Origin of the sequence: Bradyrhizobium sp. TM239, from assembly GCF_036247985.1 — a bacterium.
In the GTDB taxonomy this organism is placed as follows: Bacteria; Pseudomonadota; Alphaproteobacteria; order Rhizobiales; family Xanthobacteraceae; genus Bradyrhizobium; species Bradyrhizobium ottawaense.
In genome coordinates this window covers 1-45,773 of sequence record NZ_BTIR01000035.1, presented here as the reverse complement: position 1 = coordinate 45,773, position 45,773 = coordinate 1, and the positions used below count along the sequence as shown (strand labels likewise).

The following is a 45,773-nucleotide window of genomic DNA, read 5'->3' as shown; positions in this document are numbered from 1 at the left end:
TTGCCGGCGGCATCGGTCGCGGTCGCGGTGAAGGTGTGGGACCCGTGCTTGAGATTCGGGGTCGTCACGCTCCAGTCGCCATCACTCGCGACGGTCGCGGTGCCAAGCAGGGTCGTGCCCTCATAGAGCTTGATCGAGCTCCCCGCCTCCGCCGTACCGGATACCGTTGCGCGGTTATGTGTCGTCGGATCGCTCAACAGGATCGGAGCATCGGGGGCAGCGCTATCCACCGTGACATCCAGCGCAGTCGATGCCTTGCTGGTGGCGCCGGAGACCGTGTCGGTTGCGGTGAAGCTGTGCTTGCCGTCCGGCAGTGCGACGGTCGTGTAGTGCCACGCCCCGTTCGCATCCGCCGTGACGGTGCCGAGCTGGGTCGTGCCGTCGAGCACCTTGACCGTGCTGTTGGCAACCGCAGTCCCCGCCAGGGTCACCGATTTATCGCTCGTGATGTGATCACCGGCGGTGCCGGTATCGCTGGAGAACGAGGCGATCTTCGGCGCGGCCGGCGCAGTGCTCGTGCCCGACGTGCCCGAGCCGGTGGTACCTGTACCCGAGGTACCCGAACCGGACGTGCCCGAGCCGGTGGAGCCCGTCGTCGTTCCAGAGCCAATGACCGGGTCCACAGCCGTCGACGCAGCGCTGACGTTGCCGGCAACGTCGGTCGCCTTCGCCGTCAGGGCGTGCGAACCGGCCGACAATGCAGACGTCGTGACGCTCCACGCGCCGCTCGCGTTGGTCGTCGCGGTGCCGACCTGGGTCGTTCCGTCGAACACCTTGATCGCGCTGTTCGCTTCGGCAGTCCCCGACATCACGACCTGATTGGCAGTGTTGACGGTGTCACTCGCGATCGTCGGTGCAGCTGGCGCCTTGGTGTCGACGGTGACAGCCACCGCGGCCGACGCCACGCTGGTCTGGCCCGACGAGCTGGTCGCGGTTGCGGTCAACGTGTGCTTCGCATCGGTCAGGACCTTGGTGATGTAGTCCCAGCTTCCGGTCGAAGTCGCGGTCGCCGCGCCGATCTGCGTCGAACCATCATAGACCTTCACGGTGCTGCCAGCCGCGGCGGTACCGTGCAGGGTGACCTGACTGGCGTCAGTGATGCCATCGCCAGTCTTGCCCGTATCGGGTGACCAGGATGCGATGGTCGGCGCTGCCGGGACTTCGGGCGTTGCGGGGGGCGTCGTCGGTGAGGTCGTCGTCGTACCGCTATTTGCCGACGTATTGAGCGTCGACGCCAGCTGCGCGCCGTCCGTGTAATTCCCGGAGAACACCGAATTGTTTCCGCGGATCAACGCGTCACCATACTGCGCGCCGCCAATGTGATTGTTGGTGAACGACACGCCGGTAATCGATGCGGTGCCCAGGTTGGAATCCGCGTATACGGTGTAGGCGCCACCAGTCAGCAGGTTATTGGCAACGGTGACATTCGAGACCGGCCCGAAGTCGTTGTCGATCATGACCGCAGAGGTCCAGCCCCACTGATTGATGATCGAATTGCCGGTGATCTGAATGTTGGAGAGGCCTCCGTCGATCTGGATGCCGTCATAGTGAGGCGATCCGCCTGCCTGGAGATCGTGGATGTAGTTGCCCTGGATGACGGAGTTGCTCCCCGGAACGATGCCATTCTCCACGTTGAAGATGTTGTTCCCGATGAACGTGCCGCTTCCCATGATGCCCTGATTGCCAGTGCCATCCGGTGCACGGCCGGTGCCATCGATGGTGCAATTCTGAACCACTGCGCCCGTGACTCCGGAATCAATGGTCACCGCAGCCCAACCGCCGGACGTGACCTTGCAGTTCTCAAGGGTCACATTGTCCGCCTTGATGTAGACACTGCCGGTGATGTTGAGTCCGGAAACCACCGCTCCCGCCTGCGTGATGACCACATCTCCAGAAGGAGTCAGCGTTACCCCTGCCGGCACCCCAGTGTTCGTCGCGTCAGGCCATGCGTTCGTTGTCGTTGCCAAAATAGTTTCTCCGTCTTCTCTGCATTATCCCCGATAACTGACACCAGTGCTTATTGCGAGTTTGCGCTCTCGATTTAATCAGTGATCGAGATGCGCCAGGTGCCGTGCTTGCGCGGCGTTAGTGGTCGTCTGCAGACGGCCTTTTTTTGACAAGACCACGGCTCCGCTAAGGTCATTTCGCCACAAGCGCCGTCAGATTCCTGTTTCCGGAAATACCGCGCGGAAATCTACGTTACGGAAATTAAAAGCGATTTCGTTCTAGCCGCGATCAAACGACGGCAAAACATGCGCGTGCCACACTTCACAGAAAAATTCTTTCGAGCTGGCCCGTCGCAACGGTCGAGCGGCTCCGAGATCGACTGCGCTCAACGTTGGCGCACATTAAATAAACCATCGGATGTATAAATAACCAGCGACTGCGCATTATTAAATACGATGCGCGAACGTCCTCTGCAGCAGACTGCGGCAAGACAGTCAGCTCGAATTTGCCGTGCTGCTCCGTTGGCTGAGATGCGCGCCTACCGACGGAGCCAGAGGCGATGCAATGACGTGATGAATGGGCTTAGGTGACAAAGCGGGGCGGCCCGATTTCGCCGGGCAACGTCAAAGCACGGCCTGGCCTAAGTCTTCCGGCACAAAAATACTTTCTCGCCGCGGATGAGGCCATATTGCGCAACCTGAGGCTCGACCGCCGTATACTCGTCGACGACAAAGCCCGCTCGTTCGAGCCGGCGTCGGAAATCACGACCGAAGAAGCGGACGTGATCATGCTGGTTGAAATACAGTATCCGATCTTCTTCTGTTTTCTGCCTCGATCGATCCTCGAACGTTTCTTGCCACCCCTCAATAAGAGGAATCATCGCGATCAGCGTCCCGCCCTTACGCAGGATCCGAAACAGTTCGGGCATGGCCAAGCGATCGTTCACGTGCTCGAGGATGTGGCAGCAAATGATCAAATCGAACCTGTCACTTTCGAGATCTATCTTTTCGATATTGATGTCGAGATCAGCGCCTTTTTCTCCGAACTCGCAGGTGACGTAACTTCGCGGCTTTCTCGCCTTGATATACTCCGTGAGCCCCTTCTCGGGCGCGAAGTGAAGGATATCCTTCCCCGTAAACAGGCTCTGCTCGGCGTCGCAAAGCGCCAACAGACGGTGCCGCTCGTGCGACAGACAATTCGGACAGAGCGAATCGAAGTTGATTCCCAATGCCAGCGGATTTGCGTAGGCGAAAAACCGGCCTCGATACCCACATACCGAACAGGTCCTCTCAAAGCGCCCGAACAGGAAACGGATCGTCCGAAGCCCGCTGCGTAATGACCAGACATAAGGTCGCAAACGTCCCTTGATGCCGCCAATCGACGATGATGCCACGTCAAAATTGCTCATCTTGCGCTCCCAACATCTGCCATTCCCTGAGCGAAGCACGCACGCCGATGCAAACGCCCCAAAACGTCCACATGTAGTTCCAGAAATGCACCGTCAAACCCGTGAACAGGAACACCATGCAGGCGATCGTGAATCCCGTCTGAATCTCGGTTGGACGGCGCCCGGGCACAGGCAATACCGCCGAGAGGTTCAGAACGATCAGCAGGATGGTGACCGGTACGCCGTAATGGAGGCTCGTGACCAGCCACACGCTGTCGACGGTGCGATCGAGTAGATAATAGCCAAACGTTACGAATCCGGCTCCCGTCAGGGGCGACTGCCACACCTGCGCCGAGACAGCGTCCCAGATCATGAGGCGATAGAACCCCGTTTGAGGCTCCAGTGTCGCGTGGGACAGCAGCCAGCTGAGAGGGTTATTTGTCACAGCGGTAACGGCCAGCAGGAACATGCCCGCTGCCGTCCAAAGGAGAGGCCATCGCCACGGGCAGTGGCGCAACAACCGCTCGTAAGCGTAGCTCGACATGACGACGACCATCCCCATGACAGCGGCCGAGGATAACGACAGCAATCCGCCGAAGACGCATAGACACGCCCACGACAGACGCTTGATGGAATTTGTCGCCGAGAACAGCACGATGGCCGCAGTCAACGAACAGAACACGCCATAGAGAATAGGATGATCGAACGTCGATATTGCGCGTCGCAGACCTGCTCGCACTCCATCTGCGCCCGACGTGCCGTCGTCCACGAACGCCTCAGGCTGCGGCATGAGTGCCGCCATGACCTCGCGGACGATCCAATGCCCCGTCAACACGTCCGCTAGCGCAACGCATATCGCAATCGCCGTGAATGCCTTGATGAGACAAATGAACTGCTGGACCGCCGACGGCTGCAGAACGAAGGCCCGCGCGACAAAGTATGCTCCGACAAAGTCGAGAGCCTCTGCGACAGCAGAAAACGCCGATTGAGGTCCGGCTGCGTAACCAGCCGCCGCCACCATGGCGAGCGCAAGCGTCCCCGCGAGCCCGTCCGACAGCAGGAGCCGCCGGCTCGGCTGCAATAACCGCGCGACCGCCGGCAACAGCAGGATCATGAGGCTTATTCTGGTCGGCGTCAGCTTTGCCCCGGCGATCAGCACCTGGAGGCCCGACGGCAGTACGATGCCCATCAGAAGGAGCGGGACGGCCAGACTGGCCCGTTGGGGAATGGTCGATTGGAATCCGGCCGCCGTCGCGCGAATACGCGGCTGTCCCGCGAGGAGAGCATCGCCAGGATAGCTCATGAGGCTGTCTCCCTGGACAGGCCGGACCAGGCCATCAGACCCGACAAGCGCTTCAGTTGGTGCAGAGCACGCCAGCGCTTCATCTGATGGCCTCCTGTGCCGCGACGCTGCCGAAGTTCAGATTGCGCACCAGGCGCCAGCCGTCTGTCGCATTTCTGAGATAGGTGGGGCGGTTTCGCCGAAACAGGGTCGGCCCATACTGCCCCGAGCCGATGTGATTGTCGGTGATCGAGACATCCGAGATCGGATTGTCGTTGAACTTCGCATCCGAGTAGACCGTATAGCTGCCGCCGGCGAGAAGATTGCCTTCGATGACGATGTTGGAGACCGGGCCAAACTCGTTGTCGATCATGATAGCGCCGGCCGCGCCGTGAGAATTGATGATCGTGTTTTGCCGGATGACCGTGTCCGAGATGCCGCCATCGATCTGGATACCATCGTAATGCGGCGCCCCGCCGGCATTGAGATCGTGAATAAAGTTGTGCTCGATCAGATTGCCCTTCCCGGTCAGCACGATGCCGTTCTCGACGTTGGAGATGTTGTTGCGCTGGAACGTGCCCTGTCCCATGATGCCCTGGTTGCCATTGCCATCGGGACCAGCACCCTGGCCGTCGATCGTGCAATCCCTGACGACAACTCCTGTCCGATGCGGATCGATCTTGATAACGGCCCAAGCGCTAGCCGAGATGCGGGACATCTCGATGGTCACGTTGTCGGCGTTGACGACGACGCCGCCCTGAATGTCCAGTCCTGAAATCGTCGTGCCGGCAACGGCAATCGTGAGGGGGCCGGACGGCTTCAGCGCGAGATCCCGAGGCGGCCCCGTGTTGCTTGCGTCGGGCCATTGGGCGGCGAAGGCCAGCTTGGACGCGCTGTCCGGTTCAGCTGCCACCGCCGCCGGAATCTGGAGCGCTGCGACGGCAGCCGCTACGCGGGCAGCCTCGAGCACAATCTCGCCCCAGCGCTTATGGCCAAACGCGAGCCGTCCGGCTCTTCGCCATGTCCATCCCTGTCCTTCTACGCAATCTGACCTCATCGCTCTTCTCGCCAGAATCGCTCTTCTCGCCAGAAACGTCTCATGCCGGCTCGACTCTCGGTGCCTCGTAACCGCCAACCCACTCTCGCCGACGCCTCCAGACGGCTTCCCAATAAGCAGCATTCCTTTGCCATTCCGCATTCCGCGCCAGGGCGGCCGCCATGCCGTATCCGTACCGGCGTGTGAGCGGCACGATCAGGTGCAAAGCCTGCCCGATCGTCCGTGCCGGCCAGCCGAAATGCCGATTGATCAAGGTGATTCTTCCCTTGAACACCTTCACCCTCTTGTCGACAGGCACGACGTCGGATGCCCCGCCATAGTGGACGATAGTCGCCTCAGGCGTGACCGCGGGCCGCGCACCGAGGGATCGCGCGCGATGACAGAGGTCCGCTTCTTCTCCGTACATGAAGAATGTGGGGTCGAACCCGCCGAGCCTCTCCCACACCAGCCGGTCGATCAGCAAAAAACAACCTGTAACGATGTCGACGTGCCGCGCGGTATCCCGGTCCCATCCGCCATAGGCCTCGGAATTGAAAATCGGACTGCGACGACCGAAATAGGTGAACCCCAACGCGAAGCACAACAAATTCCACAAGCTGATTCTTCGAAAGCACGAGGTGCGATTGAGGCTGCCGTCCGGAAACACCGTGCGTCCGCCCCAGACGTGAAATGACGGATTCGCGTCGGCGAACTCGAAAAGACGATCAATCGCGCAGTCGAGAATAACGGTGTCCGGATTGAGCAGAAGCAATCGTCGTCCGCGCGCCTGTTTTGCAGCCAGATTGTTGGCGCGTGCAAAGCCGATGTTGTCGTTTAGGGCAATCAGCCTGACGTCAGGGAATTGACGGGCGATTGCGGCAGCTGACTGGTCGGACGAGCTATTGTCGACGACGATCACCTCATATCTCGTACCCATTGTCTCCGCGGCGATCGACGCCAGACAGTCGAGCGTCATGTCGCGGGTATTGTAGCTCACGACAATGATGGAGAGGTCCAGCTGCCGATCCGAGTCCGGACCTTCGTCATCACGGTACGCGCTGCTCATAGCGACTCTGCTCCTTACGAAGACACTGCGGCCCGCTCGTCGCGCTATCACCCTCGAACCTGAGCTCAGGTGCTGGTGTCGTCTCACTCCGCTGCGCCGGCCTCGATGGTTCCTGTCAGATTGTTGCTCGGCTGATCGCGGCGCACGGCGGCCTGACTCTCAACGCCGCGTCGGCTGCCTAGACGTGCAATCTGCGACGACAGCCAACGCGAAACCCACGCCTTTTGCCTCAGCGCCGGCGCTTCGACAAATCGCCAGGACGCATACGCCAGAACGAGAGTCACTGATGCCGACAGCAGGGCCAACCGCCAGCCAGCCGCGAGATCGAATAGCGTCAGGAACGCCAATATGACCGGTGAATGGATCAGGTATACGCCGTAGGACAGATCGTACTTGAGTGGCACTCGACTCGCGACCTCGGACAGTCCGAGATAGACCACGACGTAGGGTATACACAGCGGCACCGCCACCGCGCCCAGCCCGCTCGCAAGACCGATCAGCGTGCCCCCCACGGCGGCTGCGGCCCCGATTCCGGAGAACGGGATGCTTTCACGGTAGAGGTAGAGGGTCGTGCCGGCGATGAAGTAGACGAAGAGGCCGATGAAATCCGAGAGCCGCTGCGGACAGGCCGCATGCAGCGATGGCGAGAGCGCCAGCCCAACATAGGTAAGATAGACCAGGGCGAAACTGATCATCGTCAGCACACGTCGGCGGAGAAAGCCCGCCACGCTCATCGCCGCCAGCACCGCATAGGACCAGACTTCGATATTGAGCGTCCATAGCGGTCCGTTGACCTGCACTTCGTGTCCATGCCGCACCACGCCGGGCAGGTAGTGGGACATCAGGGTCACGGCGTTCTTCAGATACAGGTAAAGCTCGGCACTGCCGAGATAGTCGGCTAGCGAATATGTCGTCAGGGCGGGCCCCAGCACGAACATCGATGCGATGACCACGACGAACAGTGCGGGCAGGATACGCAACGCTCTGTTCACGCCGAACCGGACGAGATCGCCAGATCGGGCCAGGCCAGGCGCCAGCAGGAAGCCGCTGACGCAAAAGAAAATGACGACTGCAAACAGGCCGAACTGGATGAATCCGCCGCTGAACCGGTAGAGGATGTCATTGACTCCCCACCAAGCATGGTGCCCAACCACCACGAGAGCGGCCACAAGTCGTATCTGATCAAAACCGGGGCCTCTGGCCGAAAGGACGGCAAGCCGATCGCCGATCGTGGTTGCCCCGAGCGAAATCATCGATTTCTCACGCGAAATTCTCTTTCTGCCATTTCACGATTATATATCATTTAATATCAAACCACAATTAAATGCGAACCGTTTTTAACCGGACCGGACCTCGCCGGCCGGGCGATTTGACTGAGGCGAGGCCGTCAATTTGGCTACCCTGTCAGTGCTTTGCCTTCCCCCGGACGCGGTCATGATGATCGAGGCCGCAAGCCCGAGCGAAACAAACCTAGGCGCGAGCCTGCCCAGCCGGGAGGTCATGCCGAACAATCCATCGCCAGGATCCGCTGGAACTCCGAACATCGCCTCGATTCGCAGGCCTGAATCGACGCACCAACTCGCCAGCTTGCGTCCCGAAGCGAAATGAGCGCCCACAGCCTCGTAGCCGCTGGAGCGCCCGGACTGGAGACTCGCGCCGAGATAAGACCGAATGCCCCTTGGGGACATCGTGTTGGGCATCTGGATCACTGCTAGCGATTGCTCGTGCATGAACGATCGCAGCCTGAGAAGCAGCTTTCGCGGATCCGGAGCGAGGTGCAACAGGTTGAGACATAAAACGCAGTCGTAAGTGTCTCTATTGGAGCCGATACTGTCCAGATCGTCGTAGATCATCTCGATTCCGTCCCCGGCGGGGCCGGCAGCAATCACTGGATCGAGCGGAATCGCGGTGACGTGCAGGCCTCGCGCCTGCAGCCGCTTTTCCGTTTTGCCAGAACCACAGCCGATCGAAAGCACGCTACGCGCCGATGCCGGCACGAGCGCGATCGTCGCCTCGGATTCAGGTTCATAATAGTCCTTGGAAAAGCTCGCGCGGCGAAGGCGCGTCTCCGTTGGAAGCAACGAGTAGGGCGTGCGCCGTCCGTCCGCGATTTGCAGCAGAATCGCCTTCTGCCTGCCAATTTCCTCTTGCCCGATCCCCATCCGGCCGACGTACCGGTTGGTGAGGTGATGCACGGTGAAATCCTCCAGGTGTGAGATTGGCACCAGTTTTCTCAAACCACATTGCGTGTATGGATCCGTCGCGGCCGTACAGGCCAGATCATACTTTCCCTGATGCGGAGCTACATCGAAGCCGCCCGAACGCAGGGCGTTGCCTAGCTGCTTCCGGGTAAGGACAAAGCAGGCGGCGTGCTCGTTGGTAAAATGCGCCAGAATATAGTCGCCGCGCCGCCTAACCGATGAGGAATCCCAGTGAAAGTGCGCGTGAATATCAGGATAGTTTCGCGCGCCGTCCTCGCCGAATTCAACCCGCAGAAACCCGGCAACTTCGTCCGGAGATAGAAACGACGTTGCATCCAGCCAGGCCCGGATGTTCTTCTCGGTGATCAGGATGTCGTCTTCCGAGTAGATGAACAGATCGTATTGGTCGCGACGTTCAGCAAACAGCTTCTTGTGCGCGAACGGCAGGGACCACGGGTTCCTGTCCGGCAGACCAACAATGCACTCCACCCCGGTTCTCGCGCGCTTGTCGATGTTTGACAGCACGACGATATCAACGACGAGGGACATCGACCCGTACTCCCGGATGACCCGCTCGAGATAGCGGTCATTCGAGGTTCCATGGCTTGCAATCGCGACCAGTACGCGAGGCGGGCGACCGCCGTCTTGGCGGGCCACATGCCGGGCAGCATGCTCGTTCATCGCATCGGGGTCCCCGGTGGAGGTCAAAAGCGGGTCTCGCGTTTAAATCCACACAGAGTATATAACTGAATTTAGACAGGTCGACATTTATTATTATTTAAATTTGAATTATATCGCGATATGGTTCTCACCAATGTCAGGTTGGTCAGCGTTTGGCGCGACACCCGGAGAATCCCATCGCATGAACGTGCTGGTCTATCCGCATTCCATGGAACTGGGAGGGTCGCAGCTCAACGCAGTCCAGCTCGCCGAGGCGGTTCGAGACCTCGGTCATGACGTCACCGTGGCGGCAGAGACTGGCCCTCTTCTGGATAGAGTAAGGGAGACGGGTCTCAGACATATCGAGATTCCCCGGCATCGGGCCCGCCCCTCGCCTCGTGTTAGCCAGATGCTCCGCAGCATCGTCAACGAACGCGCCGTAGACGTGGTGCACGGTCATGAATGGCCCCCCATTGTCGAAGCTTTTCTGAGCGTTGGACTATCGACGAGGGCTGCCGTGGTGGGAACGGTCATGTCGATGTCCGTCCCCTCCTTCCTGCCGCGCAGCGTTCCTCTGACTGTGGGCACGGAGATGATCCGACGCGCTGCAATCGCTGCAGGACATCGGGATGTTACCTTGCTCGAGCCGCCAGTCGATACGAAGTCCGACCATCCCCTCATCGATGGCACGAGCTTTCGCGCGGCTCAGAATATCGGCCCGGACGAGGTCGTCATCGCGATGGTCTGTCGACTTGTGCCGAACCTTAAACTGGAGGGGCTGCTGTCGGCCTGCGATGCCGTCGGCGAAATAGCGCTCGACGGCCTGCCAGTGCGGCTTCTGATCATTGGTAATGGACCGGCACGACTGAGCGTCGACGCGCGTGCGGCCAGAATTAACTCGCTGGTCGGCCGGAACGCCGTCGTATTGGTGGGCGAGATGTCCGATCCACGGCCTGGCTATGCTGCCGCGGACGTCATCATTGGCCAGGGTGGTTCGGCGCTGCGCGGAATGGCCTTTGGAAAGCCGCTGGTGGTCGTTGGCGAGGACGGATTCAGCGAGCTGTTGACGCCCGAGAGTGCACCGACCTTCCTGCAACAAGGCTGGTACGGATTGGGCAAGGGCTCGCGTGGAGCCGGCGCCAGCGCACTTCGATCGGCTCTCGAGACCATCCTGGCCTCTGCGTCGCTCCGTCAGGAGCTTGGCAGATTCGGCCGGCGGCTGGTGGAGCACCGCTTCAGCCTCGCGCAGGCGGCGAAAACGATAGAGCAAACCTATCTACATGCCCTACGCAGCAAGCCCTCAACCAGCCGACGATTGGCAGATGCCGGCCGATGCACGGCCAGCCTTGCCAACTATAAGGTGCAGCGAAAATACCGGCGTTGGATGGGTTTGGCTTCCGCCGAAGACGACAACGATCGGGCGCGAATCTCTGCGGTGCTGTCCGCAAAATCGATCGCCCCTCGATCAGACAGGGCCGCACCAGATCCGGCTCATAAGATATCCCGGCAGACCGATTCGTGACTCGCCACGGCGGCGCCGTGGTTCGTGCGGGCAAGTTCAGCCTTCACCGCATCCACGATACGATCCTGATCCGCGCCGTCCATCTGCGCATAGAGTGGAAGGAGGATCGCGTGATCCTGAGCTAGCTCGGATTGCCGCAGATCATCGCGCGACGCCGTGCCGGCATAGGGCGGCTCGCGATGGGAGCACATGATGCCCCTGCGCGTAGCGATGCCCTGATCGAGCAGCGATTGCATGATCGTCCGCTGATCCAATCGGTCGGGCAAGCGTACGCAGTAGCTCTGCCAGTTCGATCGCGCCCACGCCGGCTCGAACGGCAACCGCAGCCCCTCAATATTTCCAAGCAGTTCAGCGTAACGGGATGCCAGCGCGCGCCGCCGCGCAATCAGCTGCGGAAGCCGCTCGAGCTGCTTGCGCCCGATCGCGGCCTGCATATCCGTCATTCTATAATTGTAGCCGACGAGGACGTACTCTTCGAAAATGACACGCCGCGAACCATGACGCACGATATCCGGAACGCTCATCCCGTGTTGACGTAAAAGCCTGAACTTGCGATCGAGCTCGGCATCGGAGGTGGTGAGCATTCCTCCCTCACCAGTCGTGATCACCTTACGCGGATGAAATGAAAAGCAGGCAATGTCTCCATGCGGCTTGCCGATCGCCTCCCATTGCCCGTTCATGCAGATCTGCGATCCGGCGGCACAAGCCGCATCCTCGATCACGGCGATCCCGTGGCGACGCGCCACAGCCATGAGCGCTGCCATGTCGCACGGCATGCCCATCTGATGCACCGCGATGATCGCGCGTGTGCGCTCGGTGATGGCTTCAGCCAGCCGAGCGCAATCCAGATTGTATGTCTCGGGCTCGATGTCGACGAAAACTGGAGTGGCGCCCTGATGTCGGATCACGTTCGCCGTTGCGATGAAGGAATGGCTGACCGTGATCACCTCGTCGCCGCTGCCGATACCCAGCGCGGCCAAGGCAAGCTGCAGCGCGGTCGTGCAATTCGCGACGGCACAGGCGTGCGGGGCGCCGACAAGCGCGGCGAACTCGTCTTCGAACGCAGCCACCTGCGGACCTTGCGATACCCAGCCCGACAGCACCACGGCGCGCGCAGCGTCGGCTTCTTCGTCCGCAAGCAACGGAGCTGCGATCGGGATCACGATGCCGCCACCTGCCGCTGACGATCCGAAGCGAGTTCGCGCTCTGATCGCCACCATTTCACGAGTTCGGCGAGCCCCTGCTCGAGCGAAACCGTGGTGCGGAACCCCAGTAGACGCTCGGCCTTTCCTGTCGATGCCAGCCGCCTCGGCACCGGATTGACCGAGCGCTCAGGCGCGAATTCGGGAGTCAGACCGCGGTGTCCCATCACCGACGCAAGCACCGTAGCCAGTTGCGTCAGGCTGGTCTCAGTACCGCTTCCGACGTTGAAGACTTCGTCGGTAATCTTCGCCCTGGCCGCAAGGATATTGGCGCGCGCGACGTCGCGGACGTGAACGAAATCCATCGTCTGACCGCCATCACCAAAGATAACGGGTGGTAACCCGGCCTCCAGCCGCTCCATCCAGCGGATCAAGACCTCGGTGTACCGTCCGTGCATGTCCATCCGGCTGCCATAGACGTTGAAGTATCGGAATGCCACGTAGTCGAGGCCGCATGTGTCGTTGAAGGCGCGCAGAAGCCCTTCATTGAACGCCTTGGCGGCCCCGTATAGAGTCCGGTTGTTGTACGGATTTTGTCGCTCGGTTGTCGGAAACTCCTCGGCCATGCCATATACGGAGGCCGAGGACGCTGCGATGACCTTCTCTATGTCGTGCTTGATGCACATCTCCAGGAGGTCGTAGGTGGCGTCCACCATGACCTCCTTGGCCATGCGGGGCTCCGCCGCGCAATGAGTGATGCGGAGTGCGGCCTGGTGAAACACGATGTCGGCAGCCTTCACCAAGGCTTCCATCAGCTTGCGATCGCGTATGTCGCCGTGAACCAGTCTCACCGGTCCACGACCGAGCGCACGCCGGAGATTTTCGGGGCGGCCTCTGACCATGTTGTCGAGCGCAACGATCTCGATGCAACCCTCATCGCAGAGCAAATCGGCGATGTGGGAGCCGATGAACCCTGCCCCGCCAGTGATCAGAACGCGCTTTCCCTTGAGCTCAATCAAGACGCCCTCCTGTTGCAGGATCTTGTTGTGAAGCTTTGTGATTGCTGCGCCCCGTTGCTGGCGGCTTCGCTGGGTCGCAATGCTCCGGCGTTTCTCAACGTGGAGACAACCTCGGTCGCCCGGTCCGGCAGCAGTTCCGGATAAATGGGAAGGGAGAGAAAGTCGTTCGCAAGCATCTCGGTTACCGGCAGATCACCGGCCCGATAACCGAGTTCAGCATAGGCCTTCTGCAGGTGCACCGGAATGGGATAGTGAATCCCTGTACCGATGCCGGCCTCCCGCAACAATGTGAGCGCGTCGTCGCGCCGCTGCAATCTGATCGAATAGACATGATAAACGTGGCGGCAGTCCAAGGGCGGTCGCGGACGCGCGAATGGAAGCTCTGAAAGCAGTTCGTTGTATCGTTCTGCGATCGATCGGCGGGCCTCGGTCCAGCGCTCGATGTAGTCCAGCTTGACATTCAGTATCGCGCTCTGGATCTCGTCCATGCGATAATTGTACCCGGGAATGACGTGGTCGTATTTCGCCTCCTGCCCCCAGTCCCGCAGCAGCGACACGCGGCGCGCGAATTCAGGCCGATCGGTAACGACGGCCCCCCCCTCCCCGAACGCACCCAGGTTCTTGCCTGGGTAAAAGCTGAAGCACCCCAGATCCCCGATCGAACCTGCGCGGCGTCCCCGGTATTCCGCGCCGTGCGCCTGCGCGGCATCCTCAATGACGACCAGACCGTAACGCTGCGCAATCGACATGATGGGATCCATGTCTGCCATTAATCCATGAAGGTGAACCGGCAGAATGGCTCTGGTTCGAGGTGTGATTGCAGCCTCGATAAGGCTGGGATCCATCGTCCACGTGACCGGGTCAACGTCGACAAAAACCGGTTTGGCGCCGCTGTAAAGTATCGCTGCGGTTGTCGCCACGAAGGTCATGGATACCGTGATGACTTCATCGCCCGGCCCGACGCCCGCCGCCAACAGCGCAAGGTGGAGCGCAGAGGTCCCACTATTCACTGCGAGGCAACGCGCAGTCCGGCAATATTCCGCAAAACGCCCCTCGAACGCCGCCACCTCCGGCCCGAGCACAAAATGCCCGCTGCCGACGACTCGTGCCACCGCGGCGTCGATTTCCGGCTTGATTTGACAGTATTGGGCTTTCAGATCCAGGAAGGGTATCAAGATTCAAACCTTGGATTGGACCACATCATAATTAAATAATTAACTCGCATTATAATAATTAATCAAGCGACATTTCAACAAATAAATGCCGACCAATTCAATCTGGTCTGTGAGACTCGCTGATGAAGGCACAATCGGCGACGGCCGTGCTTCCGACTGCGGACATGGTCCGAGCGGGCACTCCCGCGACGGTGACACCCGGGGCAACATCCTTCGTCACGACCGAGCCCGCGCCAACGGCCGCACCCGCACCGATCGTGACACCGCATAGAATGGTGGCGTTGGAACCGATGGCGGCCCCCTTGCCGACGTGAGTGCGCTGCAATGTCCAGTCCGAAGCTTGCTGAAGACGACCATCCGCGGTCGTCGCCTTCGGATATTTGTCGTTCGTGAACATCACGCCATGACCGATAAACACTTCGTCCTCGATCGTGACGCCTTCGCAGATGAAACTGTGCGATGATATCTTGCACCGCGCACCAATCTTTGCTCCCGCCTGGATTTCGACGAAAGCTCCAATCCTGCTCTCATCGCCAACTGTGCAGCCGTACAGATTGACCAGTTCCGGGTGGAGGATACGGACATCGCGACCAAGTTCTACGTCTTGTGTAATAGGCATGTCCCGCACTCCGAATGATGTCGTAGAACCGCTATGGCGCCGTCCGCGAAGGCCACAGCCCCGGCGCCATTCTCGCCAAGCCGGCTGCGGCGAAGTGAAACTGCTGCAAGAGCGGGTGCCCAGTGACCATCAGTCCAAGCCACCAACACAGCACAGCCACGGAGAAGGCTGACGCCAACCCAGCCCCCGAGGTAAGGCCTCCAGCTTCCGTCAGCGCTGCACAAATAGAAGCACCGGCAATCACCAGAACCGTTACAGCTCCGCTTTTCCGCAGGGGGCGTACAAATTCGGCGGGCCGAAGGCCGAGTTGCCGCCCCAGAAAATAGAATGCAACCGCTGCCTGAAATGGCAATGTCACAAGAGCGGACGCCGCAACGGCGTGCACGCCGAGAAACGATGCGCCCAGGATCACCAGAAGTGATGGTGGCAGCGAAATTAGCGACGAGATCAGGGCATCCTGCACCCTTCCGACCGCAACAAACATCGGGTAGGTCAGGCAGGCCGCGAAAAGCGCAAGGTTGCCGATACAGAGCAGTTGCACGAGCGGGACGATCTCCAGCCACGTCGGGCCGAGCCAGATCAGAATGATTGGCCGGGCCATGATCGCCATAAATACCAGGAACGGCCACTGCACGGCGGAGAGCAGCTGGATGGCCTCGAGATAGACGGCCTTGAGATCACCACCCGCCTTGCTTCGCGCAACGATTGCCGGCATGACGACCGGACTTATCACCTGCGTGACCAGCTTGTCGAATATCTGTGTCGAGGCGGTCGCACGGCTGTAAAGACCGACAGCGGTGAAGTCGAGCACTCTCGCCAGAAACAGCTGGGGCGCCAGGCCAAAAAACACATTTACAACGCTCACCGCGCCCGAGTAGAGGCCGAAGCCGACGATCTCTCGGCAATCGACCAAAGATGGCCGCATCGCACCGAAATCCCTCCGCCATATCAGCAGCATCACGGCCAGCACCGCGTTGCCGGCCACCCCTCCCCAGAGCGGGGCCATGTAGCTGAAGTGGGCCATTGCGAGGGCGACCGAAACGACAGCGATCGTCGTACCAGCCGCGAGGTTACAGATTGCGAGCACGCCAAACTGCATCTCACGACGGAACAATGCGGCTATGGTTCCGGAGAACGGCAACAAGAGAAGATTTAGCGAGGAAACCTCGATCCCTCGGCCCAAGCGGTCCAGCTCGAAGAAGCGCGCGATCGGCTGCGCAAACACGAACAGCACGAAAGCCGTGGCAGCCGAAATCATGAGGGTAATCGTGAACGTGGTCTGCACACTCGCGCGCGACAACTCTCGCTTCTGAATCAGATAGCTTGCACCTGCAAATTCCTGGAAACAGGCCGCGATGATGGACGTGACGGCGTTCACGACGGCATAGATGCCAAACTCTTCCGGGGACAGCAAACGGGCTAGCACGGCGGTCGCGACAAAGACCAGCAGCAGGCCGACGTAACGGTCGAGCGCTGAAAACAGAATGGAGCGCTGCACGGACTTCATTGCGTCGTCTGTCATGTCGGTCAAGTTAGCTGGGTCGCGGCGCGCGTCATGCTATCGCTCTGGCGCGCTGCCGGGTTCCGTAAGGCTCGCGCAGCAATACCGGCGCCCCCTGTTTTGCGATCGAGCACGATGCCGCTTCCAGAACTTCGATCACGCGAAGTCCGGAGTCGCCGCTGGAAATCGGTTGGCCACCGGTGCGCACGCAATCGACAAAATGCTCGACCTCCGTCTGTAGCGCCTCCGTGGGCGAGATATGCGGAGCCCACATGTCGCCGGCGCGATATCCGATCCGAAATTGATGTGCATCTTCGGGGGGCGCGTCGAGCGTAATTCCCTTGTCATAGACCTTGATCTTCTCGGTCGGCTCGAGATCATCGTAGACAATCATCTTCTTGCTGCCACCGATGAATGTCTGGCGCACCTTGACGGGCGACAGCCAATTGACGCTGACGTGGGCCACGCATGCGCCGGCAAAAAACAGCGTGATGTGCGCCATATTCTCCGGCGAGCCGGCAACGTGGCACGAGCCGGTTGCCGAGACGGCGATCGGCGCTTCATCGAGGATATGGTGGATGATCGAGATATCGTGCACCGCCAGGTCCCAGATCACATTTACGTCCTTTTGAAACAACCCGAGGCTCGCGCGCGTGCTGTCGTAGTAGTAGATGTCGCCAAGCTCTCGGCTCAGCAGGAGTTCCCGGATCTTCTGGACCGCCGGCGTGTAGAGGAAGGTATGATCGACCATGAGCGTCAACCTGCGCCGATCTGCTTCCTCGATCAAGCGAGTCACGAGCTCAACGCTCGGCGCGAGGGGTTTTTCGACCAGAACATGCTTTCCGGCTCTCAACGCCGCAATCGCCAGCTCGTAATGCGTATGCACCGGCGTGGCGATAGCGATTGCATCGATACGGACGTCCTTCAGCAAATCTTCATAGCAAGAGGTCGTTTCCACGGCAGGGTAAAGCTGCTTCATCGCGCCGAGCCTCCCTGGGTGGAGGTCGCTCACGCCGACGACGCGGGTGGCAGGATTGATCGAGAAATTACGAACGAGATTGGGGCCCCAATAGCCGCACCCCACAACGCCGATTCCCAGTTGACTGTCTCGCATGCTAACCTCGATGCATCCAGAAGGTAGGCCTCAGATCACTCCATTGCCGGCGACCACTTCGCGCCGGGCATTAGGTCCGCGCTGGCATGTCCTGCCATATGCCCCGGGTATCTATGACGTCGAGATGTCGGCGCTCCGATAGGGGCACCATCTTGAACTCGTCATGGTCGACGAGGAGAACCGCGATTTCGCAGCTGCGCAGAGCTTCCTCAATGTTCACGAAAGCGACACGGTGATCGGCTAACTGAGGCGGCAGACGGCGAAGGTTCGGCTCAACGACCTTGACTCGTTCTCCGTACTTTGCCGCTAGATGCGTGGCGATCTCCATCGCAGGACTTTCACGCAAATCGTCGACATTGGCCTTGAAGGTCAATCCACAACAAGCGACGTTTGCATAGGGATGATCGTCGATCAGCGCCTCTGTACGTTCGATGATCCTCTGAGTTTTGGCGTTGTTGACTTCCCGGCTTGTTCGCATCACCCGAGCGAGGTCTGGTGCGGAGTCGATGATGAACCAGGGATCGACCGCAATGCAGTGCCCGCCTACTCCCGGTCCTGGCCGCAATACGTTTACGCGAGGATGGCGGTTGGCGATGTCGATCACCTCCCAGACATTGATGTCGAACCTCTCGCAAATCAACGAGAGCTCGTTCGCGAATGCTATGTTGGTATCGCGGAACGCGTTTTCCGTCAGCTTGACCAGCTCGGCTGCACGCGCCGTGGTCCCCACGCAGGCACCGCGAACAAACATTTTGTAGAAGCGTTGAGCACGCCGCGTGCAGGTTGGCGTAATTCCCCCTATGCACCTGTCGTTGTTGATAAGCTCGGTCAGAATCCGCCCCGGCAACACGCGTTCCGGACAATAGGCGATGTAAATCGCTCCGTCTTCCTTGCCGTTGACACCTATGTGCAGATCCGGCCTGCGTTCGACGATTCGCTTTGCTATGGCCTCAGTGGTCCCGATCGGCGACGTCGATTCGAGGATGACGAGATTGCCCGGCGAAAGGATGTCGACGATCTGGTCGACTGCGGCATTGACGCTTGAAAGGTCTGGACGGTTTTCGTGGTCGATCGGCGTCGGCACTGCGATGATGAAGACGTCGCCAGGCTGCGGCTTGGTGGAGGTCGTCAGTGCACCGCTCGATACGACCTTGGAAACGAGACCATCGAGATCGGGCTCCGCAATGTGAATTTTTCCGGATGCGACCGTATCGACGATGCGCTCATTGGTGTCGATACCGACCACCTGCAGTCCCCGGCTCGCAATCAGCGCTGCGGTCGGGAGCCCGATATAGCCAAGTCCAATGACATTGATCTTCTGAAATTCAGGCATCGAGAAGCACCTTCACGATACGCTCGCTCGCGTGCCCGTCACCGAACGGATTATGCGAACGGGCCATGGCGGCATAGGTCTCGTCATCGTCGAGCAAGCGAAATGTCTCGGCTACGATCTTGTCGTAGTTCGCACCGACCAGGCGCGCCGTCCCGGCCTCCACCCCCTCAGGACGCTCGGTGGTATCGCGCATCACCAGGACTGGTTTACCGAAGGTGGGGGCCTCCTCCTGGACTCCACCTGAATCCGTCAGGACCAAGTGGGACAACGAGAGCAGGCTCACGAAGTCCGTGTATTCCTGAGGAGAAATGAGGACGACCCTCGGGTGATCCGACAATCGGGCCGCAAACAAGTCGCGGACATTCGGATTCGGATGCACGGGGAGCACCACAGCGACGTCTTCCCTGCACAGGATCGTTTCCAACGCGTTCACGATGTTGACGACACCGCCGCCGAAATTCTCCCGGCGGTGGCAAGTCACCAGAATGATGCGCCGATTGCCGTGGCGCTTCTTGATACCGTCCCAGCGGCACGAAAGCCCCGGATCGGCTTCGACCATGGCTTTCGCGAGGATGAGCGCGTCCACCACCGTGTTGCCGGTGACGTGGATGCGGTCGTCCGAGACGTTTTCAGAGCGCAACGCGCGCGCCGCGCGTTCTGTCGGGGCGAAATGCTGATCGGCGATCGACCCGACGATCTTGCGGTTCACCTCCTCGGGCCACGGAGCGAAGATGTCGCCGCTGCGCAGTCCCGCCTCGATGTGCGAAACCGGTATCCGGTGGTAATAGGACGCCAACGCGCCGACCATGGCGGTCGCCGTGTCGCCTTGGACAATGACCCTGGTAGGCTTCACTTTGTCGAGGAGCTCACCGATTTCTCCGAGCAACCGGGCCGTCAGATGATCCAGCGTCTGATTGGCCGTCATGACGTTCAGATCAAAATCCGGAACTACCTTGGCAAGCTTGAGGACCTGATCAAGCAACTGTCGATGCTGGGCCGTCGCACAGATCGTCAGCGAAATGTCCTTGCGGTTCTCGGCCTTGAGTCGGTTGATGACCGGAAAGAGTTTGATTGCTTCTGGTCGGGTTCCCAAGAGGATGAAAAAATGCTTCCGCACGTCTCACCCTCCGATCCGGCTCGGGCCCCGCGGCACGGCGCCCGGCGTGCCAAATGTATGCCCTAACGCTTGCTTGACGAGCGCTTGCACCAGGATGCTCGCAAACAACGTGTTCGTTGTGGCGTATCGCCACCACATCCGCCCGGGCTCTTGATAGATGCGGTAGAGCCATTCGAGGCCCAGCCTCTGAATCCGCGCCGGCGCGCGCTGAACGGTGCCCGCAAGGATATCGAACGCTCCGCCTACGCCCATGATAAAGGGTACGCCGAGCTCGTCACGATGGACGGCGAGAAAGCGCTCTTTCCGTGGTGTAGGCATGCCGATGAAGAGACAATCGGCCCCGCTGGACTGGATGTCCCGCACGACGTCCCTCTCCTGCTCCGGCTTGAAGTAACCGTCGTGCCAGCCGGCGAAGACGAGTGAGGGATATCTCTCTCGCGCATGCTGCATTGCCTGATGCAGGACGGCGGGAGTGGCTCCCAGGAAATAGGGCTTGTAACCCTCTTGCGCACATACCGCGAGCAACTCGGCCAGGAGATCGACGCCGGCGACCCGTGACCTCGCCGGCAAACCCAGGGCTCGGGCGCCCCAGAGAATTCCCATGCCGTCGATGCTGACGATGTCGCTGTTGGCAACATCGGCCGCGAGCATGGGATCCGATCGCATGTTGACAAATTTGGCGACGTTCAGCGCGACATGTTGCAGCCGTCGGCGGCACCGCATGGCGCCGCGCGCGAGCTCGACGGTTTCCGCCATTGTCAGCAGGTCGATTGGGCACGCCAGGAACGATGCACGCATTTGAACCGACCTCCAAAACGCAATTTGTTTAAGTTGCATTTAAGATTATAATAACGATAATAATTCGATAACATTTAATTGCAAGGATTAAATGCATCAACCTCCTCGATGGACGCGGAAATATCGGCCGGCAGGCATGCCGTAGGCCAGGGAGGATTAAATAGAGGCATCAACAAATGATCTCGGTCATTATTCCCCATCTCAATCAGGCCGACGCCCTGGAAGCCTGTCTGCGAAGCCTGGATGCGCAGACCCTGTCACGGGACTTGTTCGAGGTCATCGTGGTGGACAACGGCTCGGCCGTGTCGCCCATAGACGTCATTGCCGGCCATTCCGGCGCCAGGCTGGAGCACGAAGCGCATCCCGGCCCTGGTCCGGCGCGAAACGCAGGCGCGGCTTGCGCGAGAGGCGATATCCTCGCTTTTGTGGATGCCGACTGCCGGGCTCATCCGGACTGGCTGACCGCGATCCATGAGGCGTTCCAGCAGGTCGGGCCGGCGACGATCCTTGGCGGAGAGGTCCGCATCAGGCCTGCCGTCGAAGGGCGTTTCACCGCGATCGAAGCCTACGAAAGCGTTTTTGGCTTTCGCAATCGCTTGTACGTCACCAGGCACGGTTACTCCGTCACGGCAAATCTTGCGGTTCGCCGCGCCGACTTTGCGAAGATCGGACCTTTCCCGGGCATTCAGTTCGCGGAAGATATGCAATGGGGACAAATGGCCATCCGCGCCGGCCACGAATTCCGCTACGTTCCCGGGATGGTCGTGTTTCACCCTGCGCGACGCTCTCTTCGAGAGCTCTACGCGAAATGGGACCGCCAGATCGCGCACTACCGCAACACGGCGCAGGCGGCGCGCGGCTGGCAGCTGCGCTGGTTTGCCACGGCCCTGCTCGTCCTCGCATCACCGGCGGTCGGCGCCATCACTGTACTGACGAGCGGAAGCCTCCATGGGATAAGCGCCCGCCTCAAGGCGATTGCCGTGCTCTGCGCGGTTCGCAGCCATCGAACGACCAAGATGCTGGCCCTACTTCGGAGAGAGGGCACGGTTGTCTGGAATCGCTAGCCGAGCGCGCTGCCGTTGCTCCGCGGCTCGCTGCCGGCCGGGCACGCTGACTGTTCGAATGCGACGTGGTGACTGAGATCCTGCAAGTCGGTACGCCGACCGAATGACCACAAAATCCAACCCAGCTCGTAGCTGCGGCACTCGAGCCGAACTCCCACATCTTGGCTGTCGATCAGCTCTCCCCCGTTCTCGAGCCAGACGTTCTTGATCGCGCGCAATACCCGCGGCGCCTTGGTCGTCAGTTCACCCTTTCGGACCTGCGAACGGATCGTCAGGCTCAGTTCAGGCACGAGCATGGTCCGACCCAGCTGGTTGTGACCCAGCACCCAGTTGAATCCCCTGACCAAAGCATCCCGCGCTCCCCGTCGTCCAAAGCGCTCGGCCCATTCCAGCAGCGCGGGGGCCATTCCATACTGATGGACCGAATAGATCTCGTAGAAATCGAGGATGCGGCCGCTCATCGCGTCGAAGAACCACGGCCATTCGCCTTGTGGGCCTTGAAGCGCGATCAGATCGCGCACGCAAGTGTCGGCCATGACGAGCGCGGACGCATCGCCGGTGAATTCCCCGTACTGGTAGCAGGCGATGGAGAGATAGGTTTGCGTCGCAAATGATGCGAAACGGCGACGGAAACCGGACGGCGCGTCGAAGAACAATCCGGAATCGCCATGGAAACGCTCCTTCAGGAATCGGTAGAGCGGGTCGGCGAAGCATAGCCACTCCTTCTCGCCTTCCCTCGCCTGGGCGATGACACCCGTCAGCAGCATGCCAAGATCCTGCGCCCGAAAAGCCTGCCACCGCGACTGATCCGAGAGAACCGCTTTCAGCTCGCGCCTGACTGGCTCCGGAACGGGAAGGCGGAGCTCGGCGGCGGCCCACAGCGCCATGCCGAACGCATATTTGCGCACGGGGAGCGCGGTAAGCCTAATGGCATTTCGATAGAAGATCTCCGGGAGATCAATATCAGCTGGAAGTTTCGCGACCCGCGACATCCCAAGCAAGACGTTGAGAGTGTAGAACACGTCGCTATGCGGCAGCGACTCGTTCGGCGAAGCGGGCCGGTCGAGGTGATAAACATGCGACCAACGACGCTCCGCGGGCAACCAGCACCGTTCAAGCCCCCGCAACGCGTAGTTCACAAGGGGCGAGTTTGATAACGGCGCCTTCGCTCCAGCGGGCACTATGAATTTCACACCAGAATTCGGACTGATCATCATTTCCAGTACACCATTGTAAATTCGGCTCAGTACTCCCGGATGCTTTCATCCAAGCCGCGAAGCAGGGGATAGAGGAAATATGAAATCACCGTTCGCTGTCCGACCTTCATCTCGGCGGTGACTGCCATACCGGGCATCAACTGGGCGCGCTCGGACGGCAGCCGAAGGTGCGTGTCCCGCAGATCGATCAGTACGCGGTAATAGGGAGCTGATGACCGGCGCACACCTTCGGCCTTCACCTCTGGCGAGAATGAGTCCTGACTAATGACTCCGATCTCGCCAGTAGCGGTGCCGTACTTCTGAAATGGAAATGCATCGAACTTCACTCGGACGGCCTGCCCGACCGCCACCTGCCCGATATCCCTCCCCTCCACGTTGACCTCCGCCCGGAGCGTCTCGTCCCGAGGAACCAGCACAAACAAAGTCTCGGCCTCGCGGACCACCGAACCCACGGTCCGATTGGCAATGTCGAGTACCACCGCATCCGCCGGTGCATTCAGCACGATCAGTTGCCGGCGGAGCTCCGCCTTTTTGAGCTCTTCGGCAGTTCCATCGCGCTTTGGTAACGTCTCGACCAGTTCCTGATAGGCAGCGCGGCGAAACTCGGCGGCGAACACCTTCTGGTCCGCATGGGCCTTGTCCAGGCGATGCGTGTTGTCGACGATGCTGCCACGGACCCGCGCCAGGTTGCTTTCGACCTCCAGCCGCGCATCCCGTGATAGCAGGAAGTTCAGTCTTGAGCCGACCTCCTTGGCCATCAACGCATTTCGCATGGCTTCAATGGACTGCATCGTGTCCAGCCGCTGGGCCAGGACCAACTCCTCGTTCTGAGCCGTTTTTAGATTGGCCTCTGCGGACGCAATCTGCGCGTCATAGTTCTGGATCTGAAGGTCGTAAGCCGCCTTCCTCTGGAGGAATACCCTTCTCTGCAGAGCCTGGTCGGCGTTCGCCGTCTCATCGACGCCGTAGTCCGTGCCATCCAACTCGGCTCGAAGCCGGCCGATGGAGGCGTCGAGACCCGCCAGGCGGCCGCGCAGTTGGGCAAGATCGGCTTGAGAGAATGTCGGATCGAGGACCGCAAGCACGTCACCGCGATTAACGGCTTCGCCGGCCTTGACCCGAATTTCCCGAATGACCGACGTTTCCAGCGGCTGCACGACCAGGTTGGGACGCGTCGTGATCAACTTGCCCTGCGCAGTCACAATCATATCAACGCGAGACACGCATGCGAATGTGACCGCCGCAGCGATCAGGGCGACGACACAATAGAGCGTGATCCGTCCGACACGCGGTGGCATCAGCTGCTCGATCTCGGCTGCGTCTGACTGAAATTGCGCGACAATGCGAGGACCTGCGGGCGCGGACCTCAAGAGCCGGCGTCTCGTCCGTAAACCGGACGGAGGCCCGGATCCGCCCGGGACCGCTTCAGCCCTGGTCTTTTCAGCCGCACTCATGCGATCTGCCTCGTCTGCTGATTCCAGAGATGCCTGTAGAAGGTGCACTTCGAGAGCAGTGCATCGTGACGATCCACATCGACGATCCGTCCACGGTCGATCACCAAAATCTGGCTTGCGTCCGACAGCATCGAAAGCCGATGCGATACGATGATGACGGTCCGTCCCTCCGCGATCCGTCGCAGATTGCGACGAATGATCGCCTCGCTCTCGGAGTCCAGCGCGCTGGTGGCCTCATCGAGGATCAGAATACGCGGATTGACGATCAGGGCCCGCGCGATGGCCAGCCGCTGCTTTTGCCCGCCCGACAGGTTCGATGCCTGCTCCTCGAGCATCGTGTCGAACCCCCTCGGCAGCCGCTCAATGAACTCGTCGGCGCCCGCGAGCTGAGCCGCCCGGACCACCTCCTCGAATGGGGCGTCGCGCTTCACGCAGGCGATATTTTCGCGCACTGTGCCCCGGAACAGGAAATTGTCCTGGAGCACGATCCCGAGATTCCGCCGCAGATGGGCGAGATCGATCTCGCGCGAATCGTGACCGTCGATGCGCACCAATCCCTGCTGAACCGGATACATTCCCGCAATAAGGCGTGTCAGTGTCGTCTTGCCCGAACCGCTCCGGCCGACAATTCCGAAGATCGAGCCGGGAGCGATTGAGAACGACACGTCTTCCAGCGCCGGCGTTCCCTCGCCATAGCGAAACGTGACGTCTTCAAACTCGATCTGCCCGGCGAAGTCCGGCCGCAGGCCCTCGCGACGACCGTCTCGTTCCAGCTCCCTGTTCATAACCTCGCCCAGCATCTTAACGGCGAGCGCAACCTCTTGATATTCGTGCACCATGGTCACCATCTGCACCAGCGGCCCCGAAACGCGTCCCGCCAGCATGTTGAAGGCGACAAGTGCGCCGATCGTCATCTCGCCGCCGAAGACATCGAGCGCACCAAGTGCGACGATGCCGAGCGTCATCATCTTCTCGAGGAAACCGGTCAAGGCCTGAGCGCCCGCCGAGATTTTTTCGACGCCAAACCGCATCGAGACCGACTGCGCGCAACGATCGTCCCATGTCCTGCTCTGGCCGGGCTCCATGGCCAACGACTTCACGGTACGCATGCCGTGCACGGTCTCGACGAGGAGCGCCTGGCGCCCGGCTTCGGCCTGATAAAGCTGGTAGAGCCGCCGTCGGAACGGTCCCATCAAAATAGCGATCACGCTCGCGCTGATGGCGGTGAAGGCCAGCACGACGCACGTCAGCTTGATGCTGTATAGCGCCAGAACAGGCAGAAAGACGAAAAGCGAGAGCGCGTCCAAGGCGGTCAGGAACAGTCGGCCGGTCAGAAACTCACGGATTCGTCCGGCTTGCTGCATGTGCTTCACCAACACGCCAGCCGAGATGCGCTCGAAGAACGTTACCGGAAGTCCCAAAAGATGCCGAAACGTCCTGGTCGCGACCCGAATGTCGATCTTGTTCGTGGCATAGAGCAGCAGGTACCGCCGCAAGAAGCTGAAGACGGCGTCGAAGCAGAGCGCCAGGATCGCGCCAGCAGAAAGCACGTAGAGCGTCGTGAGACTCTCGTGGACAAGAACCTTGTCGATGACGAGCTGAAAGAAGATCGGAAGCGCCAGCCCGAGCGCATAGAGGAACACCGCAGCAATTGCGACGTCGGAAAAGAGCCGCCACTCCCGCAGCATTTCAGGTATGAACCAGCGCAGCCCAAAGGGCCTCTTGCCCTGCGATGGAGCGCTCTCGCGCTTGAACAGAACCACCTTTCCGGACCACATAGCGCAAAAGCGATCCGCATCGACCAGCAGGTGCTCTCCCCTCCGCTCCGCCAGAGGATCGAAGACCGTTACAGCGTCGCGTTCCGGCCCGGCGCCGACCACGAGGACCCAATTGAGGTTCGAGAGCTGGACGAGAGCCGGATAGGCTTCGCCGAGCTGGCATATCGCCTTCCAATCGAGCTGCGCCGTGCGGGCGCGAAGGCCCGCATCATGGGCCATGCGCAGCAAGAGATCGGTCGAGATGCCGGCCTCGTCGACGGCATAGGCGTGCCGCAGCCGGTCGGGAGGTAGATCGATGCCGTGATGGGCAGCGATCCTGGACAGGCATTCAAGGGCGGTTTGAGCAGCCCGACCCGGTTCGTCCTCCGACGAGGGCAGCTCCGGTTCGAACCTCTCGATTTCAACGGAAATTGGTTGAGACATTGGGAGATCGTGAATTGTCCGAAACTGACGAGGCAGGCTCGACTCGCGCGCTCGTCTGTGGCGCGACCATCGGCGCCCTGGGCCGAGAGCGCTGGACGACGCCGGCATCGACCAGACCCTGAAGCGCGTTCTGCATCACCTCCACAGAGTTCGCGAACGACTCCGCGGAAAAGATCAGCCTTTGCCGAAAGACTTTCTTGGGCGCGTTGTTGGCATCACGTTCCGTGGGTGACAGACTGACCAGGTCCACTCGCACGATCGACCCGCCAATTGTGACCTCGTCAATCCCGTCTGTATAGAGCTCTGTATGCATCAGCCTGCTTCCCTATTTCGGTTGAGATGGATGGCCTAGTCTGCTCGTGTCATTCGGGCGCATTGCTATGACGCAGAGGCAATGATGCAGATGAATGCCCTCGGAGCGATTGTGGGGAATTCGGGCCCCATTGTAGGAGGCGTCCGGACGCAACGGCTCCAGGATCTCAAGGCCCGCCTCGGCGTACATGCGGCGAATGGCTCCCTCCTCGTAGGCGATCGACGCTTCTGGCTGATCGTCGTCCTTCACGCGGAACTCACCGTGATCGAACTTCCAGCTACGCTCCACGCTGCCCTCCGTCTGGGTCAGTTCGAGGGTGCGCTTGTTATAGACCAGCCAAGTCGCCACCAGCCGGCCACCAGGCCTTAGGACCCGCGCGGCCTGCTCCAGATAATTGCAGGCTCCGCCGGGCAAGATGTGCGTGAAAATCGAGCCGGCGTAAGCGAAATCAAATCGACCATCGGGATAGGGAAATCGATATCGGTCCACCGATACCTGCTCGTTCGGGCTCCACCGCGTTGCGACCCTCGCAAGCTGGAACTGGAAGTTGGGCCGCCGGGCACTGATCTTGCTCTGGCACCAGTCAATCAGCTCTTCCTTGATGTCGAAGCCGTCATAGCTTCCCCTCCCGTTCAGATATGTGGTGAGGGGGATGGCCAGACGGCCGACGCCACACGCGATGTCAAGAACACGATGCGACGGCCGCAGACCGGCCATCTCGACGAAGAACTCCAACTGATCCCGTCCGGTATCGTGAAAATCAAACCATGTCGGCGAAATCCACGCCCGCAGACGCCGCGGCGGTAGCCCCGCCACTGCATATGAGAACCGGTCGCATGCGGCGCGAAGCACGCTCCGCACCGGCTGCGGCGTGACACGTCTCGCCAGCGCGAACGGCGATGCGATAGTCCTAGATAGGCTCGACATGAACTCCCCTTTCTTGTCTAGGCAGCGAGCTGCGGCCTGAAGAGAACGTCGACCGCATAGCTGGTCGCCCCGAAGCTGTTGGTCGGAAACAGGCTGCCGGATCCGTACGCGTACACGCCGTTGCCCCCGCTCGATGAGGATGACGGAGCCGTCAGTGGTCCGTTCGTCACCGCATTGGCAAACAGGTTTGGATCGTCCGAATAGTTGCCCGCAGTGTGGTAGGAGGCGATGTAAGTCGTCCCTGCCGTGATCGTGACTGGCGTCGCGAAGTTGACCTGTTGCCAGCCGCTCGCGGTCTCATTGGTGAAGGTGGCGGTGGCCAGCAGGGTCCCTGTGCTGCTCCAGAGATCGGCGACGTGCTGGCCCGTATTGGACGGCCCTTTGTAGAAGCGCAGGCCGACAATGTCGCCCGATGTTGACGCCTGGAACTTCATGCCAAGCTCCACCGAATTCGGATCATTCACCGTCACCACGCCAGGCGTGGGATTGGAGCTGAAAAGGCTTACGGTGGTTGCTGACGGCGCATGAACAGTTACGCTCACACCGGCGGTTGCCGAACCGCCCCGACCGTCGGAAATGGCGTAGTTGAACGATGCCGGCCCGGTATATCCGTTGGCGGGAGTGAACGTCACCGTGTTGTCCTGGGCACTGAAACCGACGGTGCCGTTGACGGCACCGCTGACGCCCGTGATTGACAGGGCATCCCCGTTCGGATCGGTATCGTTTGCGAGAAGCGCCGCCCCGGAAATGCTGAGCGGTACGTTTTGGGTGGCATTGAAGCCGCTGTCGTTGCTGGCGATCGGCGGCTGGTTCGTGCCGCCACCCGAATTGCTGAACAAGACATCGACCCAATAATTTGTCGCGCTGAATGTGCTGGTCGGAAACAAATTGCCCGTTCCATAGGTGTAGACACCATTGTTGCTCGCGGAAGCCGTGAGTGGGCCGTTCGTGCGCGCGGCGGTAAAGTAGTTGGGCGTATCGGCGTAGTGGCCGTTGCTGTGGAAACTCGCGACGTAGGTGGTTCCCGCCGCGATCGCTACCGGACTATTGAATGTGAGGGTTTGCCAACCGCTGCTGCTCTCGTTGGAGAAGGTCGCGCTCGCGAGGAGCGTTCCCGTGCTACTCCACAGTGAGCCGGTATGAGTGCCGGCGTCGTTCGCACTCTTGTAGTACTTGATCCCGGTAATCGTGCCGGCCGCGGAGGACGTAAACCGCACGCCAAGATTGACCTGAGATGTGTCTGACGTCGACAGCATCGACGGCGTATCGGAAGCGGAGAACAAGCTGACCGTCGACGAGGCTGCACCCACCGCGATATTGAACGTCTCGCTGGCCGTGAGGCCGCCGAGGTCGGTCGCAACGGCCTTCACGCCGAGCGTGCCGACATCGGCCGACGTCGGCGTGCCACTGAAAGTCCGGGTCGAAGCGCTGAAGGCCAACCAGGCGGGAAGTGCCGAGCCGTCGGCCGCAGTTGCCGTATAGGTGAGTGAATCCCCGGAATCGACGTCGGTGAACGTGCCGGCCGGCAGCGTCAGCGAGAAGGCCGAACCAGCCGTTGCAGTCTGGTTACCGGTTTGGCTCGCCAGGACCGGCGCATCATTGGCGCCATGAATGGTGATTGTGAGCGTGGTCGAGGATGTCGCACCGGCGGCATCACGCATCGTATAATTGAAGGCGTCTGTCAGCACGTTGGACGCAAGCCGCAGGGCCTGCACTGCAGCATCCGTCTCATTGACCGTATAGGTGAAGGCGCCTGACGCGTTGAGCACGAGGCTTCCGTGCGCGCCGTTCAGCGCCGAGCCGAGCGCACCGGAGGTCGAACCGAAGCTGACCGCAGTCACAGTCTCGGTATCGCCGGCGTCTGGATCGGTGTCGTTGGTCAGCACGTTTCCCGCGGCAGAGGAACCGCCGGTGCCGTTGTTGACACCACCCTTCTCGGTGGCGTCGCCCGTGTCGGCGACCGCCGTCGGCGGCGTGTTCGGAGTCGTCGTCACGGTGATATTGAATATCTCGCTTGCAGCAAGGCTGCCGAGATCGGTCGCGGTTGCCTTCACGCCGAGCGTGCCGACGTCGGCCGACGATGGCGTACCGCTGAAGGTTCGGGTTGATGCGTTAAAGGTCAGCCAGGCGGGAAGTGCCGAGCCGTTGGCCGCTGTCGCGGCGTAAGTGAGGGAATCGCCGGAATCGACGTCGGTGAAGGTGCCTACCGGTAGCGTGAGCGAGAAGGCCGAACCAACCGTTGCAGTCTGGTTGCCGGTTTGGGTCGCCAGGACCGGCGCATCATTGGCACCATGAATGGTGATTGTGAGCGTAGTCGAGGATGTCGCACCGGCGGCATCACGCATCGTGTAATTGAAGACGTCCGTCAGCGTGTTGGTCACAAGCCGCAGGGCCTGGACGGCAGAATCCGTCTCATTGACCGTATAGGTGAAGGCGCCTGAAGCGTCGAGCACGAGGCCGCCATGCGCGCCGTTCAGCGCCGATCCGAGCGTGCCCGACGTCGCGCCGAAGCTGACCGCAGTCACGGTCTTGGTGTCGCCGGTGTTCGAATCGGTGTCGTTGGTCAGCACGTTTCCTGCGGCAGACGAACCGCCGGTGCCGTTGTTGACACCGCCCTTCTCGGTGGCGTCGCCCGTGTCGGCGACCGCCGTCGGCGGCGTGTTGGTACTCGCGGATCCGTTGAAAACGACGTCGACAAAGTAGTTTGTTGCCTTGAAGACGCTGGTCGGGAATACGGCTCCGGTTCCGTAGCCATACACGCCATTTCCCGTGGCGGGGGCGCTCAGCTGGCCATTCGAGATCGACGTGGTGAAATAGTTCTGAGTGTCCGAATAATTGCCGTTGGTGTGGTAGGAAGCGACATAGGTCGTGCCCGCGGTAATGGCTATCGGGCTCGAGAAACTGACCTGCTGCCAACCGCTGGCGGTCTCACTCGCGAAGGTCGCGGTGCCGAGCAGCGTTCCCGTCGAACTCCAGAGATGCGCGACGTGGGTACCTGTGTTCAGCGAGCCCTTGTAGAAGCGCAGGCCCGTTATGGTCCCGTTGACCGACGCGCTGAACTTGAGACCCACCTCGACCGAGCTCGTGTCGCCCGAATTGCCGACGCTCGGCGCGTCGTTGGTGCCGAACAGGCTCTGCGCGGATAGCGGATAGCTGACATTGAGGAAGACCTGGCCCGTTCCGGTGGCGCCCGCGGAATCCGTGATCGTGTACGCAAACTGTGCCGCTCCCGCGTAGCTTGCGGCAGGATTAAATGTCACCGTCTGGGTCTGGACATTGTAGCTTACGGTGCCGTTAGCCGGATTACTCACGCCACTGATCGAAAAGGACAGGCCGGCCGGATCCGTATCATTGGCGAGCAGCGCCGATGCCGGGATGTTCAGCACTCCGTTCTGCGTGACCGTGAACCCGCTGTCATTGTTGGCCTGCGGCAGCTGGCTCGTATCCCTGAAGACGACATCGACCCAGTAATTGTCACCATCTGCAATCGAAATATTGGAGGGGAAAAGCGGCCCGGTGCCGTACGCGTAGACGCCGTTCAGGCCGCTCCCCGTTGCTGTCAATGAGCCGTTGGTATGACCTGGGTTGTCGAAATAGAAATCGGTCGTGGAATAGTGACCGGTGTTGGTGTGATACGAGGCGACGTAGGTCACCCCCGCTTGTATGTGGACGGGCGTGGTGAAATTGACCTGTTGCCAGCCGCTGCCGGTTTCGTTGGTGAATGTTGCGCTTGCGAGTAGCGTCCCGTTCGCCGTCCAGAGATCGCCGAGATGCGTTCCCGTGTTCTGGGTGCTCTTATAGAACCGGATGCCTGTGATATCGCCGGCGATGGCGGCAACGAACTTGACTCCCAGCTCCACGGCGGCATTGTCCAGCGTATTAACGACCGCGGGCGTGTCCGTGGGACTGAAGATCGTCAGGTTCGAAGAGGGCGTCACCGTGTAGGCAACGCCCGCGCCCGGGACTTCGAGGTTCAAACTATCGTCGACGGCCCTGCTCCGGACCTTCACTTGCCCCGGCGCGCCCGCAGCGAACGTATAGGTCCAAGTGACATTCGATGCTCCGACGGTGCTGCTGGCCGGATGCCAAGTGGTGCCGCCGTCGGACGACACTTCAACACCACCGATCACCCCGCCGGCGTCGCTTGCCGTTCCGGTCACGGTGATCGACCGCCCCTCCACGACGCTCGTGGCTGAGAGATTCGTGATCGTGGAAGTCGGGGTTGTGTGATCGGTCGATTGGCTCGCAATCACCAGACTGGCCTGCAGCGTCGCGGGCTGCACGCCCATATCAGCGAACAGATTGACCATGGCCTGCTGGACGTTCCGATCGCTCGGCGTCTGCGGGGCGAGGTTGTACTGGTCATGATCCGATGAAAGACCCCAGGACCAGAACACGGTGCCAGCGCCAAAGACAAGCGCGCCGCTCACGGGGTCTCGAAACTCCACCAGATTGTGAGTGGCTGTACCGTTGCCGGTCGTGTTGCCGTAATCGAGCAAGTATTTTGTGGTTTGCAGAGTGGTCGAGGAGACATCTACCAGACCGGCGGGGCGGAAGCCGTTGTCCGGTGACGCATCCCACTCATAGCCGAGCAGGTTCGGCGTCAGGGACGCAGTCTGGCCTTGGGCCGTTCCCGCAATCGGCGCGTTGCGCCAAAGCCTCAACTGCGTCATCCCGTATGGGATCTTGATCGTGCCGTAGGAATCCCCGTCCACCTGGAAGACCGTTCCAGTCAGCGCATTGGATGGAATGCCCGACATGCCTCCGGTCGAGGCAAAGCGTGCGTCCATGAATGTTCCGGTCGCTGTGCCTGTCGGGTCGATCAATTGGTTGGCATGGGTATCCTTGTACGTGATCAAAGTCCGGTTAGCCGTATGGCTGGGATCAATGCTGGTTGCCAGTCTCGTCTGCCAATACACCTCGTTGCCGCTCAGGAACGTCAGATTGACACCGGCGTGGCCGGCAGCCTGGACGTTGGCAAACTGGCTGTCGGTCCAATATTCGTCGTGACCTACATCCATATAGATCTGATGATTGAGCAACAGCGATCCATTGGTGGCCGCATCGATGCCCGAGATGTAGGAAACGTCGTATCCGTTCTGCTCCAGCCAGTAGATCGCCGGATACTCCGCCGAGAATACCATGTCGTTGGAGGAACTCTCGAGTCCGCCGTCGCGCGTCGTGATCGGACGATTGTAGCTGACGGCGTAAGCAGAGCCGTTCACGCCGGGCCCGTTGCCGGTGTAGAGATTGGCGCCGCCCCAGGGGTTGTAGGCCTGCCAGGTCTGATCGGCCGTCTGAAACACGATTGCGCTCTGCGACGCATCATTGCGGACCACAAATGGAATTTGAAACACTTGCGTTCCGTCGATGACGTTGGCGATGTACACGCCAGAAACCGCGTCCGTCGGCACGCTCCACGAGTCCGTCACACTCCAATTTCCGGCGTCGACGAGGCCCGTCGACGCGTCCTTCAAGGGAGCCGGCTGCACCACGGAGGTCGCAGCCTGATGCTGCAGGCTCGTAACCAGCCTCGCGCCGTTGCCGCCATAATAGCCAAGCCGATAGATATCGACGTGATAGTTGGGCGCGCCGGTCTGGTTGTTGATCTTGAATTGAACGGTCCCGCCGACATTGGTACTTATCGCCGTGGTGAACCCTTGGATTTTCGTCGAATCTTCACCGGGGCTGATCTGCCAAATGCTCTTCGATGTGCCTTGCTTCTGATTCTCAAGCACGATCGGGTTCGTTGTCACCGGATCCGCAATGATGGTGCCGCCCAGCCCATCGCTTGCAAAGGTCCAATTTGGATCGTTCCCGGAAAACAGCAGGGTGACATTGCCGGCCCCGTTGCTAAAATCGACCGTGCTGATGTTTGAGCTGGGGTCGTATTGAACCGACGCTGACATCGTCGCCGTGAAGGGGAAATCCCTGAGATCAATCAGGTTGCCAACAGAAAGCGGTCGATCCGGCGACGAACTTCCGATCAGGCCGTGGAATTGGGCAGAGTGATCGAGAATCAGGGTGCCAACCTCCGTCTCGAACGAGACGGTTATTCCGTAAAACGAACCGTTCACGAGTTGCCCGGAGACCGAGCCTCCGATCTCGAGCGCCGATCTGTCGGAAATCGCGAAGGCGCCCGACCCGCGGACGTCACCTTTAAAGTCCGCTGCGGCAACCCCATCGCCGCCGGGCGATCCGAGCTTGATGCTGCCGTTGTTTATGGCGTCACCTTCCACGACGAACGACAATTTTTCTCCGAGCGCGATCGTCACACCCGCATCAACGATCAAACTGCCCACATCGACATTGGCCTTTATGGTGACAACATAGTATCCAGGCGCGTCGATGAAGGCGCCGGACGCGGCGTTCGGAATGCCCGCACTCCAGTTCGCGGCGACATTCCAATAGCCGCCGCTCGAACTTATCCAATGTGTCGTACCGGCATGCGAACGTGAAGGCGCGACCACAGCTCGCAGATCGGAGCCGGAAACGAGTCGCGCGCCGAGACCGTCCGGGCGCGTAAGGGGGCTGGTCGTCCTCCACAGCCAAGCAGCGTCCCTGCTCCAGGTCGGATTCCAGAGGGGCGCACCCAGCAAGACCGCATCCATCTGACCGAAATCTACCTCTTCCGGGAGCAGAGGCCTTGCCGCTCGATAGAACACGCTCGCCTTTTGATTTAACATGGCCAGCCCTCGAGGTTCGCAAGAGAAAGCATTTAATTTAAAAGAGCTGCACCGGTCAATTAATTAAATTAGAAATATGTAATTTAAATCAGCCATCGATTGCAGCGCCGGCGCGCGCCCCGGGCAACCGCAGGATTTCATTGAGATACCTGCCGTATCCGCTCTTCTCCAGCGGCTGAATCAGTCCGAGAAGCTGATCTTCATCGATGAATCCCTGCCGAAAGGCGACCTCCTCGAGACAAGCCACCTTCATGCCCTGTCGCTTTTCAAGCGTCTGCACGAAGGTTCCAGCATCGAGAAGCGACTCGACCGTGCCCGTATCCAACCATGCAAATCCCCGTCCCATGCGCTCGACATGGAGAGCGCCGGCCGCGAGATAGCGCATTTGCAGATCGGTGATCTCGAGCTCCCCCCGGGGCGACGGCTCGACGCGGCGGGCATATCGCACGACCCGGTTGTCGAAGAAATAGAGACCGGTGATGGCCCAGTTCGATGTCGGCTTTCTCGGTTTCTCCTCGATTCGTAGCGGGCGGCCCGTGTCATCGAACGTAACGACGCCGTATCGTTCGGGATCGCGCACGTGATACGCGAACACGGTTGCACCTTCTTCGCGGGCAGCGGCCCTTGCGAGTAGTTCGCGCAAGCCGCCGCCGAAGAAGATATTGTCTCCGAGCACCATTGCGACGCGATCGGTTCCGATGAAATCGGCACCTACGATGAACGCTTCCGCCAGGCCGCCGGGACGAGGCTGTTCCGCATAGCTGAGCCGAATCCCCCACTGGCTTCCGTTTCCGAGCAATCGCTCAAACTGAGACCGATCGGCCGGGGTCGTGATCACAAGGATCTGGCGGATTCCTGCCAGCATCAGCGTCGACAGCGGATAGTAGATCATCGGCTTGTCATAGATGGGCAGCAACTGCTTGCTGACCACACGCGTGATCGGATACAGCCGCGTTCCGCTGCCGCCAGCCAGGACGATTCCCTTCAGCATCGGTGTCTCCTTTTCCGACAAGTTGGTCGAGACAGATTTCGAGAGAGTGGCGCCAGGCCGGCAATCGAATTCCAAACACGCGCTCCGCTTTGGATGAGTCCAGGCGGGAATTTAGGGGCCTGGGCGCAGCGCAGGGATACTGCTCGGTCGTGATCGCCTCCAGCGCCGGCGGCCGCACTCCACGACGGGATAAACCATCGAAGATTGCCTCGGCAAAGCCGTGCCAGCTCGTTGTTCCCTGGCCGGACACATGAAAGATGCCCGCCGCGATGCGGCGATCATCGGTGATCGACCGCTCTGCGATCTTCAGGAGCGCTGCGGCCAGCTCCGCCGCTGACGTCGGGCTTCCGTATTGGTCGCAGACGACCCTTACGATTGGACGCGTCTCGGCCAGCCGCAGCATCGTCCGAACGAAGTTGCTGCCTGTTGCGCTGTAGATCCAAGACGACCTGACGACGGTCGCGAGAGGATGCGTCGCCAAAACCGCCGCCTCTCCGGCCAACTTTGATGCACCATATGTGTTCAACGGCGCCGGCACGTCGGCTTCGTCGTAAGCCTCGCGTTTGGCACCGTCAAAGACATAATCCGTCGACAAATGCACAAATGGAATATTTCTCTGCCATGCGACATCCGCTAACGCAGCCGCACCGTCGCGGTTGATACTGAAGGCTTTACCGACTTCAGACTCCGCGCGATCCACAGCCGTATAAGCCGCTGCATTAATGATCATGCAGGGGGCGATCGCGGCGACCGTCCTGTCGATCCCGTCCCGGACTTCCAGGTCGAGCTCCTCACGTCCGAGGGCTACCGCAGATAGGCCGCGAAGAGCAGCGAGATCACGAAGGCAACTACCCAATTGGCCATCTCGACCAGCAATCAGAATCGGTCCTTCGATCATGGTAACCTCAGTGTCGGGTGGCTGGGAGACCAAGGCGCGCGCCGTCGTAGACCATATTGCGAGCCCGCGCCCACCAGGTGCCGCTGGCCAGATACCATTCCACCGTGTCGGCGAGCCCTTGCTCGAAGCTTCGGGTCGGCTGCCATCCCAGCTCGCTGCGAGCCTTGGACGCATCGATTGCGTAACGTGCGTCGTGTCCCGGACGGTCCGGCACAAACGAGATCAATGACCGCCTGGCTGCCGGCCCTGGACGCAACCGATCAAGCACGTCACAAATCTGGGTGACTACCTCCAGGTTTGAGCGCTCGCTATCGCCGCCGAAATTGTACTTCTCTCCGGTCCTGCCCTGGAATAGCAGCCTGATCAGGCCTGCGGCGTGATCGTCGACATGAAGCCAATCGCGCACATTGCTGCCATCGCCATAGACAGGCAACGGTTTGTGCTCAATCGCGTTGAGAACCGTCAGCGGAATGAGTTTTTCCGGGAATTGGAATGGTCCGTAATTGTTCGAACAGTTAGATACGATTACCGGCAAACCATAGGTCTTATACCAGGCGAGCGCGAGGTGGTCCGAGGCGGCCTTGCTCGCCGAATAGGGTGAACTCGGCCGATAAGGGGTATCTTCCCGGAAGCAGTCGACCGGCCCCAATGAACCGTAGACCTCGTCCGTCGACACGTGAATGAACCTGAACTGTCTTCGCCTCTGGCCTGAGAGCCCGTCGTAATATCGTCTGGCAGATTCCAGCAGAGTATAGGTGCCGACGATGTTGGTGCTAACGAACGCTGCCGACCCTGTAATCGACCGATCGACATGGCTCTCCGCTGCCAAGTGGATGACTGCGCTTGGTTCCCACTTGTAAAACAGACGAGTGACCGCCTCCTGATCGCAGATGTCGTACTGCTCAAATCGATAGCGGCTGGTACCTTCGATGGATGTCAGCGAGGCCAAATTGGCCGCATAGGTCAACTTGTCGACATTGACGACCGAGGCACCGGCCTCCAATACCAACTGTCGACAAACCGCAGACCCGATAAATCCAGCTCCTCCGGTCACCAGGACACACATGCCACGTCCTCTATTCAAACACTGAAGCGAGCCGGTCGAACGGGGGAAGCGCTCGATCCTTCGGTGAAAGCTGGGCCGCCGAGGCCCTCACCGGCCACTCGATGGCCAATTCGGGATCCGCCCAATAGATACCGGCGTCGTGGTCCGGAGAGTAGACCTCGTCGACCTTGTAAAAGACCGTGGTTTGAGGCTGGAGCGTGCAGAACCCGTGAGCGAACCCCTTCGGGACGAGCAACTGCTCGTCGCTCTCGCTATCCAGTTTGACCGCAACGTGCCGGCCGAATGTCGGCGATCGCCGCCGAAGGTCGACCACCACATCAAGGATCGCTCCCCTCAACACGCGAACCAGCTTGGTCTGCGCGAAGGGAGGCTGCTGGAAGTGCAATCCGCGAACCGTCCCGACGCGCTCCGAGCAGGATTGGTTGTCCTGGATGAAATCGTGAGAAATTCCTCTTTCGGCAAAAGCAGAACGACGAAACGTCTCGCAAAAATAGCCGCGCATATCGGAAAAGCGCTTCGATCGGACCAGCTTGACATCCGGGATCGCCAAACTTCGCACTTCCAGCATGACCGCACGCTCCGATAAGCGGCGCTATCGCCCGGACGGTCGGCCTGATCTCCCCAATATCGTCTCAGCCGAGCAGCGCAGCCGACCAAGTCCGCCTCGCTCCGCTCGCGACAAATATGGGGGTTTAATCGGACGCCGATCCCTCATCTAGTTAATTGCCTGGCAATTAATGCCTGAGCTAGATTTAATTGGCAATACAAAATTTATCAGATATATTATTTTAAATGCGGCCGCTGGTCCGAATATCGCCTGCGGCCTCGTGCTCCCGCACGACTGTCGACAGCCGAGAGAATTGTCCGATGCTTCAGACCAATACGCTCCAGAACGATGGGGCACGTCTGCCCTCCGCCATGCCAATGCAGTCGGATCGCCAAGGCGCCGCGGGCATCGGCGAGCTCATTAAATTGGCGCTCGTCTTTATAAGGCGGCAGTACCTCGTCATCATTTTCACCACCGTCCTGGCAGGTGCCGCCAGCCTCGTATACCTCCGACTGGTCTCGCCAGCCTATACGGCGCAGGTTCAGCTCCTGTTCGAGAACCCGAGGACACAATTCCTTCAGAAGCAATCGTTTCTCTCAGAACCGATCGTCGATGTCACTCAGATCGAAACGCAGCTGCAGATCATCAAGTCGCAGGCAACCGCTGCCGCCGTGATCAAGCAGTTGAAATTGGGCGATCATCCGGATTTCAAAGAGTCCCGGCCGCTGCAGTCCTGGCTACTGAGCTGGCTTCGACGATGGCGATCGAATCCGTCGGACGCTGCGAAATCTGCCGCGCCAGAGCAGCTCTCAGAAGCGGCCATTGCGAGCTTCCTGGATCGCCTATCTGCAGGTCGAGTTGGCTATAGTCACGTTATTGAAGTCAACTTCACCTCGAGCGATCCAGCGCTCGCGGCGGAAATCGCGAACGCAATTGCCAAAGCCTACATCAACGATCAGCTCGACGCGAAATTCGAAGCCAGCCGCACTGCAACAAGTTGGCTGCGGGAACGGCTGCGAAACCTCGGTGAGGAGGCGTTGACCGCCGAACGTGCGGTTGAGGCTTACAAATCTCAGAACAACATCGTTTCGCCCGGTGGAAAGCCGATCGACGAGCAGCAGATCACGGAACTCAACACTCGGCTGGCTACCGCCCGCGCGCAGAGTTCGGAGGCCGCGGCCAAGCTGTCCCGCTACGAAACTCTCCTCGGCACCGACCCGGCAAAACCTTCGATCAGCAATCTGGATGCCATCGGCTCCGACGCGATGAACAGTCCAATCATTACGTCGCTACGCCAGCAATATCTCGAACTCGCCAGGCGTGAGGCCGAGCTATCGGCACGCGTCGGGCGCGACCATCTGGCGGTCGTCAACGTCCGAAACAGGCTCCGCGAATTTCGGGTCTCCATTCTGGACGAGGTTAAGAGGCTATCCGAGATCAGCCGCAGCGAAGCCGAACTCGCAAAGCAGCGCCAGCAGGAGATTGAAAAACGTCTGTCCGTGGCCATTGCGCAGTCACGCCTCACGAACTCGGCAGAGCTGACGATAAGAGATTTGGAAAGTAGAGCGAAAAGCCTGCGGGCGCTCTACGACACCTTCCTTCAGCAGTACATGGGCTCGACGCAGCAGGAGACCTTCCCTATTTCGGAAACCCGGGTCATCTTCCCTGCGTCCGCCGCTCAGACAAAGAGCAAACCGAAGACGAAGGTCGTGCTGAGTTTCGGTCTTCTGGGTGGCCTCGCGCTGGGACTACTGCTCGGCTTCGTGAGAGACGTAATGGACCGCGTATTCCGTACGTCTTCCCAACTCGAGGCTGCGCTGGAACTGCCGTGCCTGTCTCTCGTACCGATCCTGAGCTTGCCCAAGCAGCAGAGGCCGTCGGCCCGGCTTCAACAGACGCAGGAAGACTCGAGCCAGCGAATTCTTTCGACCGCTCCGGACATTCATCGCGCCGTCGTAGGCATGCCTCTCTCTCGGTACACGGAGGCCATCCGTGCGATTAAGATTGCGATCGATCACAGCCCGGCGAAGACCCCGAACCAGGTGATTGGCGTGACTTCGGCTCTCCCAAATGAGGGCAAGACCACGATTGCTGCTTCCGTGGCGCAACTCATCGGACACAGCGGGAAGAAGGTCATCATAGTGGACTGCGATCTCCGGAATCCGTCGCTCTCGGCCCGTGTCGTCCCGAAGGCAGTAGATGGCATTATTGAGGTCATGAACGGTGATCGCCCACTCGAGGAGGTGGTATGGCGGGATCCGAGGACAAATCTCACCGTTCTTCCGGCCGTTCAACGCGGGCCCGTACTCCACTCGAGCGAACTTCTGTCCGACGGATCGATATGCAAGCTATTTGATCGCCTGCGACAAAGTTATGACTATGTCATTGTAGATCTTCCGCCGCTGAGTCCGCTTGTCGACGTACGGGTCACGGCCCCTCTGATCGATTGTTACGTTCTCGTCGTCGAGTGGGGACGCACCAAGATCGAGGTCGTGCAGCATGCACTGCACACCGCCCCGACGATCTCGGACTCGCTGATCGGCGCAGTCCTGAACAAGACGGACATCAAGGCAATGGCGCGATATGACACCCAGCGAAGCGACTATTACGACGACAGTCACTATGTTCGTTATGGTCTTTCGAACTCTTGAGCGGCCTGCCGCCGTGCACCATCACGATTTGCGCGTTGGACGGTCTGCCGATCGGAGCATCCGGAGGAACGCCAAGCCAGAGAGGTGACGTAGTATGCTCGTCAGGTTCCTGATGCTGGCACTCGTTGTGTCCGTCGCGGCAGCTTTTGCAATGCCCGATATCCCGCAGCAACGAGCTCTATCCTCTGCTCTTCTCGCGACCGCAGTGCTGGCGGCCGCAGTCTTCGCCTCATCCTCCGCAATCGCGGGTCTGGTACGACGGTCGGGACTCGTTCTCGTCCTCATTCTCGCTGTACCGGCGATCTACATGGCCTTCCAACTCGCTCCAGTTCCTATCCACGGGCTCGGCAATCCGATTTGGGAAACCGCATCGGCCGCATTGAATGCTCCCCTCGCCGAACGGATCACGGTGGACATCCGTGCAACTGTGCAGGCAGTCTTGCACTACAATGCTGCCGTCGCCCTCGCGCTCGTCACGGCCGTCGTCGCGCTGGACAGGCAGCGTGCGTGGCAACTCCTCTCCATTCTGGTCTCTATCGCGACGACCGTCAGCGCGTACCTGCTGTTGCGGCAGGCGATCGGATCGGACGGTTTCTCGCGCGGCGATACTCCTGTCCTCGTCGTGACCGGCGCTGTCCCTGCCGTGCTGGGGCTGGTGCTGTCCGCAGCGATGATGGTTCGTGCGTTCGAGGACCGCCGTCGTGTCAAGCAACGCTCATTTCGAGTGGCAACGACCCTGTGGTTCGCACTCCTCGCAATGCTTCTCTGTCTGTCGGCAACCCTCGCCAGCGGAGACGGGATTGGAACTGCCACGGCGGCATTGCTCGGAGTGGGAATAGTGCTCGCCGCGTTCGCGATCCAGAACTGGTTCTCTGGAGTCTGGGGTATCGCGAGCGTCCTGGCCACGGCTGCAGTGTTGCTTCTGGCGGCCTTCACCCTCATGCCAATGAGGCCGAATGCCGATCTGACAGTCGCCCTGTCCGAGCACCCCTCGGGCGCGACTGAGCGGATGTTGCAGGATGCCGGCCATGCCGGCTCCGGCGCGGGAACCTACGCGGCATTGCTACCAATCCATCGCGATATTGCCGCGCCGTTGTCACGAGAGCGCCCGACGGCTGCCGCGGCCATCGCAATCGAGATGGGCCGCCCCTTTCTGTACAGCGTGTTGATCGTTGCGGTGCTTGGCGCCGGGGCTCTGCTAAGATGCTCCCTGCGGCGAAGGCATGACTACGTCTACGCGGCCATTGGCGCCGGCGCTGCGGCTTCGTTGGTTGTGCTGGCCTTGGTCGAGGACGGCATTCTCGAGTTCGGTGCATCGCTGTTGGCCGCCGCGCTGTTCGGACTTGCGGTCGCCCAGAGCCAGCGTGATATGGGCGCTGCGACCGAGCAACCGCATTCAACGCGGCCCGTCAGTGGACTGGATAGTCCGGGCCGGGCATGCGCGCGAATACGCTCATATGGGATTGGCAATGCATCAATGCGTATCGGATTGGGCTGCATTGCAGTCGCGCTGATTGCGCAAACGGTCTGGCTGCTCACTCAGCCGTCGTATCCTGGCCGTCTTCCGGTCGAAGCGCTCGCCGCCAATGATGCCTCGCGCCAAGCACCTCCGAGGGTGCTACCGCCGAACTCATTGCGCGGTGATGGCGATTTGCGGTCTGGGAGACCCGGTCACGCCCCACAGCCCGCGGCCAATGGAGCAGCCGCCTCAAGACCGGAGCTCGGATTCCAAGCTGCCGCGCCGACTGTACTGGCACAGGCACTGCGGTCCTCGCCATTACGAGGAGATCTTTGGCTCATGCTTGCGGCACTGTCGAGGGAACAAAGATCGCTCGAATACGACGTCGCGGCCCTGCTGAAACTCTCGTACTACACAGCTCCAAACGATTTGACCCTGCTTCCGCTACGACTGACTGCCGCTCTCGGCGAGGCCTCGGTCGTCAGCGATCCTGAATTGCGTGAACTGGTGCAGCGCGACGTCAAGATTGCCTTTGCTAGACAGCCCGCTCTTCGACCCGCTCTGATTGCTGCCTACCAATCGGCGTCGGCTGAGGGGAAGGCCCTTGTGGACAATCTGATCTCGGAATCGGACTCAGCAACTCTTCAAGGCACGCGAAAGGAAGTCCCGATTCCCTGGCCTAAGACGGATCTCCTTTTGCCGAACCGGACCTCGGATCGAGGGACAGCGCGGTAGGTTCCAAACCTGTTCCGCTTCTGGGCAGTCCTGCGCCAGATCCGCAAGAGCGGCATTTGGTATCATTTAAATTAAGATATTTCTGCTTGATATATTCAATATTAATAATAAATTAAATACGAATTCCGAGTGCCCCGCCATGAACTTCGTGAACCGGCACCTCCCCGATCGAAACGATACGGCTCGTGTTAGTCTCGAGCCGTCGGTGTCCCCCAGGCATAAATGGCCCCTCCGTTATGACTGGATCGAACATGTTGCACTCTGTGCCGATATCGCGACGATCTTGTTGGCCAGCGCCGTCTCCACATTACTGTATCGGCTCCAAAACGGGCAAGCTGAGGGAGACCCTGGCAACGCATTTGGCTTGGCGCTGGTCAGCGCAGCTTGCGTTGCTTCCGTGCTGAAGGCTCAAGGTCTGTATCGCCCGATTGAGCTTCTCGTCCTCAAAAATCAGGTTCGGGCCGTCTGCGCGACGTGGGCGTCATTGCTGCTCTTGATTTGGGCCGCCGACGGCTTTGCAATTCGTCCGGGCGCATCTCAGCAAGCAAGCCCGCTCTTCGCCATCCTTGGCCTAGGGTTGCTGGTAGCCAAGCGATGGGCTGTCAAGTCGCTGCTGATAAGAGGTCTGAGCGAAAGAAGATTTGCCAGCACGAATATCGTTCTAATCACGGACCAGCCGCTTTCGAAGAACGCCGGCCTGCCGGAAACCTTGGCCATGCATGGGTATTGCGTCAAGGGACGGTTCAGCCTGCCGCCGGTTGGGTTCGGTCCCGCCGGACGCAAGCGGCTGACGTCTCGCGTAATCGAGCACATTCGCGACGCGCGGCTCGATCAGGTGGTGGTCGAAGCCAGCCCGGAGCGATGGCCCGAGCTTCGGGCACTTGTTGCCGAGTTGCGGGTCTTGCCGTTTCCGGTCATATTCGTGCCGGTCGGTACAACAGCCGAATTGCTTCGACATCCCACGCGCAGCCTTGGAAGTGCCGTTTGCGTGGAATTGCAGCGCGGTCCCCTTACCCCGTTCGAGTGCGCGACCAAGCGAATCATTGATATCCTTGGCGCGGGGCTCGCCTTGGCGATCTCCGCACCGCTGCTTGCGCTTGCCGCGATCGCAATCAAGCTGGATTCTGCCGGCCCCGTGTTCTTCCGACAAAAACGCTGTGGTTTTAATGGTCGGACATTCTTGATCCGCAAATTTCGGACCATGCACGTGCTCGAGGACGGCAGCGTGATAGTTCAGGCCACCCCCGTCGACCAACGCATCACCCGCGTGGGCAAATGGCTGCGTCGAACTAGTTTCGATGAACTGCCGCAACTGCTGAATGTGCTCGAGGGCAGCATGTCGCTGGTGGGTCCGCGCCCCCACGCCTTGGCCCACGACGGGCAGTTTGACAAGCTCGTGCGAAACTACGCGTTTCGCCGCAGGGTCAGGCCAGGACTGACCGGATGGGCCCAGATCCACGGCTGCCGCGGCGCAACCCCCACAGCGTCCATGATCGAAGCACGTGTACAGTACGATCTCTGGTACATCGACAATTGGAGTCTTCGGCTGGATCTCGCAATCCTGCTGCAAACTCCGATGGAGGTCTTGCGGGGCCGCAACGCCTACTAGGCTCGATCTCCACTCAAAGCGCCAAGCTGCGCCAGCCTGCTGGCGCAGCGACGCTTCACGCCCGCTGCCGAAGCTTCGGAGCCGCTGCGCCTATGCGAAACTCCTCGATCCGACGGCCGGATTTCATGGCAGCAACCAGCCACCGCGGCCGCTTGCCACGTCCTGACCAGGTTTCAGAAGTCTGGGGGTTGCGATATTTCGGCAGCACACGCGGATATTTGCGCCTCTGCTTGCCGGTCGGGGAGACGCCTGACCCGCCTGTATCGGCTAACACGGCCATCCCCCCGCCGAGAACCGCCAGGCGTTTCTCCAGTTCCTGCTTCTCCGCCTTAATCCGGTCCGACAAAATGCCGCTAATTTCCTCATGAAGCGACCATAGGTCGTCGAGAGACATCGCTTCTAGTTCGAGCTTCTTGGTCGACATGCTAGCATCCTGTAGTTGCGCCCATTTAATATTGTCCCGGCCGGCTAATCAAGAACCAAGTGGTCAGCTTAAACAGAAATATATGGAACCGAACGGTAAGTTCGCGCTCCACATAACTGCGCCGCCGGTTCTAATCAAGACAAAAAAATGAACTATCCGCTCAATTAATAACGGCCAAAGTAACATCACGCGCCTTACGTGCACCGCGGCCTCGACTCTCCAGTGAATAATGGCGCGTCAAGCCGGCGGTGGGATCAATCTGCCACGCCGCACTTTCGACAAATATGATCGGCACGCGAGGCCGCGTTGCTTCGTTCTTGCCGAGATACGACCATCAACCCGCGGCAACCCGGAGCTCCATGATTGCGATATCCTCGGCGCGAACCGTCGCAGCTGGATCCGTGGCTTCAAACCTGGATATCGGTCAATCCAGCCGCGGGAGCGGTGAGCCGGCCGATCGCCGCCTGAAGGTGCTCCAGAGGGCAATCGATAACATCCGACGCTCCTCCCGGGTATCCATTAAAATCGGCAAAAATAATCCTCGCAATAAATATTAAATAATATATTATTTATTTATTGTCACACCAATTTGAAAGACCAGCCTTGGACCTA

Annotated in this window: 32 protein-coding genes; 5 read left to right on the top strand and 27 right to left on the bottom strand. The window is 60.1% G+C overall.

All coding sequences use genetic code 11. The features are described 5' to 3' along the window. The 7 genes from AABA84_RS34725 to AABA84_RS34695 all read right to left on the bottom strand — a co-directional run. Window positions 1–1,886: Ig-like domain-containing protein (locus tag AABA84_RS34725; RefSeq protein ID WP_338314344.1), on the bottom strand; the 1,886-nt coding region annotated here is incomplete at its 3' end. A 701-nt stretch (window positions 1,887–2,587) separates the two neighbouring features. Beyond that, window positions 2,588–3,355 (bottom strand): class I SAM-dependent methyltransferase, encoded by a 768-nt coding sequence (locus AABA84_RS34720; protein ID WP_212252363.1) that lies wholly within the window; start codon window positions 3,353–3,355, stop codon window positions 2,588–2,590. Beyond that, a complete protein-coding gene (locus AABA84_RS34715; protein ID WP_212252366.1) occupies window positions 3,342–4,637 on the bottom strand; it encodes an O-antigen ligase family protein in 1,296 nt (431 codons plus the stop codon). The genes AABA84_RS34720 and AABA84_RS34715 overlap by 14 nt, the downstream gene beginning before the upstream one ends. Before the next feature lie 79 nt (window positions 4,638–4,716). After that, on the bottom strand, window positions 4,717–5,796 hold the full coding sequence (locus tag AABA84_RS34710; protein WP_212252368.1) for a right-handed parallel beta-helix repeat-containing protein: 1,080 nt from the start codon (window positions 5,794–5,796) through the stop codon (window positions 4,717–4,719). Further along, entirely contained in the window at window positions 5,714–6,718 is a 1,005-nt protein-coding gene (locus AABA84_RS34705; protein ID WP_212252370.1) for a glycosyltransferase family 2 protein, read from the bottom strand. Before AABA84_RS34705 ends, AABA84_RS34710 begins: the two co-directional genes overlap by 83 nt. A gap of 83 nt (window positions 6,719–6,801) precedes the next feature. Continuing rightward, window positions 6,802–7,971, bottom strand: coding sequence for an acyltransferase family protein (locus AABA84_RS34700; RefSeq protein ID WP_338314343.1), 1,170 nt, complete (start codon window positions 7,969–7,971; stop codon window positions 6,802–6,804). An 84-nt stretch (window positions 7,972–8,055) separates the two neighbouring features. Beyond that, window positions 8,056–9,600 (bottom strand): class I SAM-dependent methyltransferase, encoded by a 1,545-nt coding sequence (locus tag AABA84_RS34695; protein WP_212252374.1) that lies wholly within the window; start codon window positions 9,598–9,600, stop codon window positions 8,056–8,058. Between the two features lie 181 nt (window positions 9,601–9,781). Between AABA84_RS34695 and AABA84_RS34690 the strand changes: the two genes are divergently transcribed. Continuing rightward, the gene (locus AABA84_RS34690; RefSeq protein WP_246550944.1) at window positions 9,782–11,101 is read left to right on the top strand and encodes a glycosyltransferase family 4 protein; all 1,320 of its coding nucleotides are present in this window, start codon (window positions 9,782–9,784) and stop codon (window positions 11,099–11,101) included. Here AABA84_RS34690 and AABA84_RS34685 read toward each other — a convergent pair. The 9 genes from AABA84_RS34685 to AABA84_RS34645 form a co-directional block, all read right to left on the bottom strand. Beyond that, complete coding sequence (locus AABA84_RS34685) at window positions 11,071–12,321, bottom strand: DegT/DnrJ/EryC1/StrS family aminotransferase (RefSeq protein ID WP_212252378.1); 1,251 nt, start codon at window positions 12,319–12,321, stop codon at window positions 11,071–11,073. The genes AABA84_RS34690 and AABA84_RS34685 overlap by 31 nt on opposite strands. Beyond that, a complete protein-coding gene (locus tag AABA84_RS34680) occupies window positions 12,261–13,262 on the bottom strand; it encodes an NAD-dependent epimerase/dehydratase family protein (protein WP_212252380.1) in 1,002 nt (333 codons plus the stop codon). Before AABA84_RS34680 ends, AABA84_RS34685 begins: the two co-directional genes overlap by 61 nt. Beyond that, complete coding sequence (locus AABA84_RS34675; protein ID WP_338309550.1) at window positions 13,259–14,437, bottom strand: DegT/DnrJ/EryC1/StrS family aminotransferase; 1,179 nt, start codon at window positions 14,435–14,437, stop codon at window positions 13,259–13,261. The genes AABA84_RS34680 and AABA84_RS34675 overlap by 4 nt, the downstream gene beginning before the upstream one ends. A gap of 97 nt (window positions 14,438–14,534) precedes the next feature. Further along, entirely contained in the window at window positions 14,535–15,056 is a 522-nt protein-coding gene (locus AABA84_RS34670; RefSeq protein WP_212252384.1) for an acyltransferase, read from the bottom strand. Between the two features lie 31 nt (window positions 15,057–15,087). Continuing rightward, window positions 15,088–16,578, bottom strand: a complete 1,491-nt coding sequence (locus AABA84_RS34665; protein ID WP_338314345.1) for an oligosaccharide flippase family protein — start codon at window positions 16,576–16,578, stop codon at window positions 15,088–15,090. A 31-nt stretch (window positions 16,579–16,609) separates the two neighbouring features. Continuing rightward, a complete protein-coding gene (locus tag AABA84_RS34660; protein WP_338314342.1) occupies window positions 16,610–17,671 on the bottom strand; it encodes a Gfo/Idh/MocA family protein in 1,062 nt (353 codons plus the stop codon). A 70-nt stretch (window positions 17,672–17,741) separates the two neighbouring features. Further along, on the bottom strand, window positions 17,742–19,004 hold the full coding sequence (gene wecC, locus AABA84_RS34655; RefSeq protein WP_212252388.1) for a UDP-N-acetyl-D-mannosamine dehydrogenase: 1,263 nt from the start codon (window positions 19,002–19,004) through the stop codon (window positions 17,742–17,744). Next, window positions 18,997–20,121: a non-hydrolyzing UDP-N-acetylglucosamine 2-epimerase gene (gene wecB / locus AABA84_RS34650; RefSeq protein ID WP_212252390.1), complete on the bottom strand. Its 1,125-nt coding sequence runs from the start codon at window positions 20,119–20,121 to the stop codon at window positions 18,997–18,999. The genes wecC and wecB overlap by 8 nt, the downstream gene beginning before the upstream one ends. A gap of 3 nt (window positions 20,122–20,124) precedes the next feature. After that, window positions 20,125–20,919 (bottom strand): WecB/TagA/CpsF family glycosyltransferase, encoded by a 795-nt coding sequence (locus AABA84_RS34645; RefSeq protein ID WP_212252392.1) that lies wholly within the window; start codon window positions 20,917–20,919, stop codon window positions 20,125–20,127. Between the two features lie 176 nt (window positions 20,920–21,095). Here AABA84_RS34645 and AABA84_RS34640 point away from each other — a divergent pair, with 176 nt between their 5' ends. Continuing rightward, on the top strand, window positions 21,096–21,983 hold the full coding sequence (locus tag AABA84_RS34640) for a glycosyltransferase (protein WP_212252394.1): 888 nt from the start codon (window positions 21,096–21,098) through the stop codon (window positions 21,981–21,983). Here the strand turns inward: AABA84_RS34640 and AABA84_RS34635 are convergent. From AABA84_RS34635 to rfbC, 10 genes are all read right to left on the bottom strand, one after another. Next, a complete protein-coding gene (locus tag AABA84_RS34635; protein WP_246550946.1) occupies window positions 21,980–23,200 on the bottom strand; it encodes a hypothetical protein in 1,221 nt (406 codons plus the stop codon). The two genes, AABA84_RS34640 and AABA84_RS34635, sit on opposite strands and share 4 nt — an antisense overlap. Window positions 23,201–23,226: 26 nt before the next feature. Further along, entirely contained in the window at window positions 23,227–24,654 is a 1,428-nt protein-coding gene (locus AABA84_RS34630; RefSeq protein ID WP_433960990.1) for an HlyD family type I secretion periplasmic adaptor subunit, read from the bottom strand. Continuing rightward, on the bottom strand, window positions 24,651–26,855 hold the full coding sequence (locus AABA84_RS34625; RefSeq protein ID WP_212252396.1) for a peptidase domain-containing ABC transporter: 2,205 nt from the start codon (window positions 26,853–26,855) through the stop codon (window positions 24,651–24,653). Before AABA84_RS34625 ends, AABA84_RS34630 begins: the two co-directional genes overlap by 4 nt. Then, window positions 26,833–27,168 carry a hypothetical protein gene (locus AABA84_RS34620; protein WP_246550949.1) on the bottom strand — a complete coding sequence of 112 codons (336 nt, stop codon included), beginning with the start codon at window positions 27,166–27,168 and terminating at the stop codon, window positions 26,833–26,835. The genes AABA84_RS34625 and AABA84_RS34620 overlap by 23 nt, the downstream gene beginning before the upstream one ends. Window positions 27,169–27,180: 12 nt before the next feature. After that, window positions 27,181–28,095, bottom strand: coding sequence for a class I SAM-dependent methyltransferase (locus AABA84_RS34615; protein WP_212252398.1), 915 nt, complete (start codon window positions 28,093–28,095; stop codon window positions 27,181–27,183). Window positions 28,096–28,112: 17 nt separating this feature from the next. Then, window positions 28,113–34,781, bottom strand: coding sequence for a DUF4082 domain-containing protein (locus AABA84_RS34610; protein ID WP_246550951.1), 6,669 nt, complete (start codon window positions 34,779–34,781; stop codon window positions 28,113–28,115). Between the two features lie 88 nt (window positions 34,782–34,869). Continuing rightward, on the bottom strand, window positions 34,870–35,772 hold the full coding sequence (rfbA, locus tag AABA84_RS34605) for a glucose-1-phosphate thymidylyltransferase RfbA (protein WP_212252399.1): 903 nt from the start codon (window positions 35,770–35,772) through the stop codon (window positions 34,870–34,872). After that, complete coding sequence (gene rfbD, locus AABA84_RS34600) at window positions 35,681–36,670, bottom strand: dTDP-4-dehydrorhamnose reductase (RefSeq protein ID WP_212252401.1); 990 nt, start codon at window positions 36,668–36,670, stop codon at window positions 35,681–35,683. Before rfbD ends, rfbA begins: the two co-directional genes overlap by 92 nt. 7 nt (window positions 36,671–36,677) lie before the next feature. Further along, entirely contained in the window at window positions 36,678–37,736 is a 1,059-nt protein-coding gene (gene rfbB, locus AABA84_RS34595; RefSeq protein WP_338314341.1) for a dTDP-glucose 4,6-dehydratase, read from the bottom strand. A gap of 10 nt (window positions 37,737–37,746) precedes the next feature. After that, complete coding sequence (gene rfbC, locus AABA84_RS34590) at window positions 37,747–38,304, bottom strand: dTDP-4-dehydrorhamnose 3,5-epimerase (protein WP_212252405.1); 558 nt, start codon at window positions 38,302–38,304, stop codon at window positions 37,747–37,749. 299 nt (window positions 38,305–38,603) lie between these two features. On the opposite strand from rfbC, the gene AABA84_RS34585 reads away from it, so the two are divergent. The 3 genes from AABA84_RS34585 to AABA84_RS34575 all read left to right on the top strand — a co-directional run bounded on the left by AABA84_RS34585 (window position 38,604) and on the right by AABA84_RS34575 (window position 44,737). Next, entirely contained in the window at window positions 38,604–40,934 is a 2,331-nt protein-coding gene (locus AABA84_RS34585; RefSeq protein WP_212252407.1) for an AAA family ATPase, read from the top strand. Window positions 40,935–41,028: 94 nt separating this feature from the next. Continuing rightward, complete coding sequence (locus AABA84_RS34580; protein ID WP_338314340.1) at window positions 41,029–43,128, top strand: hypothetical protein; 2,100 nt, start codon at window positions 41,029–41,031, stop codon at window positions 43,126–43,128. 139 nt (window positions 43,129–43,267) lie between these two features. Continuing rightward, window positions 43,268–44,737, top strand: coding sequence for an exopolysaccharide biosynthesis polyprenyl glycosylphosphotransferase (locus AABA84_RS34575; RefSeq protein ID WP_212252411.1), 1,470 nt, complete (start codon window positions 43,268–43,270; stop codon window positions 44,735–44,737). A 55-nt stretch (window positions 44,738–44,792) separates the two neighbouring features. On the opposite strand, the gene AABA84_RS34570 is transcribed toward AABA84_RS34575, so the two are convergent. Next, entirely contained in the window at window positions 44,793–45,161 is a 369-nt protein-coding gene (locus AABA84_RS34570) for an H-NS histone family protein (protein ID WP_212252413.1), read from the bottom strand. Window positions 45,162–45,773 lie beyond the last annotated feature (612 nt).

What these genes read in the sequence shown, in the direction of transcription:
- AABA84_RS34635 (WP_246550946.1), bottom strand. Translation starts at nt 23,200, where the DNA reads ATGATGATCAGTCCGAATTCTGGTGTGAAATTCATAGTGCCCGCTGGA.
- AABA84_RS34580 (WP_338314340.1), top strand. Translation starts at nt 41,029, where the DNA reads ATGCTCGTCAGGTTCCTGATGCTGGCACTCGTTGTGTCCGTCGCGGCA.
- AABA84_RS34720 (WP_212252363.1), bottom strand. Translation starts at nt 3,355, where the DNA reads ATGAGCAATTTTGACGTGGCATCATCGTCGATTGGCGGCATCAAGGGA.
- AABA84_RS34610 (WP_246550951.1), bottom strand. Translation starts at nt 34,781, where the DNA reads ATGTTAAATCAAAAGGCGAGCGTGTTCTATCGAGCGGCAAGGCCTCTG.
- AABA84_RS34640 (WP_212252394.1), top strand. Translation starts at nt 21,096, where the DNA reads ATGATCTCGGTCATTATTCCCCATCTCAATCAGGCCGACGCCCTGGAA.
- AABA84_RS34715 (WP_212252366.1), bottom strand. Translation starts at nt 4,637, where the DNA reads ATGAGCTATCCTGGCGATGCTCTCCTCGCGGGACAGCCGCGTATTCGC.
- wecC (WP_212252388.1), bottom strand. Translation starts at nt 19,004, where the DNA reads ATGCCTGAATTTCAGAAGATCAATGTCATTGGACTTGGCTATATCGGG.
- AABA84_RS34660 (WP_338314342.1), bottom strand. Translation starts at nt 17,671, where the DNA reads ATGCGAGACAGTCAACTGGGAATCGGCGTTGTGGGGTGCGGCTATTGG.
- rfbD (WP_212252401.1), bottom strand. Translation starts at nt 36,670, where the DNA reads ATGATCGAAGGACCGATTCTGATTGCTGGTCGAGATGGCCAATTGGGT.
- AABA84_RS34615 (WP_212252398.1), bottom strand. Translation starts at nt 28,095, where the DNA reads ATGTCGAGCCTATCTAGGACTATCGCATCGCCGTTCGCGCTGGCGAGA.
- AABA84_RS34705 (WP_212252370.1), bottom strand. Translation starts at nt 6,718, where the DNA reads ATGAGCAGCGCGTACCGTGATGACGAAGGTCCGGACTCGGATCGGCAG.
- AABA84_RS34570 (WP_212252413.1), bottom strand. Translation starts at nt 45,161, where the DNA reads ATGTCGACCAAGAAGCTCGAACTAGAAGCGATGTCTCTCGACGACCTA.
- AABA84_RS34690 (WP_246550944.1), top strand. Translation starts at nt 9,782, where the DNA reads ATGAACGTGCTGGTCTATCCGCATTCCATGGAACTGGGAGGGTCGCAG.
- AABA84_RS34585 (WP_212252407.1), top strand. Translation starts at nt 38,604, where the DNA reads ATGCTTCAGACCAATACGCTCCAGAACGATGGGGCACGTCTGCCCTCC.
- rfbC (WP_212252405.1), bottom strand. Translation starts at nt 38,304, where the DNA reads ATGCTGGAAGTGCGAAGTTTGGCGATCCCGGATGTCAAGCTGGTCCGA.
- AABA84_RS34575 (WP_212252411.1), top strand. Translation starts at nt 43,268, where the DNA reads ATGAACTTCGTGAACCGGCACCTCCCCGATCGAAACGATACGGCTCGT.
- AABA84_RS34695 (WP_212252374.1), bottom strand. Translation starts at nt 9,600, where the DNA reads ATGAACGAGCATGCTGCCCGGCATGTGGCCCGCCAAGACGGCGGTCGC.
- AABA84_RS34700 (WP_338314343.1), bottom strand. Translation starts at nt 7,971, where the DNA reads ATGATTTCGCTCGGGGCAACCACGATCGGCGATCGGCTTGCCGTCCTT.
- AABA84_RS34665 (WP_338314345.1), bottom strand. Translation starts at nt 16,578, where the DNA reads ATGACAGACGACGCAATGAAGTCCGTGCAGCGCTCCATTCTGTTTTCA.
- AABA84_RS34710 (WP_212252368.1), bottom strand. Translation starts at nt 5,796, where the DNA reads ATGCTGCTTATTGGGAAGCCGTCTGGAGGCGTCGGCGAGAGTGGGTTG.
- AABA84_RS34630 (WP_433960990.1), bottom strand. Translation starts at nt 24,654, where the DNA reads ATGAGTGCGGCTGAAAAGACCAGGGCTGAAGCGGTCCCGGGCGGATCC.
- AABA84_RS34670 (WP_212252384.1), bottom strand. Translation starts at nt 15,056, where the DNA reads ATGCCTATTACACAAGACGTAGAACTTGGTCGCGATGTCCGTATCCTC.
- AABA84_RS34645 (WP_212252392.1), bottom strand. Translation starts at nt 20,919, where the DNA reads ATGCGTGCATCGTTCCTGGCGTGCCCAATCGACCTGCTGACAATGGCG.
- AABA84_RS34620 (WP_246550949.1), bottom strand. Translation starts at nt 27,168, where the DNA reads ATGCATACAGAGCTCTATACAGACGGGATTGACGAGGTCACAATTGGC.
- rfbA (WP_212252399.1), bottom strand. Translation starts at nt 35,772, where the DNA reads ATGCTGAAGGGAATCGTCCTGGCTGGCGGCAGCGGAACGCGGCTGTAT.
- rfbB (WP_338314341.1), bottom strand. Translation starts at nt 37,736, where the DNA reads ATGTGTGTCCTGGTGACCGGAGGAGCTGGATTTATCGGGTCTGCGGTT.
- AABA84_RS34625 (WP_212252396.1), bottom strand. Translation starts at nt 26,855, where the DNA reads ATGTCTCAACCAATTTCCGTTGAAATCGAGAGGTTCGAACCGGAGCTG.
- AABA84_RS34685 (WP_212252378.1), bottom strand. Translation starts at nt 12,321, where the DNA reads ATGGTGGCGATCAGAGCGCGAACTCGCTTCGGATCGTCAGCGGCAGGT.